Here is a 47269-nt window from a genome sequence, read left to right as displayed (position 1 = left end):
AGGGGTGTTTGTTTGCCTTCTTGCGTGCATAGCACTTATAAAAGCAGTAGGTTCTGTCAAGACTTTTGAGCAGAAATCAGGAGTGTCTGCTGACGCCAGTAAATCCTAGGATTTACAAGGAAGTAGAAACCTTATTTCTAAACAAAACTTGTTATAGTCTTGACAGGTTCTATAGGGGTTTAGGAATGCTTAGCCGATACATTTTTGCAGGCGTGTACGGGAAGTTAAACGCCTATAAAAATGATTTCGGGTTAGCAATCCTTAGACCACTACCGCTGTTTTTCGTTATCCCGAAAAACAGGTAACGGCTTCTTTTATTATAAAACCCTTAAAATGTGGGGAAGACTCAATTTTTATTTTCAGGACTTTGCCGAGTAAATCCAAAAGAAGGATTTACCAAAAAGGACTTTTTAGAAAATGAAAAATGAGGAGCGCGGTGGATTTAAAAAAATACTATCTTAAATAGACTGATTTAAACTCTTAATTTTTTCAATAACGTATAGGATATTTTGAAACTCTCTCTAAAAGTTTTATCTTGAAACTAAAATTAACAAACCATGGGGAAATTTGAAATAAGCACCGATACATCTGATAAATATCGGTTTAATCTAAAAGCTACGAATGGACAAGTCATCTTAAGTAGTCAAGGGTACACTACAAAATCAGCTTGTGAGAATGGTATCGACTCTGTAAAGAAAAATGCTCAAGATGATGCAATGTTCGAACGGAATACCGCCAAAGATGGAAGTCCGTTTTTTAATTTAAAATCGAGTAATGGTCAAGTAATTGGTACTAGTGAGATGTATTCGAGTACTTCGGCCATGGAAACTGGAATCGCTTCTGTTAAATCAAATGCACCTGATGCAGCAATAGTAGATAATTCTTAACTATAAACACATAAACGCTCTCTTTTGCTATTACTATAATAGCGATCATGATAAGGCAGACTAACACCAATTAGTCTGCCTTTTTTATTTACCTATTTTTTTCCTTCTTCAACGGATACTTTTCTAAACTCTTTAAAAAGCTTTGTAAGCTCTAAAGAGGCTTTACGCGCTCTGGTTCCAGCTGCTTTATTTCCACTTTCTAGTTGCGAGTTTGCATCTTTTTGAAATGATTCGAATTCGGCTTCGATCTTTGAAATTAAATCTTTCATGGTATTTTTTTTAAATTCAGGATGCAATATAAATAGAAAAATGATTTTTTCTTACAGATCTTAAGATGTACATCAGTTACTATTTCTTAAAATTCTTAACGAAAAAGTTCAGTTTTACGAAGGGATGTTTTATAATCTCCTAACTGATTATTCCTCCACCCCTAATCCTAATAGAATTTCCAAAACGTAGGTATCCTTAAAACAGTTCCAATTGATTGCTTTGTTTTGCTTTCAGTTTTTGAGCCGCTATGTATTTTTTCCATTGCCTAGTTTGGCTCTCAAGGTTAAGGAATTCAAGGAGGTAGGCTACTGGGGTTGTACTGCTTAATTCTTCCTCATGCAACCACATAGACCGAAATTCAGATTTCACTTAATACTCCTTTGAGCGTTTAATTTTATAAAAATCATCCTACTATTTCTCTTTGTACATCCTAATCTATGGTACTATGATAAACTGAGTGCCATAGCTTACTCTATTTATACATCCTCGTAATTTGAGTTAAATTAATTTTTCAATATTGCTTCTTTCCCATAAATAAAATTATTTACTTGAGTTTCTTTTAGAACAGGATTGGCACCACTTTGAGCGTTTTGCTTTTCTATAAAAATGAACAGCAAAAAGAACAATCACAACCGAAATAAAAATATAAGCCATATTAAAAACGTATTAATCTACAGGTTCGGCCTTAAATCCCACTTTTTGCAAAGTCGCCTTTACATCTTCTTCGGTTACACCATCGCTTTCAATGGTTAGGATTTTATCAGGATTAGAGGTATCTACTTCCCAACTTTCTACACCTTCTTGTTTGTTTAAAAAAGGGGTGACTTTTGATACGCACCCACCACAATTGATATTTGTTTTAAATTTTAAAGTTTTCATAGTATTGAATTTATTTATTATTAAAGTTTTACTCGTTTAAGTCTTAAGCTATTTGCAACTACGGATACACTACTGAATGCCATTGCTGCACCTGCAATCATCGGATCCAACAAAAACCCATTTACAGGATAAAGAACTCCCGCTGCAATTGGAATGCCAATAATGTTGTAAATAAATGCCCAGAATAAGTTCTGACGTATGCCCAACACGGTTCTTTTTGATAGTTCCAATGCTTTTGGGATAGATTGTAAATCTGATGTTATCAAGGTCATTTTTGCTACATCCATTGCGATATCCGAACCTTTGCCCATAGCAATACTCACATTGGCTTGCGCCAAAGCGTGGGAATCGTTTATGCCATCACCAACCATCGCTACTATCTTTCCTTCTGCTTGTAATTTTTCAACAAAAGCAGCTTTGTCCGAAGGCATCACTTCTCCTTGGTAATTTGTTGTTATTCCTACTTGTTTTGCGACAGCAGATGCGGTTTTATTGTTATCTCCAGTAAGCATATAGACCTCAATGCCTCTTTCTTGAAGCGTTGCTATGGCTTTTTTTGAAGTTTCCTTAATCTTGTCAGCAATGGCGAGTATCGCCAGCACTTGCTTTTCATTGCCAAAGAAAATGACCGTTTTAGCCTGCTCTTCGAGACTTTCTGCCGTTTGCATTAAGGAAGCGTCGATTTGAATATTCTTTTCAACCATTAGCTTATGGTTTCCAACATAGTATTTTGAACCATTTTCTGTTTGAGCTTTTACCCCCTTTCCTGTGATACTTTCGAAGGAAGCCATTTCAGTTTGTTCAACATTTTCATCTTTTAAGTGGTTGACTACAGCCCCTGCCAAGGGATGTTCTGATTGTGCTTCGATAGCCAAAAGAATTTTTTTGTATTCATTGCTATTTTCAAGTTTATCCTTCCAAAGCATATCAGTTACTAATGGTTTTCCTTCGGTAATAGTACCAGTTTTATCAAGGATAACAGCATTCACTTTATAACCGAGTTCCAAACTTTCGGCATCTTTTATAAGAATATTATTTTCAGCTCCTTTGCCTATGCCGACCATTATGGCAGTAGGCGTTGCCAAGCCCAAGGCACAGGGACAAGCGATAACCAATACGGCTACAGATGTCAATAAGGCTTGCGAGAAGCCATTGTCGCCACCTACTGACATCCAGACGATGAATGTAATAATAGATATAGCCAATACGACAGGAACAAATATTCCAGCAATTTTATCGACCAGTTTCTGAACAGGTGCTTTGCTTCCTTGGGCTTCCTGAACCATTTTAATGATTTGGGACAATAAGGTTTCTCCACCTACTTTTTCGGCAGTAAATTGAAAACTCCCTTTTTGATTTACCGTGCCTGCAAATACCTTTTCATCTTTTATTTTTTCAACAGGAACAGGTTCTCCCGTAATCATACTTTCATCTACATACGAGCTTCCTTTAGATACTTCTCCATCCACAGGAATCTTTTCTCCCGGACGCACTAAAATGGTCTGACCTACTTGAACAGACGAAATAGGAATTTCCTTTTCTTCACCATTCTCAATAATTTTCAACGTTTTAGGCTGTAGTCCCATTAATTTTTTAATGGCTGAAGATGTATTTGACTTTGCCTTTTCCTCCAATAGTTTCCCCAAGGAAATAAAGGTTATAATTACCGTTGCCGCCTCATAATAAACGTGAGGCTCGATACCACGATTCAACCAAAATTCAGGAAAAAAAGTGTTGAACACACTAAACAGAAAAGCGATTCCTGTACTCAAGGCTACAAGCGTATCCATATTTGATTTACCGTGTTTGGCTTGCTTGAAAGCATTGATGAAAAAGCTACGACCGAACCAAAAAAGAATTGGAAAAGTCAACACCAAAGAAATCCACTTACCTGGTTCCCATTGCATAAAAAACATTCCTAATACAAAAATGGGAAGGGTAAGTATGGCCGACCAGATAGTACGGTTTTTTATGTCTTGATAATGTTTTTGCTGTAGTTCTTGTTGTACTGCTGAAGGATTCTCCGCATCAATGATTATGTCATAACCAACTTCGCGAAGTGCATTTTGAAGTTGATTAGGACTCAACTCTTTGTCGTACTCTACAAGAACAGAACTGCTCGCAAAGTTTACGCTAGCATCAAATACGCCATCTGTGTGTTTTAAAACGGATTCAACGCTTGCTGCGCAAGATGCGCAGGTCATACCTATAACTGGGAATGATTCTTTTATTCCCTGTTTAACATTCTTTTTTTCGGTTTCAAATATGTTGATTGTCTCCATAAACCCATTCTTATTTGTACACTGCAAATTTCAGGATTAAAGGACTTTAATGTGTTACATTATATGCTGAATGATTTGTAGAATTTGCTGATTAAAAGAATATCTGAATTTAATATGTTTATTTACTCAAATTTAATATTCTTAAAGCACCTTGAATTACTAAAACAAAGACAATCGTTCCTATAATCAAATCTGGTTTATTGGAATTCAACCAGTAAACTAAAAGTCCAGCAATAATTACACCTGTATTTATAATTACATCATTTGAAGTAAAAATCATACTTGCTTTCATATGTGCCTCATCTTTACTCTTTGACTTTTGCAAAATGTAAAGACAAATTCCGTTTGCTATAAGTGCAAATATCGAAACGATAATCATTGTGGAAAAGTCGGGAAGTTTTTCCGCTCCGAAAAAACGCCTTAAAACTTCCAAAAATCCTATTGTAGCAAGTAGTATTTGAAAATATCCTGCAATTTTAGCTATTCTTTTCTTTTTGATTAATGTGCCACCTATTGCAAATAAGCTAATTCCATAAACGAAACTGTCTGCTAGCATATCTAAACTATCGGCAACAAGTCCCATTGATTCAGAAATCAGTCCTGTTGCCATTTCAATAACAAAGAAAGCAAAGTTTATTCCGAGAACCGTCCAGAGTAATTTCTTTTGGTTTTTATGTTCTTTGAATTCGATTTGGTCTGTTTCTTCTGTTGTGAGTAATTTTCCGCCTAAATTAAGTTGTAAAATTGATTGTTCTATTTCATCAATTTGACCTTTGTGAAAAACGGTCAGTTTTCGATTAGTAATATCAAAATCGAGATTCGCTATACTCGAAACCCCATCCAATTTCATTCGGATTAGATTTTCTTCCGAAGGGCAATCCATTTGGGTTATTTCAAATATTGATTTTAGCATTTATTTCTTTTATTAAATTTAAATCTCATCCAAGGATTTTCGGTTTTTGCCCATCGATTTCTTAAACTGTGATGGTGTCATCCCAGTAATTTTCTTGAACTGATTGCTTAAATATGCAACGCTACTATAATGTAGTTGAAAAGCTATTTCACTTAAGGTTAGTTCATCGTAAACTATGAGTTCTTTTATACGTTCAATTTTTTGGTTGATGATATATTGCTCAAACGTGATGCTTTCTACTGACGAGAATAGGGAACTTAAATATTTGTAATCCAAATTAAGTTCACCACTTATAATATCTGCCCATTTTAAATCGGTTTCGTCGTTGGAATGATGTATTTTCTCAACAACCAAAGTTTTCATTTGCTCAATAAGTTGACTTTTACGGTCGTCAATCAAACTGAAACCTGAATTTTGAAGGGCTTCGGAAAGCTCTTTTTTGGTGTTTGCATTTAATGTTGACACTAATTTAACTTCTCCCAATTTAATAGAAGCATAGGATATTTCAAGTTGTTTTAAAATATTGGATACTGCCGAGATACATCTTGGGCAGACCATATTTTTAATATAGATAATCTCTCTCATATAATACTTGTCTTTAAAACAAGGTTAACCCAGATTTGTGTAGAGAATAGTAAACAGCAGCTATCGCAGCAATTACAAAAATCAATACTATCACAACAAAAGCTATAATTTTATCTTTTTTTGTGATATTACTTTTAGGTTGATGCTTCTTCCTTTCATTTTTTCGTCTATTTCTTCTGCTTTCACTCATTATCGTTCGCCATTATAAAACCAAGATTATTTTTTGGCCTTATGTAGATTACTTGATTAATCCGTAATTCGTTTTATTTTAAAGTTGCTTTTACCTCTCCACAGGTTAACATAGCCTCTCCATAATATGGATTTCGCACTTCTTCTTCCAAACTTATCCAATAGGCACCTTTATTGTTATTGGCCATTGGGCAAAACTGGATATATACATTTTGGTTGACCCCAAAAAGCTGTACACCACTTATCATATGTGCCGAAAGATGCTTGAAATGCCCTCTTTGTGCTGCTATGTCTGAACTGTTCTCAATAGCATTTGCAGATGATTTTAGTTCCTTTTGAATGGTCATCCAATGGTTATGCGCCTTTTTATCAGATAATAACTTCATATCCACTTTTTTCAAGGACTGGTTGATTTGTTCTCCTGCTTGTTGAGCACCCTTGGTATCATCGTTTACCAATGCATCCTTTAAAAGAATATAATCATCAAAAACCTGTTCTAACTGATTCTGAAATTTGTTTGAAACCCTAATTCTTTCCTTCATTTGAGAATGATTGGTTACATCCATATTTTCTCCAGAACCATCTTCTTGCATTCCCAAATGTCCTTCGTGTCCTGTCATAGTTTTACCTCCTTCTTGATTCATCATTGATTTTTTACCCTGAAGCTGTGCCGCGGCATCTACTGTAAACGTGCCGTTAGTTACCACTTCATCTCCATTTTTTAAACCTTCAAGAACGGTATAACTATCGCCAGTGGCATTGCCCAATAAAACTTCTTTCATCTCAAAAACAGCTTTATTAGGGTCTGTTTTGACATAGACCACAGAACGTTCGCCCGTCCACATAACAGCCGTTGACGGTACAGAAACGGTGTTCTCTGTGCTCGTTCGAGCACCCTCGATTTTTCCTTCCACAAACATTCCCGGCTTAAAGAGGTCTTTTTTATTTTGTAAAACAGCTCTCACAACCACCGTTCTTGTAGCAGAGTTTAATAAGGGGGCAATAAACGAGACCTTGGCGTCAAACACTTCATTTCTATAGGCATTGGTGGTTACTTTAATGGTTTGTCCTTCTTTTAAGGACGCAATTTGGTTTTCGTAAGCATCAAATTCTGCCCATACTGTATTGAGATTGGCAATTTTGTATAAGGGTTGTCCTTGTTTTACATAGTCACCTTCTTCTACCATTTTCTGTGTTACCGTTCCTGATACGGTTGCGTACACAGGAAAGTTTTCTTGTACTTTCCCAGAGTTTTCTATGGCGTTGATTTGCTTTTCTGAAAGTTTCCAAAGTTTGAGCTTGTTTCTAACAGCTTTATATAATTCTGGTTGCGATTCTTTCAATGATGAAGCGGTAAGCAGTTCTTGTTGTGCCGCAACTAATTCTGGCGAATAAATAGTTGCCAAGCGTTGTCCTGCGCCAACACGTTCTCCTGTTGAATTAACGTATAGTTTTTCAATTCTTCCTCCAAAATATGTGACCTGTACGGCATTTGACTCTTCATTTGCTTTTATCTTTCCAGATAATTTTAGGGAATTATTTCCTATTTGTCCTTGTCCCACAAGTGACGTTTGAATATTGGCTAGAGCCATTGCGTTATCGGTCATTTTGATTTCATTGGCATTGAGGCCATCGGCACCCGATTCAGCTGGAATTAAATCCATTCCACATATTGGGCAGTCGCCAGGTTCTGGTTGCATAATCTGTGGGTGCATAGAACAGGTCCACATTTGATTAGTAGCAATTTCTTCTGAATGTTCGTGATTGTCTTTAGCACTATTTGTTGCCTTATCAGTAGAATCTCCACCGAACAGTAGAAAGCCACCTAGAAGGCCAACAATCAAGGCAATACCTATATAAATGATGTTTTTTTTCATTGTCTTTGTTTTTATTTGTTATTTTCTAATCGTTTAATCATTGCTTTCATTTCTGCAATTTCCTTTTCTTGTGCTTTAATTATATCATCTGCTAATTTCTTCACTTCCGGGTCTTGTATATCCGCTCGCTTACTGGTTAAAATGGCGATAGAGTGATGCGGAATCATAGCTTTCATATAGAGCACATCGCCAATAATTGGGGCCTGTACCCTCACAAGGCCTAACGCGCCACCAAATAGAACAATACTTCCAAGAACAATTGCTATATTTTTCTTTTTGTTTTGGTACATATTACGCATTGTTACAAACATAATAATGGCCATAGCGGCAATACCCAAACAGCTCATATAAAATCGGGTAAGACTAAAATAGACGTGGTCAATTTCATAAGAGTTTAAGTACATTGTAACGTACATTGCTATGAAGGATGCCACGAGCATACCTACAAATTTTGTGTAGTTGTTTTTCTTTGAATTTTGATTTGAATTTTCCATTTTATGTTGGTTTTAGTGTTACTTATTTTCGTTTCTTTTTAACCAATTTTCTAATTGTGGGCGACGATATGTACCAAAGTAAGAACCCACTTAATACTGTAATTAACCCTAACAATGAAAACGCCCGCAGGATTATGGTATTAAAGTTGTCCCTGCCTTGATAGTCCATAGTGTGGTTCATCCACAAAAAATCGAACCAGCGCCAGTTTCTATGACGAACGGTCTGAAATGCACCATTTTCTATGGCGACATAAGCCTTCAAGTTTTGTGGGGTTTTATATGAAATCTCATAGGCTGGTAATGGACGACCACGGTATTCGTGATGTGCATCTACTTTCTCAATTCGTTTTATACCCCTTATTTCCAAATCGGGCAGCATATATCTATTGGCTACCTGTTTTGCTTCAGCTTTAGTAATACCATTTTTTTCATTTCCCGTTTTAGCACTAAATAAATTAGCTTCGTTAATCCAATAGTACGGCTCATTGGCTATTTCCAATAATTTTAGTGTTTGGATTGGTTCTTCACTCGCTAATTGCTCAGTCCCCAATAGGTTGGAAAAAGCAGTTTGCCGTGGCTTTTCTTTTTTGAACTGGTCGCCGTGTATTTCATCAATGTCCGTCCAGCTAAAATACATTCCGCTGATAGTCCACATCAAGAACTGAATGCCGAGGAATATACCCAAGTATCGGTGCGCTTTTCGAATCCATTTTGCTGTCTTTCTGTTGACCATACTTTCTATAATTTAATTCACAAAATATTTGACAATTATTCCACCTACCAACCAGACGTAACAGATATAGGCAACATACTTTAAAATCTTTTCAAGCAATGGGCTTTTAGGTGCCATCCCGCTCATCGTACTTTCAACACCCTTATTTTTAAAGAACCCTAAATAGTTGTTTGTAAAACCCTGTGTTTTCAGATTTTTTTCTTGTTGTCATTAACCATTTTAATTTAAGCTCTTAACTAAATAATTGAAGTGCCAATGCACCACCAACTATTAATATTAGGATTGTATATACTATATAATTGAGCCATTTTTTAACCACAGATTTACCTATTATTTGTTGGCAACCGTTCTTGCAACATTCTTTCATTGTTATAAATTCTTTTCTTTATTGTTATTTGCAAAACCATATAAATAATACTTGAAGATGAGAGGTAAACTTTAATGAACCAACCAAATTTTTACCCCTCAAAATCAAGCATCTTCACTAAACTTCTTTTCTGCGAAATTTTAATTTGCCCGACCTAGGAAGAGAGACGCTATATTTAGGGATTTAATCTCTCTCCCAGTTCAGGCTGCTATTAACCAAATCAACTTCTCTTTTTCAAAAGTTCATTGTGCCTGACTTGGGAAGGAACTAACACTAATCATCAACATTGTTTTCCTTCCCACGACAGGACTTTACAACTATTCAGGTAACCCTGCCATCTCTTAAGCTACTGTTAACTAATAAACCAATATATTTAAAAGAGTATTAAAGGCAGGGGATTATTTATTGAATAGTTTTTTGCACTTTTCCACATTTAAGCATTCTGCTACCGTAATATGGGTTTTTTACTTCTTTGCTGGTACTCAACCACGCACTACCTTTATCGTACATTGGGCAAAATTGTTGGTAAAGCGTGTTTTTTGTTCCCGTAATAGCTACCAAATCTGTTATGTCCTTACTTAAGGTCTTAAAATGTTCGCGCTGGTGGTCTATGGCACTTTCAGAAATATGCTCGGCGTGCTCTACGGCATCTTCTATAATATCTTCTAATTCTTCTTGATTTTCTTTTGAATAACTGTCCGTATCAAAAGCTTTAAGAGAAACTACCAATTTAGACCCAGCTTGGGCTGCTTTTTTGGTGTCATCTGCAACCAAAGCATTTTTTAAATTAAAGTAATCACTTAAAATTGTTTCTGTTTTTGCATCACTTTTCATAGTTGTCATTTTACTATGATCCATTTTCATATCTTCGTGATCGTGGTTCATCTTTTTCTTTTCCTGTGCGTTGGTAAAAGAAACTGCTAACAATAGCACTGCTGCTATACTCATTCTTAAATTTTTCATTTTTATTATATTTAATTATAGTTTATAAATTGTCTTTTAATTGTGTCATAAAATTAATTACCTCTTTCGCTTCCTCTTCTGAAAAGGCTGCCTCTTTATGTATCAAAGTGTAAGAATCCAAAGGCATTTCGCCAGCTTCAATCTGTTTGACAATAGACCTTAATTTACTGGCTTTTCGTCGGTTAGACAAGGAATCCCATTTACTGAAGTTAAGCTCGGCCTTTCCTTCTTTGATATGGTCTTCCAAAAACCAAGCAACGGGTTGAATTTTATTGTACCAAGGGTATTGCGTATTATTACTGTGGCAATCATAGCAGGAAACCTGTAACTTATTTTGAATGTTCTCCGGAACATTGTTAACCAACATAAAATCAGTTTCGGGTACCGTATCACTTTGATTTCGTGTTGTGGGAATAAATTGAATTCCCACAAACGCCACCAATAGTATTATTGCTATTATTTTTACAATCCTCATTAGTTAATCTCTTTTTGTACCTTCCCGCAATTCAACATTTGACTTCCGTAATAGGGATTCTTAATGTCTTTGCTCAAACTCAGCCAAGCACTACCGCCATCGTACATTGGGCAAATCTGTTGGTAAAGGGTGTTTTCAGTTCCTGTAATTGCAACCATATCAGATACATCCTTGCTCAATATTTTAAAATGCTCTCGCTGATGATCTATATCACTTTCCGAGATATGTTCTGCGTGCTCTACGGCATCTTCTATAATATCTTTTAATTCGGCTTTTTGAGTGTCGGAAAAATTTGATGAAACATCAAAATTCCCTAAAGTTGTTGCCAGAGTTGCACCAAGTGTTTTTGCTTTAGCATTATCATCTGCAACCAACGCATTTTTAAGATTAAAGTAGTCCTTTAATACAGCTTGTGAATTACCATCGCCACTCATTGCCATTTCCTTCTTATCTCCATCGTGGTGTTCATCACTATTATCGTGATTCATTTTTGAATGGTCTTCATCAGCACTCATTTCAGAATGGTTCCCATCTGCATTATTTTGTTCATTTTTGTTGTCTTTGCAAGACATTGCTGTTAAGGTTATAAATGCTATTGCAACTATACCTAATGTTGATTTTAATTTGCTCATTTTGTTTTAATTTATGTTTGTGTTTATTTGTATTACTTTTTGAAATGTATTTTATAGTTTTTCAATTACGTTTTCTAGCATTGCAGTTATTTCATTGGCAACCTCATTCAACTTCTCATTCTCCACTGCCTGCATCGATGCCATTGGGTTTACTGCTGCTACTTCAATGGTGCCTGCTTCAATTTCCTGAACTATGACATTGCAAGGCAACATCGTTCCAATTTTATCTTCTGCTTGCAAAGCTTTGTGAGCATAGGGAGGATTGCAAGCCCCTAGAATCCTATACTTTTTAAAGTCTATATCCAGTTTTTTCTTTAGTGTTTCTGTTACATCAATTTCTGTAAGGATTCCAAAACCTTCTTCCTTTAATCCTTGTGTCACTTTCTCTATGACCTCTTCGAAGGTTCCATTGATTGTTTTATTAAAATAATAGTTCATCTTTTTTTAATTTTTAGTTGTTTAAAATCTTGCTAATAGTCCACCACCCAATCCATATCGGTTATTGTAGTTAGCTTGGATTGAAAAATTGCGCGAAAGAATGTATGCAACCCCTACCAACCATTGTGTTTCGCTTTCAAATGATTTATTATTCTCTAAATCATTGACCCATCCAAAATCTGCTCTGTATTCGTATTCGCCTTCCAAAAAAATTCTTGGAAAAATCAATAATTCTCTGTCCAAACGTATTCTTGGGCGTAGCTGATGGTCCATACTCACATCTACATTAAATCTATAAGGCGTAAAATACTTTACACCAACCAATCCTACGGTATTAAATGTATCGTAAGAATCTGGTGTTGACGTTTCGGTATTTACTCCTGCATAAACACGTACCCAATCGTTCAGATACCTATTATAACTTATTTCGGCTTCAAGATTTTGGTCGTAATCGAACTCTGTTCTCAAACCAAATTCATTTCGGATATTGCTCGACGTTAAAAAGAGTTCATTAAAATTTGAACCTGCACGAGCCAATCCCCACGAATAATAATGGTCTGTCTCATCGATAAGTTTCTGAACTGGATAATCTTTCATTCTATCATCCCTTGGGGTATCGTAACTAAACACTCTTGCCATACCACCCATCATATGGTACAATACGTGACAATGAAAGAACCAATCGCCATACTCTTCGTTATAAAATTCAATAATAACTTTCTGCATTGGTGGTACGTTCACGGTATGCTTTAATGGGGAACGTTCTCCTTTTTCATTAATGACCCTGAAGTAATGACCGTGCAAGTGCATTGGATGGTGCATCATAGTCAGGTTATTTAATGTAATTCTGGTTACCTCGCCTCCTTTTATATTTATCTTATCGGTTTCTGATAATGGAACCCCATTCATACTCCATACATAGCGATTCATATTACCTGTTAGGTTAAGCAACACTTCATTTACTGGTAAATCTGCCTTAAATTCAGTTTTTTCTTTTGCCTCTAAAAAATCATAGTTGAAGTATGTCTTTCGCTCCTCATAATCAAAAGAAGTAGAATCCTTCTGCATCATTGGCATATTGTGCATATGACCTTCCATTTTATTTGATGCTCCATTATGGCTCATTGACATCGAGTCTTTTTTCATTCCCATTGTATCATCCATCTTCATATCCATTTGGTCATTCATTTTGCCATCTTTCATCGACATCTTATCGTTCCCCATTTTCATCTTCATTCCGTACTTCTGCATTAAAACTTCGGGTGTATTCTTCTTCTTGTTTCCAACCATTGCAGGTGCTCCCATTTTCATATCCATTTTAGCCATTTGCTTCATCATCGCTACCTTATCAGGTCTATCAATTCTTTTGGCTGGGTAAAGAGTGCCATTACCTAACTGTATAGAGGTATGACCTGAACCATCTTGAGCGGTTGCGGTAATTTCAATAGTTCCTTCTGGAATAGTTACAATTACATCATACGTTTCGGCTATGCCAAAGAGAAATCTGCTTTTGGAAACGGGTTGCACGTCAACACCATCACTGGAAACCAACATTGGGTTACCTCCGCCAAAGTCCATCCAATAATAGGTAGAAGCCGATGCGTTAATGAAGCGAAGCCTTACTTTTTCGCCAGCCGTAAATTCTGGATACTCTGCCAGTTTTTTACCGTTGGACAAAAATGCGGGATAATAAATGTCTGCAATATCAGCCCCTTCCATACGGTCTCTCCAAAATTTAAGTTGAGCACCAAAGGCACCTTCTGAAATGACCCTACTTAATGGCACTGCTGTGCCTTTTTTAACTTGATACCACTCGTTACCTCTTTTAAGGTTTCGTAATACATTCATTGGTTTTTCATTGGTCCAATCTGATAATACCACGACTAAATCTTTATCATATTCCAAGGTTTTCTCTTTTGGATGAATGATAATAGACCCATAAACACCTTTTTGTTCTTGTAGCATTGTGTGGGAATGGTACCAATATGTTCCCGATTGGTTGATTGGAATCCTGTATTGGAAGGTTGTTCCTGGCTCAATCGGTGGGGTAGTTAAATATGGAACCCCGTCGTAAAAATTGGGAAGTATCAATCCGTGCCAATGCACTGAAGTTTCTTCATCCATTTTATTGGTTACGTTGATTATAGCAAGGTCTCCTTCATTAAATTCCAAAACAGGCCCAGGGATACCTCCATTGATGGTCATTGCATTGGCAGTAACACCTCCAAGTGTCATTTCGTTTTCCTCAATGGTAAGGTTATACTCCTTAACAGGTCGCCCATCTTCCTTTCTATCATTTCCGTTTGTGCCTACTTGGGCAAAAATTGAAGTTGTGAAAAGTAATAGCGTAATAATTTTTATTGTTTTCATTTTGTCAAATAATTTATGATGGCATATTCTGTATAATACCCTCTATTAGATTCGATTAAATTGATTTGAAACCTTAACTGCAATTCTTGTACATCGAGCACATCGTTAAAATCTATAGTTCCGGTTTCGTAATTCTTAATGAGAATTTCTTCGGCGTCATTCGCCTGCTTTAAATTGTCTGTTTGTACATTAAACTTAATTCTCATTGTATTTCTATTATAAATAGCTTGTGCAAGACGTGTTTCAAGGTTATTGAGCCTCTCTTCTTTCTGTGATTTTATTTCCAATTGTTTCAATTCATTTTGCTTTGTCACTGACTTATATTTATTATTGAAAATGGGAATTGAAATAGAAACCATAGGCATCACAATGTCTTTACCATTATCGGAAAAATTCATATCTGGACGTTCTGACACAGGCACATAGTCCAAACCAAAACCGATATTGGGCGCACTCTCTTTTTGGTTTAACAACTCCGATTGTTCAACCGATTCAAATAGCTTATCATACTTTATGAGTTCTGGGTTTAACTGAAGGTTTTCAGTTAAGATTAAAGCATCCTCATCTGGAATAAACATCTCTTCAACAACGGTTACTGCAATATCCTCATCCCGATTTAAAAGATTGTTGAAAGCTGTTTGTTCTGCCAAATAATCTTGCTCCAATACTTCTTTTTGCTGTACAAGTTCATTTTGCCTTATTTGCAGGCGAAGAACATCTACAGCAGATGCCTTACCAACTTCTACTGAAGTTAACGCCAAACGCTCATAGGTTTCTAAAAGCTCAATGTTCTTATCAAGCACTAATTGTTTTGCTCTGATGGCGTATAGCTCGTAATAAGATTGAGAAACTGCAAGTGCAAGTTTTCGCTTTGCAATCGCAATATCTACATATTGAGTTTCTGCCATTGAACTGGCATAATTTTCCCTTGCGGTAATAGTTCCAAACCAAGGCAGCATTTGTGATACCGAAAAGCGAGCACGTTGTGCACCTGTTCGGGTTTCGGGTTCGCTTACAAAATAACCTACTCCCACAACGGTATTTGGCAACCAATCTGCTTCATTAACTTTTTCTTCAGCTATATTATACCGCAATTCAAAAGCTTGAATCTCTGGATTATTCTTCTCAGCTTCCTGAATGTACGTTGTCAAATCTTGTGCATTCGTTTTGGCTAAAGCAAAAAAAGCAAGTACTATTACAATTACATATCTCATTTTGTAGCTCTTTTTAATTGAAATTCGTGTTTCCAGCTAAATAATACTGGTACAACAAATAGGGTTATAAGCGCAATTAACATTCCTCCAAAGGATGGAATTGCCATCGGAATCATAATATCACTACCTCGACCTGTTGATGTGAGTACAGGTAGTAAAGCAAGAATCGTGGTTGCCGTTGTCATTAAACAAGGTCGAATACGTTTTTCTCCTGCTTCGACTACGGATGCTCTAACCCCAGTTTTATCTGTTGGTTTGTTTTTGTCAAAGGTTTGCGTAAGGTAGGTAGCCATTACTACGCCATCATCGGTAGCAATACCGAATAGAGCAATAAAACCAACCCATACAGCGACACTTAAATTTATAGTGTGCATTTGAAAGAGGTCTCGTAAATTTTCTCCGAAAAAGCTGAAGTTTAAGAACCAATCTTGGCCGTAGAACCATATCATTAAAAAACCTCCCGCAAAGGCGACAGCAATTCCAGTAAAGACCATTAATGACGTTCCAACAGAACGGAACTGGAAATATAGGATTAGAAAAATAATAGCCAAAGCCAGAGGTACTACCACGCTCAATGTTTTTTCTGCTCGTAACTGATTTTCATACGTTCCCGTAAATTGATAATTGATACCCTTTGGAACGGTCAATTCGCCATTGTCAATTTTTTCTTGAATAAGGGCTTGGGCATTTTCCACCACATCTACTTCGGCGAAACCATCTAATTTATCAAAAAGGACATAGCCTACTAAAAAAGTGTCTTCACTCTTTATAACCTGTGGCCCTTTCTCATATCTAATAGTGACCAACTCACTTAACGGAACCGGACTTCCTTTTTCTACAGGCACATAAATATCTTTTAAATCGTTTGGATTTGCGCGTAATTCCCTTGGGTAGCGTACACGAATACCATAGCGCTCCCTACCTTCTACTGTTTGTGAAAGCACCATACCACCAACAGAAACCTGTATAACTTGCTGTACTTGCTCTATGGTTATGCCATAGCGCGCAAGTCGTTCTCTGTCAATATCAATAAGTAGGTAGGGTTTCCCCACAATACGGTCGGCAAAGACCGCTTCTTCTTTTACGCCTTCGGCCTGTTTTAAGATATCTTCCAATTGTACCCCAAACGCCTCAATTTCTTTTAAATCCTGTCCTTTCACCTTAATGCCCATAGGTGCTCGCATACCAGTCTGTAGCATCACCAAGCGTGTTTCTATGGGTTGTAGCTTTGGTGCTGAAGTAACACCTGGAAGCTTTGTAACCCTTACGATTTCTTTCCAAATATCGTCTGGCGATTCAATTTCAGGTCGCCAATTTCTAAAGTACTCTCCATCGTCATCTGGAATGAGCTGTGAACTTGTCACAGAGAATGGGTCTGTAATTTTTGAGGCTTTATAGTCATCATCTTCTACTTCAATTTCGCTATTAGGGTTGGTTACTAAACTGCCATCCTTTAAAACAAATAAGCCGTCTTCGTTTACCTTAAAGCGTTGTCTTTTGCGATTTTCATTTAAAATATATTCAGATTTATATTGAATAACATTCTCATACATCGATAACGGTGCAGGGTCTAATGCTGATTCTGTACGCCCAGATTTACCGACTACAGTTTCAATTTCTGGAATGCTCGCAACGGCCATATCGAGTTGCTGTAGGACGCGTTTATTTTCCTCCACACCTGCGTGTGGCATTGAAGTGGGCATTAACAGGAATGAACCCTCATTGAGTGAAGGCATAAACTCTTTACCAGTATTACGCATAATCATCACTCCAAAAATTACAATGGCAGTTGGTATCGAAAGAAATAACAGCTTATTACGCAATGCCCAATTTAAAATCCGAACATAATAATTTCTAAAAAGTGTAAATACACCCAAAAGACCAAAACAGATAAGACCAACGAAGATTAAGTTTATAAGGATACTTCTATCTACTCCCAGTGGTCTCCAATATTCCGCCAATAGGAATATGATAGCAAAAGCCGAAACAAATATATTGATGATGTTGGCGCGTTTTGACGTAATCTTTTCCTTTAGTGAAAGGAAGCCAACAACGCCAAATGCAACTAATATTAATCCAAGCGGATAGCCTAAAATTAAAGACAAAACGCCAAAAACAATCAATGCTCCATTTAGCATATAACTAAAAGAAGTTTTTAAATTTCTCTTTTTAAATAAATAGGCCGCAAATGGTGGAATTAAAAATAGGGCAACAATAAGAGATGCGGTGAGTGCTGCCGTTTTTGTAAATGCCAATGGCCTAAACAATTTCCCTTCTGCACCAATCATAGTAAATACAGGAATGAAACTAATAATAGTGGTCATTACTGCCGTTAAGATGGCGCCAGAAACTTCGGCAGTCGCATTATAAACTACCGTATTCATAGGTAGCTTTTCTTCATTTTCATCAATATGCCGCAAGACATTTTCCGAAAGGATAACGCCCACATCGACCATAGTTCCAATAGCAATTGCAATACCAGATAAGGCGACAATATTTGCATCTACATTGAACAGTTTCATAGAAATAAAGACCATCAAAACCGCAACAGGCAATAATCCGGAAATCAATACGGAAGCCCTTAAATTGAAGACCATTATGATAATCACAAAAATGGTTATCAATATCTCTAAAGTTAGCGCTTCATCAAGTGTGCCCAAGGTTTCTTGGATTAGTTCTGTTCTGTCATAAAAGGGTACGATGGTTAATTGCGAAGTCCTCCCATCGCTTAATGTTTTTGATGGAAGCCCAGAACTTAACTCGTTTATTTTTTCTTTAACATTGTTGATGACTTCCATAGGATTGGCCCCATAACGAGCCACTACAACACCACCAACAACCTCGGCTCCTTCCTTGTCCAATAAGCCTCTTCTTGTAGCAGGACCGTGTGTTACTTTCGCAATATCCTTTATACGGATGGATGTAAAATCTTTTGAAGTAACTACCGCGTTTTCTAAATCAGATAGTTTCTTAATATAACCCAATCCTCTTATAAGGTATTCAGCTTGGTTGATTTCAAGCGTTTGTGCACCAACATCTTTGTTGCTTTGTTTTACTGCTTTTACAACCTCACTCAAGCCTATGTTGTATTGCCGCATTAATTCGGGATTAACATCCACTTGATATTCCAAAACATATCCGCCGATGGAAGCCACTTCTGAAACGCCACTCGCAGATGACAACGCATATTTCACGTAGAAGTCTTGAATGCTTCTTAATTCTTGTAAATCCCAACCGCCAGTTACGTTACCGTTTTCATCACGGCCTTCCAGCGTGTACCAATAAATTTGCCCAAGACCAGTTGCATCAGGTCCCAATGCAGGATTTACTCCATCAGGTAGCAGTCCTGCTGGTAATGAATTCAACTTCTCAAGTATTCGGCTACGACTCCAGTAAAATTCGATATCCTCTTCAAAAATGATGTAGATACTTGAAAAGCCAAACATAGATGAACTTCGTATGGTTTTGACACCTGGAATACCAAGAAGTGATGTGGTTAAAGGATAGGTAATTTGATCTTCAATATCCTGTGGGGATCGACCATCCCATTTAGTAAATACAATTTGTTGGTTTTCGCCAATATCTGGTATGGCATCTACGGCAACAGGGTCTCGAGGAAGTGAGCCTGTATTCCATTCAAACGGGGCGTTTACGACTCCCCAAGCAATAAAAAGTGCAAGTAGTAGAACGGCTACTAGCTTGTTCTCGATTAAAAATTTGATGCTTTTATTCAGCATTACAATGATTATTAAACAGTTATACATCGAATAATATCTTGATAAAATCAAAACATTAAACACAAGAAATTGAGCCCAAAATAGTATTGACCATAGGGCTAATTATTCCGATATTTATCGGAAACTGTTTAAAATCAAATTAAATACGTCTCGTGCAGTTTTTGTATATCCCGTATGAGAAAGGGAACCGCATAATCTCTAAATGGTACAATGTGTGAATCAAGAGTCTCAAAGAGATTGATATAAGAATGTACAAAAGAGACAACAAAGACTTGTTGCTCAAAATTTAAGGTGTTAAAAGACATCTTCAGGTCGTCCTGACCTTCAACAACTAATTGCTTATCTGAACAGCAGGAATCATCCTGAACTTCACTTTGACAATCATTTTTGGATAGTTGTTTATCCATTCCGCAAGTTTCAACGTGCCCAAATAAAGAAGAATCCACTAAAGTATCGCCACAGTAATGACTATCAATAGTAAAAGAAACTGTTGACAATAGCACGATAAGTGCCAAACAAACGGATGATATTTTATGAAAAACTTTTTTCATTAATGTTGCAAATTTATAAAAAATTTATCTCAATTTATTTATTTAACAATTTTTTTTGATTTATCAATGTTTATTTTGCACGAAACCGCTTAAATATTATTTGCAAATAAAATTCTTTTGCAGCTTCCTTTATATGATATAAATCATAGTTCTGTTGAACTTTTAGAATTATATTTGTACTGATTAATTTTGTTGTTTTTTTGTAAAAAACTGATAATAAAATAATTGAACAGTTGAATTTTATTTTCCAAAATCCTTTAATGTTAATCAAAATTTATTAATTTTATAGTGTGAAATCTTTTTTTACTAAAATACTGTCCTTCTTTTTAGCAGTTTTTATACTGTTTTCCACCACATCCTTTACGGTAAATATGCACTTTTGCTGTAATAAAATGGTGGATTTGGCTTTTTTTAGTAAAGCAGAATCTTGTATGGAGACTGCACAGAAAAAAGATAATAATTCCAAGCAATGTACTACAATACAAGAGAAAGACTGTTGCGATAATAAGACCATCTTGAAAGAAGGAGATGACACCTTCAAGAAGGCCAATACAATTTCAGAGATTGAAACTTTAGTTTTCTTAAACAACTTCGTCTATTCTTATATCAACCTTTTTGAAGGTTTAGAGAAAAACACAGTTTCTTTTAAGGCTTATAGGCCACTTTTGCTATCCACAGACCTTGTAATCCTCAACGAGTCCTTTTTAATTTGATTTTCTACTTCGCAGGTTAAAATTAATCTGCATTGCCTCTATAGCCAATATTTCACTTCTGGCTAACATTTGTTGTACCCAATTCTCAACAACACTATTAACCTTGTACTATTAAGAAAATTGAAACTATTTGGCAAAATGCCTAATAGCAATACATCGATTATTATGAAAGGACCCAAAGAATTTTGGATTAAGAATATGGTCTGTAGCCGCTGCTTAAAAGTTATTAAGCAAGAACTACAAGAATTGGGAGTTACTGTGCTTTCATTAGAATTAGGAAGATTATTGGTAGAAGCACCAAAAAAAACCAGCAATGAAATTGTCGAAGCTGTTACAACTGTGCTTCACGCTAATGATTTTGAAATTGTACAAAAAGAAGAAGAAATGCTCGTAGAAAGAATGAAAGTCATTCTAATAGAACAATTGCAAGAGTTACCATTACATATTAAGGTAAAAACATCTGAACTATTGGCTTCAAGACTTCATAAAGATTACAAGACATTGAGCAGATTGTTTTCAGCAAATCAACAGACAACCATTGAAAAGTACTTTATCAAATTAAAAATAGAAAAAGTCAAAGAGCTCATTCAGCTTAAACAACATTCCTTTTCAGATATAGGATATTTATTGGACTACAGTAGTGTCAACCACCTGTCTAGACAGTTTAAGGAAGTGGTGGGAATGAGTATGACCGATTACAAAAACACAGGAAATTGGAAACGGAATTTCTATGATGAAATTATATAGATATCAACGAAAGTTATGCAGACAAAAGCTTAAGGCAATGGTTAATTTCATCAAATTAAATTAAACAAAATGAAAAAACTACTTATCACATTAGTATTAATTCCCTTTATAGGAATTGCACAAACCTTTGAAAATTTAGACTACATCTCGCCTTTTAGCAATGGCGTCGCTGCCATTAAAAAAGGGTACGAATGGGGTTTTATTGACCCAGAAGGAAATTTAATCGTTGATTTTCGAAATGATTTGGTGGCAACCAAAACAGACAATGCAAGCTACCCTATATTCAGTAACGGAAAATGCCTGATTGCAAACCAAAAAGATGGCGTGCTCTATTATGGCTATATCGATAAAACTGGAAAAACTGTCATCACTCCACAATTCCTCAATGCCAACAACTTTCAATATGGCAAAGCCTTGGTGTTAAAAGTTGAAAAAGAAACCATTGGCTATAATGACATTTTCAAAAAAGACGTGGTAAACTACCATTATTTTGAGCTTGTTATAGATGAGAATGGTAATACCATTGACCATTTAACACAATTGGCCATTCACGTCTCGCCAAAAGATAAGGATGATAAAAATCCACCTGCCATCACATCAAAATTGATTTCGGAAAATTTGGTGGCAGTTAAAGGTAATAATAAGAAGTGGCGTATAAAAAAAATCTAATAATATTGAAAATACACATAACATATAAGAAATTCAAAAAGATTATAACCTTTTTAAAATCTGCGAATTAATAGTTGATAATCCATTCCCTCAACTATAAACATTTAGATTGTTGGGAATGGGTTTATAAAAATTAAAATAAATGTTTAACTCAAAAAATAAATTATGAAAACACTACTAATTGTTTTATCGGCAGTTGGGCTTTTAAGCTTAAACAGTTGCAAACAAGAAACAAACACTCAGGCACTAATGGAAAACCCTGAAACTCGCACAGAAGTTTTTAATGCCATTTCCAAAAATCACGACTATATGACCGAATTTATGGAAAGTATGCACGACAACCAACACGCAATGCAAATGATGCAGGGCAACAAAAAAATGATGAGCTCAATGATGCAAGGAGAAGGAATGCAAATGATGATGAAAGACAGTACAATGATGCACTCAATGATGGACGGAATGATGAATGACGGCAAAATGATGGGCACTATGATGAAAATGATGCACGAAAAAGGGATGATGAGCGAAGACTGTATGGAATCCTGCTCAAAGATGATGGGCGAAAAAGGAATGGATATGCAGGGTATGGACAAGATGGACGATATGGATAGTCCAACCAAAGGTGAGCATACCGAGCATCATTAATTTTAACTTTTAAAATAAACAACAATGAAAAATAATCACTGGATATGGATGGTCATCGGTTGTGGATTACCATTACTGTTTATCTTTTTTGCACCATCATTAGGTATAGGAAGCAGTTCGTCTCTATTCATCTTCATCCTCTTTATGTTTGCTTGTCACTTATTTATGCCTCACGGTTCACATCGCCACGGTGGGCACAATCATTCACAGAATAGACAAAGAGAAAACGAACACGGTAAAGATGTTTCAAAAACAGAACCAAAAGATGAACACAAAGGGCATCATCACCATTAAATACTAAATGATGAAACAAAAATTTCAAATAAGCGGAATCAGCTGCGGTGGATGTGTATCAAGAGTAAAAAAGACTTTAGAAGAACATCCCAATATAGAAAAAGCAGAGATCTTTTTGGCACCAAAAGGTGCTGCACTTATCACGATGAATGAAGCACTTTCTGTTGCCGAATTACAAAAGCAACTTGATGGGCTCAATGGTTATACAATTACAGAATTAAATTAACAACAACTTAAAACCAAAAATTATGCATTTTTACGAAGGACATTTTGGAGGTATGCACCTAATATGGTGGATTATATGGATTATTTTATTGGCTTGGATATTCTTTATCCCAGCAGATATCCCTTATCAAAAAACAAAGAAGGACAGCCCACTGGATATTCTTAAAAACCGCTTTGCAAAAGGCGAAATATCCAAGGAAGAATTTGAGGAATCAAAAAAGATATTAAAATCAGACAACTAACTCAAAACTTTAAAATTATGTATCGATTAAACGTAAAAAAACTCGGATTTGCTTTCGGTCTTACGGGGGCACTAATTTACTTAGGCTGTATGATAGTTATGTCAACAGCAGGTCGAGAAGCCACTATCGATTTTTTCAACAGCCTATTGCACGGTTTAGATACCACAAGCATTATCAGGATGGATGTGCCACTATGGGAAGCTGGTTTGGGAATAGTACAGATATTCATTTTAGGATGGCTAATAGGTGCCTGTATTGCGGCTTTTTATAATGCGCAAATAAAAGTCAAAAAATAAGAGAGTAAAATAAAATTTATGCAATATGTCTGGTTCATATGGTCTCTTATAATTCTTGCTCTTTGGGCAATAATCTATTTGTCAAAAAAGGGGTATAGAAAAGAAATGCTCAAAATGAGCCTTATCACTATGCCCTTTGGCCTAACAGAACCCTTGTTTGTTCCAGAATATTGGTTTCCACCTTCCCTATTCCATTTAGCGGAAAGAACAGGTTTTGATATTGAGAGCCTTATCTTCTCTTTTGCTATTGGCGGAATAGGGACGGTATTGTATAATCTGATATTCAAAAAAGGCTATATAGATATGCCTCATACCGAACGGAGCCACCAAAGACATAAGCTACATATTTATTTACTTTTTGTTCCAGCCATTGTATTTGTCATATTTAGTCTTTTCACCACGCTTAACCACATCTATTGTGGCATCATTGCAATGTTTTTTGGTGGTTTGGCAACATTGTACTGTCGCCCAGATTTAAAAGGAAAGATATGGGTTGGAGGAATCTTGTTTACCATACTGTACTTCATTTATTTCGGAAGCATCCTTCCGTTCTATCCCCAATATGTGGAGTTGTACTGGAATCTGGACAACCTGACCCATATTCTTGTTTTGAGAATCCCAATTGAAGAGTTACTGTTCGCTTTCACCTTTGGCATGTATTGGTCTGGATTATATGAACACTTGTATTGGAGAAAACTTATAAAATCGAAACAAATGTCAACCAACTAATACATTCAAACTATGAAAATACTATTGGCCATAGATGGTTCAGATTTCAGTAAAGTAGCCATTCACGAACTTATAAAAATGACCCTATCCTCAAATAGTGAAATTCATATTATAAATGTTTATGAAGTTCCGAAAACAACCGGCCTGGGATTGCATACTATGGGCGGCAGGATAGGAAATTACATAGAAGAAATTAGAAGTAACGCTCAAAAATTGGGAAACAAAATCGTTTCAGAAGCTTTCGATAAAATCAAGGCCGAAAACAAGGCACTTACCATAACCACAAGTGTTGTTAGTGGCCTGCCCAAAAGTACTATTTATGAAAAAGCAGAAGATTGGGGTGCAGATTTAATCGTAGTAGGCTCTCAGGGTCACGGTGCACTTTCACGCTTAGTATTGGGCTCTGTATCCCAATATTTGACCACAAATGCCAAATGTTCAGTACTCATTGCAAGAGATAGAAATAAAAAATGAAAGAAAAGCAAACACATAGCATTACATTAGAATCCACTTGTAAGATAACAGATGAAATCTGTCTTCCCGATACCAAATTACCTAGTGTGGTTATCGTTGGTGGAGGATTTGCAGGTTTGGCATTGGTTGAAAAACTGAAACACAAAGAAGTTCAAGTGGTTTTACTCGATAAAAATAACTTCCATCAATTTCAACCTTTATTATATCAAGTGGCAACGAGTGCGTTGGAACCTGATAGCATAGTATTTCCATTCAGAAAACAAATCAATGGCTATAAAAATGTTTTCTTTCGTTTGGCAGAAGTTGTGGAAATTCAACCTGATTCAAATACTATATTGACCAATAAGGGAAGTGTTTCTTATGACTATTTAGTGTTGGCTACTGGCACGACCACCAATTTCTTTGGGATGGATTCTGTAGCCGAAAATAGTTTGGGGATGAAGGATATTCGCGATTCCCTCAACATCCGTCATATGATGTTGCAAAATTTGGAACAGGCAGCTATTACTTGTGATAATAAAGAACGCGACGCACTGACAAATTTTGTAATTGTAGGTGGTGGTCCTGCCGGTGTAGAGATGGCAGGAGTATTGGCTGAATTCTGTAAATACATTCTACCCAAAGATTATCCAGAGTATCCTGCTTCCATTATGAACATTTATTTAATAGAAGCCATTGATGAGTTGTTAAGTACAATGTCTGATAAAGCATCTTCGAAAACCCTCAAATATTTAGAGGATTTAAATGTAAAGGTATTATTAAATGAAGCTGTAAGCAATTATGATGGAAAGGAAGTCACTACCAAAAGTGACAAGACCATATTGGCTAAAAACCTTATCTGGACGGCTGGCGTAAAAGGACAATTCCCAAATGGTATTGATGGAAAACACGTAGTCAGAGGCAACCGTATTAAAACCAATGCCAATTTAAAAGTAGAAGGCTACGAAAATATTTTTGCCATAGGTGATATCGCAGCACTCATTTCCAAAGAAACCCCAAAAGGACATCCACAAGTAGCACAGACCGCTATTCAACAAGGTAAATACCTGGGCGATTCGATATTAAATATCATAAATAACAAATCCATAAAACCTTTCAAATATAAAGATAAAGGTTCCTTAGCAACCGTAGGTAAACGCAAGGCAGTTGCCGATTTGGGCAAATTTAAATTTGCAGGCTATTTCGCCTGGTTGCTGTGGTCCGTTGTTCACTTGATGTCCATAAGTGGATTTAGAAATAGATTGATGGTTGGTTTTAATTGGGCGGTAAGTTATTTCACTTATGAAAAGAGCAACCGCCTGATTATTAGAAACTTTAAACCGAAATCTTCGATTAAAAACAGGGAAAAATAATTTTGAAATGAAAAACACCACAGATAAAAATAATAAGCTTTCCTTATTAGGTTCCATATCTCTTGGTACAGGCGTAATGATTGGTGCTGGCATATTTGTCCTTATGGGGCAAATAGCAGAGTTGGTGGGTGATCTATTTCCCATTGCATTTATTGCAGGTGCTGTTGTGGTGGGTTTTAGCTCATATTCCTATGTCAAGTTTTCAAATGCTTTTCCATCGTCTGGAGGTGTGGTTAAATTCCTTAACAAATCCTATGGACCTGGAACAACAACAGGGTTTTATTCTTTGCTGATGTACGTATCAATGGTAGTTTCCGAAAGTCTGGTGGCGGGCACTTTTGGAGCATATACGTTGAGACTATTTCCCGAGTCCTATGCAGGTTATGCCTCTACCCTGGGTGTTGGGCTAATTGTTGTTGCTTATATAGTGAACATCCTGGGCAATAAGGTTATTGGTGCCACCGCGACATTTACCGCTATTATAAAGGTAGTGGGAATAGCAATTTTAGCTATTGCCGGCCTTGCAATTTCAGGTTTTGCCGATATTACGGGAAACTATATTCCCAAAAATACTGAGACATTACCACAAGGCTTCGGATTTGTGGCCGCTTTGGCGTTATCTATCCTTGCTTATAAAGGCTTTACCACTATCACGAACCAAGGGGCCGATATTAAAAACCCGCATAAAAATCTTGGTAGGTCTATCGTGTTTTCCATACTTATCTGCACACTGATATATGTAGCCTTGGCATTAGCTGTTGCGGGAGGTTTAAGCATTCCTGAAATAATCGAAGCTAAAGATTATGCCCTTGCAGCCGCCGCAAAACCTGTTTTTGGGGAATGGGGTTCCTGGATTACCATTGGCATTGCCATTATTGCCACGGTTTCTGGGGTCATTGCCAGTATCTTTTCCTCTTCACGCTTGTTGGCAATGCTCAGCAATATGAAACAGGTGCCTTCTTTAACCAAACTTGGTAGCTTAAAAAATCCAGCACTAATATTCACGTCTTCCCTCGCCATTTTACTGACCGTGCTTTTCGATTTGACAAGGATAGCATCCATTGGGGCTATTTTTTACCTTATTATGGATATCGCTATCCATTGGGGGCTGTTCCGTCACCTTAAAAACAAAGTGGTTTTTCAGCCTATCATCCCATTAATAGCCATCGTATTGGACATTGCGGTATTGGCAGCTTTTCTTTATATAAAATATCTGAACGATCCTTTGGTGCTTATCGTAGCAGCGATTGGGATTGTTCTAATACTTGTTGCAGAACGCCTTTTTATGATTTCACACACAGACGATGAAGGTAATATGCCAATGGGAATGGAAACTACGAACAATAAAACATAATTAATAAAAATCAATTTATATGAAAAATATAGCAGTTATAGGATACGGAGTCATTGGAAAAAGGGTGGCAGATGCCATCAACTTACAAAACGATATGAAGCTTTCGGGAGTATGTGATATCATTAGCGACTGGCGAATTCAAAATGCCGTAAGAAAGGAATACGACATTTATGCAGCAACTAAAGATGCTGCTGATAAAATGAAATCTGAAGGGATTTCGGTAAAAGGCGATATGCAGGAACTTTTAAAGAAATCAGATCTTGTTGTGGACTGTACACCCAAAAAAATTGCCGCTCAGAATGTCGTTATCTACAAGGAGCAAAACATCAAATTTATTCTACACGGTGGCGAAAAACACGAAACCACAGGGCATTCCTTTAGTGCAGAAAATAATTACAAATCAGCTCTAAACTTGAATGCGACAAGAGTAGTTTCCTGTAATACTACGTCTATTTTAAGAACCTTGACCGCTTTAAAAAGAGCCGATTTATTGGATTATGCCAGAGGTACACTTTTAAGAAGAGCTACAGACCCTTGGGAAAGTCATTTGGGTGGTATTATGAATACGATGGTTCCCGAAAAAGATATCCCAAGCCATCAAGGTCCGGATGCTAAAAGTGTTGACCCAGAACTGGATGTCATCACCGCAGCAGTAAAAGTACCGCAAACCTTAAGCCATCTGCACTATTGGAATGTGAAATTGAAAAAACAGGCGACAAAGCAAGAAGTGCTAAATGCTTTCAAAACGTCCAGCCGTATTAAATTGATTCAATATGACCAAGGTCTGGTTTCTAACAATACCATTAAGGAAATGTTCTTGGATATGGGAAGGCCTTGGGGCGATATGTACGAAGTAGCACTATGGGAAGATATGCTGAAGGTACAGGGAGACGAACTCTTTTATGCCTACGTGGTCGATAACCAAGCTATTGTAATCCCGGAAACAATTGATGCTATTAGGGCTTTAACTGGAATTGAAACAGATGGTACAAAATCCATAGCCAAAACAAATGAAAGTTTAGGAATCCATTAAATACTATCAAAATGAAAACAGACAAGAATATAGTAGAACTTTTAGGAGAAAAAGCAGACTTCTATTTAGAACACGTTTGTGAAAAAATAACAAAGGATGAATTGCAAGTGCCAAGCAAAAATAGTTTAGAAAAAGTATTTGGCAGTAGCAACAGAAATCCGCAGGTGCTTCGAAGTCTTTCACAATTGTACAACAACGGAAATCTGGGAGGTACAGGCTATTTAAGTATCCTTCCTGTGGACCAAGGTATTGAGCATAGCGCGGCCTTTTCATTCTATAAAAACCCAGATTATTTCGACCCAGAGAACATTATAAAACTCGCCCTTGAGGCCGGTTGTAATGGGGTGGCTTCCACGTTTGGGGTTTTGGGTTTGAATGCCCGAAAATATGCCCATAAAATCCCTTTTATCGTTAAGATTAACCACAATGAACTGCTTACCTACCCGAACAAATATGACCAAACACTCTTTGGTAAGGTAAAAACCGCTTGGGATATGGGAGCAATTGCCGTAGGAGCTACGATTTATTTTGGTTCAGCGGAAAGTAACAGACAACTCAAAGAAATAGCAGAGGCTTTTGAAGAAGCTCATAATCTTGGTATGGCTACCATTTTATGGTGCTATACACGAAATGAAGCTTTTAAAACCGATAAAGAAGATTATCACGCATCGGCCGATGTAACCGGACAAGCCAATCATATTGGAGTAACGATACAGGCAGATATCATCAAACAAAAATTACCAACCAATAATTTTGGTTTCAAAGAGATAGGATTTGGAAAATATGATGATGAAATGTATAAAACCCTTACCACAGACCACCCTATTGACCTTTGCAGGTTGCAAGTAGCCAATTGCTATATGGGTAAAATAGGGCTGATTAATTCAGGTGGTGGTTCCAAAGGCAAATCAGATTTGTCCGAAGCTGTAACAACTGCCGTCATCAATAAAAGGGCTGGTGGCTCTGGGCTGATAATGGGAAGAAAAGCATTTCAAAAGCCCTTTAGCGAAGGCGTGAAAGTATTACAATCTGTTCAGGAAGTTTATTTGGACGATAAAATTAGTGTAGCATAATCAACAGAATGTTTGACACAGAGACAGAGATAAAATCATTAAAATCACTTAACCACTACCTCCTTAAACTGGTAGAAAGCCGTCTATGGCTTAAAGTAATCATTGCTTTGTTGTTAGGTGTTGGATTTGGTCTGTTATTGAGTCCACAAAATGGATGGATTTCTAAAGAAACAGCAGATATCGCGGGGAATTGGCTGGCATTGCCCGGTGTACTATTTCTGAAACTGGTTCAAATGATTATGATTCCGTTGATTGTGGCTTCCATCATCACAGGAATCGCAAGTAATGATAAGGACAGTTTAAAAAAATTAGGTGGTGGTGTTTTACTATATTTTTTGGGCACAACAATAGTTTCGGTTAGCATTGGTACGATACTATCCCAAATTTTTAGACCGGGTCGTTTTCTTCATCAACAAGCACTAAAAGAGCATAATGAAATTACGGCAGTTTCAACTGATGAACCCGAGCTTTCCTTCGGAGTTGAAACGATTCCTGATGCCATCTCAAACCTGCTTCCTGAAAATCCATTGGCATCTATGGTAAGTGGTGAAATGTTAAGTATTGTGATTTTCACAATCATTATTGGTGTAGCTGTGCTATCTCTTGAAAATGATTTACTGCGCCCAGTAAAGCTGCTTCTAAGTGCCATTCAGGAAGTCTGTATGACGGTGGTAAAATGGTCTATGTTATTAGTCCCTATTGCTGTTTTCGGACTTATGGCACAGCTTACCTCTAGTGTTGGTTTGAGTTCTCTATCTGGCCTCACCTACTATGTGGGTGTCGTCTTGCTCGGTCTGTTATTCTTAGTAATTTTCTATTTAGGGCTAATTGTGCTTCTTGGAAAAGCAAACCCTATGCATTTCTTAAAAAAAATAAGGGACGTTCAATTATTGGCCTTTTCAACCACAAGCTCTGCGGCCGTGATGCCACTTTCCCTTCAAACAGCCGAAGAAAAATTAAAGGTGGACAAGACCATTAGCAATTTTATCATTCCCATTGGCGCAACCGTCAATATGGATGGTACTGCACTTTATCAAACGATAACAACCCTTTTTATAGCCCAAGCCTATGGACTGGAAATGAGTTTACTCAATATTATTGTGGTCATTGTAACTATCGTTGCTGCTTCAATCGGCACACCTGCCATTCCCGGAGGTGGTGTGGTGATACTCGCTTCTGTTTTGGGAAGTGTTGGTATCCCAGCCGAAGGCATCATCATTATTATTGGTGTAGAAAGATTGTTGGGAATGTTCAGGACTGCTGTAAACGTAACGGGTGACCTTACAGCTTGTATGGTTTTTAATAGGTTGTATGGTATAAAAAACATTGAAATTCTTAAAAAAGAAGCTTTATAACTATGGATAGTACTATAAAACATATAGGTGTATTTACCTCTGGAGGTGATAGTCCAGGGATGAATTCAGCCTTGTACGCCATTGCAAAAACGGCTGAAGCAACTGGTATAAAAGTTAGTGGTTTTAGAAAAGGATATGAAGGATTGATAGACGGTGACTTGGTTCAATTAAAATCACACGAATTACAAAAACTGACCCAAAAGGGTGGCACTATCCTTAAGACAGCCCGAAGCAAACGTTTTCTCGAACTGGAAGGTCGAAAAAAAGCCTTGCAAACTCTAAATGTAAACAAAATAGACGCTTTAATTGCCATTGGTGGTGATGGTACATTTAAAGGATTACTTGCTTTTTCAGAGATATGCGATATCCCATTCATAGGGATTCCCGGAACTATTGATAACGATATTTCGGGTACGGATTACACCCTTGGTTTTGATTCCGCAGTTAACACAGCCATTGAAAATATTGATAAAATAAGGGATACTGCCGAATCCCATAACCGTGTGTTCATTGTTGAAGTAATGGGAAGGGATTCGGGTTACATCGGTATTCATTCTGGATTGATGGTTGGTGCGGACGCCATATTAATTCCGGAGAGCGGTACGGACTTTATTAACCTTTTGGGTAAGGTGAAAAATTACGATAGCGAGGATGCTTTTCTAATCGTAGTTTCTGAAGGTGACGAAATTGGTGCCGAACTTGTTTCTTCAAAAATAAAGGAAGTCAATCCCAATGTCGATTTACGCATAACAAAGCTTGGCCACATACAGCGAGGTGGAAATCCTTCTGCTTTGGATAGAATGTTGGGCATAAGGCTTGGGGTGGAAGCCGTAAAATCGCTTTTACAAAGTAAAAAGAATGTAATGATCGGGATTTTAAACAATCAATTGCACTTAACCCCTTTTAATGAGGTGGTCAAGCAACATCAGGTCAATAAAGAATTGCACGAACTTTTAGAACTATTTGGAACATAAATTATGAAAACAACAATATACAGCACACATAAATTCGATAAGCCTTCCATTGAAAACGCTAATAAAGGAAAACATCAATTGAATTTTCTGGAATTTAGGCTAACAAAGGAAACCGCCTTATTGGCAGAAGGTTCAAAGGCCATAGCACTTTTCTCAAGTGACGATGCCTCTTCGGAAGTTTTGGATATTTTACACAAACTAGGCATAAAATTTATCGCATTACGTTCGGCAGGTTTCAATCACGTCGATTTAGAAAAAGCAGCTGAATTGAATATAAAAGTGGCCCGTGTCCCAGCCTATTCACCTTATGCCATTGCAGAACATACAATGGCTTTGATACTTGCATTAAACCGAAGACTGATTAAAGCCCACAATAGAGTGCGCGAACAAAACTTTTCATTAAACGGTCTCACTGGTTTTGACCTAAATGGGAAAACCGTTGGCGTGATTGGAACAGGAAAAATAGGGTCTGTACTCGTAAAAATACTTCACGGATTCGGCTGCAATATTCTTGCCCAGGATATAGAAGAAAGCAAAGACCTAATTGATAAATATGGCGTAATCTATTCAGATTGTGCGACGCTCTGTAAGCACGCAGATATAATAAGCCTGCACGTGCCATTAAAAGCTTCAACAAAACATTTAATAAATAAAGAGCATATAGCACTAATGAAATCTGGAGTAATGCTCATCAATACAAGTCGTGGTGGGTTGGTGGACACCAAGGCAGTTATCGAAGGATTGAAAACTAAAAAAATAGGGTATTTAGGACTGGATGTTTATGAGGAAGAAGAAGGATTGTTCTTTGAAGACCATTCCGATGACATTTTGCAAGACGATGTGATTGCACGCTTAATGACTTTCAACAATGTACTAATTACAAGCCATCAAGCTTTTTTAACCAAAACCGCATTGACCAATATTGCAGAAACAACCATATATAATCTGGATTGTTTTGAAAAACAAAAACCTTCTGGAAATGAAATTAGCATTAATTAATAGTTAAAAACAAATATTATGAAAAACATACTCGTACCAACAGACTTTTCAAAAAATTGCAATAAAGCAGAAGAACTCGGAATTGAAATGGCAAAGCTTTACAATTCCGAAATCCATTTTTTCCATTTGATGAAAACCCCGGTAGAATGGGTAAAGTTGGATAAACAAAAAGAAAAACAGCACCCAGAAACAGTAAAGCAAATAGGCATCGCAAAAGCCTACCTGAGAGAACTGGAGAAAAAAGCAGAACGACAAGGCCTTGAATGCAGGACTTTTCTTAAATTTGATGGTGGTCAGGCAAATATCCTTAAACATTCGGGTCATTTTCATCACGATTTTATAGTTACGGGAAGTAGTGGCACCCGAGGCGGTATACGTGAGTTAATGGGAAGCAACGTAGAAAAAATTGTTAGGAAAGCTGATGTACCAGTTGTTGTAGTCAAGGATGAAGAAGTATCCTTTCCTTTTAAGGATATCGTTTTTGTTTCAGATTTTCTTCAAGATGTAAGCGATGTATTTAAGCAAGTTATTTCGATTGCTGAAAAATGCGGCGCACATATCCATTTATTGAGGGTCAATACTCAGACCGATTTTAACAGTATAGAACAAGGGTTGGATCCCATCAAGGAGTTCCTGAAAAAATTCCCCGATTTGGATAACTTCTCAATGAATGTATATAACGAACCAGACGTAGAAACAGGGATAAACAATTATTTACGATATAAAAATGCCGATTTAATCGCAATGTGTACTCACGGACGTACAGGCTTTTTAAGCTTATTCTCTAAAAGCATCGCAGAGGGTGTAACCAATCACTCCGAATTACCAGTAATGACTATTAAAATGTAACAATGAATAAATCAGTCTTAATAAAAAAATACTCTGGTGAGTACGAAGCCTTTGATGTAAACAAACTCATCAACTCCCTGCGGCGTTCACGGGCAGATGAGGATATTATTCAAGATATAGCCCGGAAAGTACAAGAGCAGATTGAAGAAGGAATGACAACCAAAAAAATCTATCAGTTGGCTTTCAAGATGCTAAAACGAAAATCTAGGGTAAGTGCCTCAAAGTACAAGCTCAAAAAAGCTTTAATGGAACTAGGTCCAACCGGTTTTCCATTTGAAAAATTAGTAGGCAAACTATTGGCACACGAAGGTTTTGATACAGAAGTTGATGTTATTGTCCAAGGTAATTGTGTTCAACACGAAATAGATGTGATAGCGCAAAAAGACAATAATCATTATATGATTGAATGCAAATACCATAGCGATCAAGGCCGAGTTTGCAACGTGAAGATTCCATTATACATCAATTCAAGATTTTTAGATGTAGAAAAAAATTGGGAACGCCAAAAAGGTCACGATACTAAACTTCACAAAGGAGGCGTCTATACAAATACACGATTTACAAGTGATGCGGTACAATATGGTAAATGCGTTGGGCTATTATTGACAAGTTGGGATTACCCAATGGATAACGGGTTAAAAGACAGAATAGATAAGTCGGGGCTACATCCATTAACAGCAATAACAACGCTTACTAAGGCCGAAAAAACGAAATTATTGGATAAAGGTCTTGTGCTCTGCAAAGAGCTTCACGAAAACCCAAAAGTTTTAGAACAAGTAGGAGTGCCAAAGTCAAGGCACAAAAAGATTCTCGAAGATTCAAGAGAACTATGTAGAATTCAATAAAACACTACATACATTTTTAATTTAAAAATAGAACAAATGAAAACAGATGAACTGAAAGAAAAGGACAGTATAGATTTAGAGCCATTTTACCAAGCATTGGAAGATGACTCTAAACTACTTGAAGAAGCCCTTGAGATATTATTGGAAATGGTTCACTTTGAACCTAAATCAGTAAAGAAATTGGCTCTTTTTATTAAAGAGGATTCTCGTAATCTATATAAAGAAATAGTGGAATTGAGCAAATCAAAACAAGATAAAGGAAATACACCTTCTTGCTGTGGTGGACTCTAAATAAATACTATAAAGATGGATAACAATAAAATAAATATTCACTTTTTAGGTGCAGCAGGTACGGTAACCGGCTCAAAATATTTAGTGGACACAGGAGATAAAAAGATACTCATAGACTGCGGACTTTTTCAAGGGTTAAAAGAATTACGCCTTAAAAACTGGGAGTATCCACCCGTTAATGTTGCTGATATTGACGCTGTTTTGCTTACCCACGGCCATATGGACCATACAGGATATTTGCCGAGATTGGTAAAGCAAGGTTTCAAAGGGCCCATTTACGGCACCAATCCCACCTTGGACATCGCAAAAATCATATTGAATGATAGTGCCAAAATACAAGAACAGGAAGCCGAACGTGCCAATAAAGAGGGCTATTCCAAACACAGTCCCGCGGAACCACTTTACGATTTAAATGATGTAGAAAAAACAATCCCTTACTTCAAAGGAGTACCACCCTCGCAATGGTTACCCATTCTCAAAGATGTGAAAGCGAGGTTTCAATACAACGGACACATCCTTGGTGCCACATACATTGAGTTAGATTTACGCGGAAAACGTTTCGTGTTTTCTGGCGATATAGGCAGAACAAACGATTTATTACTGTTTCCGCCATTAAAGCCAAAAAAGGCAGATGTATTATTTATTGAATCCACCTACGGAGGAAGATTTCATCGTGATGAAGTAGAAGCACTTCCACAAATTGAAAAATTGGTCAATGAAACCATTAATAGAGGTGGCAGCTTATTTGTCCCAAGTTTTTCGGTAGAACGCGCCCAATTGATGATGCTTATTTTTTGGAGGTTACTCAAGGAGAACAAAATCCCCAAAGTACAAATGATTATGGATAGTCCAATGGGTGCCAACGTATTGGAACTGTTTCATAGAACTCGGGATTGGCACAGATTGGAAGACAACGAATGTGACGAAATGTGCTCACACTTTACAGTTGTTAGCAGTTATCGTGAAACAATGGAATTAAGAACAGATTACAAACCAAAAATCGTGATTGCAGGAAGCGGAATGCTCACAGGGGGAAGAATGCTAAACTATCTTGAAACACAGGCACAAAATCCAAATAACACCTTACTTTTTGTAGGCTATCAAGCTGAAGGCACTCGTGGCAGAAAATTATTGGAAGGTGAAAAAGAACTAAAAGTATATGGAAAATGGGTGCCGTTTAAAATGCAAGTAGTAGAAATTGAAGGGCTTTCGGCACACGCAGACCACGCAGAACTTATGGACTGGATGGATAAGATAAAAAACAAACCCGAACGTATTTTCATTGTACACGGTGAAAAAGAGAGTGCAGAAGCATTGCAAAAAGGCATCAAGGAAACCTATGGGTGGGATGCAGAAATTCCGCAATTATACACCATCGAAGAAATAGAATAAATCGAAAAATCACAACAACCAATAAAATATGGACACACACTCAAACATATTAAAATATAAACATCTCGGAATCTATACCCAAAACGAAAATGTAGTGTATATGCGCGAAGATTGCCACGTCTGTATTTCAGAAGGGTTTGAGGCACTTACCCGAATAAGAATATCCAATGCAAATACATCAATCGTAGCAAGTCTTAATGTCCTGAATTCTGATATTCTGTTGCCTAATGAAATCGGACTATCAGATGCTGCTGCGAAAAAACTCAATGTTTCCCCAAACGATACATTATATGTTTCCCATTTAGAGCCTATTGAATCCTTAAGCCACGTCAGGGCAAAAATCTATAACAAAAAACTGGATTATAAGGCCTATAACAACATCATAACCGATATCGTGGAAGGCGATTATTCCAACATCCACCTTTCGGCATTTATTACTGCCTGTGCTGGCGACCGAATGGATATTGATGAAATATCCGACCTAACGAAAGCAATGATTGCTTCCGGAAAGCAACTGAACTGGAACAAGGATATCGTGGTCGACAAACATTGTATTGGCGGATTGCCTGGCAATAGGACAACACCATTGGTAGTTGCCATTGTTGCCGCGTATGGGCTTACTATGCCAAAAACATCCTCACGGGCAATCACTTCGCCAGCAGGCACAGCAGATACAATGGAAGTACTGACCAATGTTACGCTCTCTTCCGAGGAAATAAAGACCGTAGTAGAAAAAGAAGGCGGATGTTTTGTTTGGGGCGGTACAGCGCAGTTAAGTCCTGCCGATGATGTGCTCATTAAAATTGAAAAAGCCTTGGATATTGATAGCGAAGGTCAGCTCATCGCTTCAGTACTCTCTAAAAAGGCAGCAGCTGGTTCTACTCACGTGGTCATTGATATTCCCGTGGGAGAAACCGCCAAGGTTCGCAGTACCGAAATGGCAGAAAAACTAAAAAATCATATGGAAACCGTTGGAACTGCTGTTGGGTTGAATGTAAAAGTTGTAGTTACGGATGGCACGCAGCCTGTTGGAAGGGGTATCGGTCCAACTTTAGAAGCCATAGATATATTAAAAGTTTTGAAAAATGAGGAAGATGCACCTAAAGACTTAACAGAAAGAGCATTGCTTTTAGCTACTGAACTATTAGAACTTTCTGGAAAAGTAGAAAAAGGAAAGGGACAGGAAACCGCACATAAAATTCTCAAATCTGGAAAAGCATATGAAAAATTCGTAGCCATTTGTAAGGCGCAAGGTCAATTTTCAAAACCAGTTTTAGCACCTTATAAAATTGAAATTAAAGCTGAAAAGTCAGGCGTTTTGCAACGAATTGATAACCGTAAAATTGCAAAACTGGCCAAGCTTTCTGGAGCACCACAATCTAAATCGGCAGGGATTCTTCTAAATGTGCATTTGGGAGAACAAATCGAAGAGAACCAACTGCTTTATACCATATATGCTGAATCCAAAGGTGAACTTAATTATGCCTTGGAATATGAAAACAACCATAACGACATCATAACTATAAATTAAAGAACATACTATGAAAACAATATTATTCAGTCTTCCCGGAAATGAAGAACTCACAGAACTAATGGCTACAAAAATGGATGCTGAAGTGGGTCAAGCCACATTAAGGAAATTCCCTGACGGGGAATCATACACGCGCATATTGTCTGATGTTAAAGATAAATGTGTGGTACTGGTATGCACCTTGCACGAACCGGACGAAAAACTGTTGTCACTATATTTTTTAAGCCACACAGCCAAATCATTAGGAGCTATGTGTACCTGTTTGGTAGCACCCTATTTGGCGTATATGCGGCAGGACAAAGTATTTAATGAAGGAGAAGGAGTGACTTCCGGTTTCTTCGGAAAATTGATTTCTGGTTTCGCCGATAGCATTACCACAGTTGACCCTCACTTGCACAGAATTAGTTCGTTGGGAGAAGTGTATCAAATTCCAAATAAAGTGATTCACGCTGCCGACGCAATTTCAGAATGGATTAAAGAAAATATCGAAAACCCGGTACTTATCGGACCTGATTCTGAAAGTGAACAATGGGTATCAGAAGTCGCCAAAAATGCAGGAGCACCATTTACGGTATTACAAAAGGTGCGTCACGGTGACCGTGATGTAGAAGTCTCTGTTCCCGATGTGGATATATATAAAGATGCTACACCCATTTTGGTAGATGATATTATTTCCACAGCCCGAACAATGATTGAAACCGTACAACATCTTAAAAAAGCAGGAATGAAACCACCTATTTGTGTAGGCATTCACGCCGTTTTTTCAGGAAACGCCTATCAAGATTTATTGGATTCCGGAGTAGAAAAAATAGTGACTTGTAATACCATCCCACACTCTTCAAATGGAATAGATTTAAGTGATATTATGGCAAAAGAGGTAAAAAAATTAATGCACCATATATGAGAAAACAAGGCTTTATAGTACTAATCACTTTATTCAGCATCACAATGACTGGACAAACTGAAATGCTCATTGGGCAGATTTCAGGCAGAGTTGTTATTCGGGAAAACTTTGATGAAAATGGTTCTTTTTTAAATAAACAAACTTTCAAAGCCAGTGAAACAATAAAGAAAAATGGATACTATGAAATTGAGGTAGTTACGGAATTGTTTGATAAAGACAAAAAATTGACCGATAAATACACCACAACCTATCGTTGCAAGCCTGATGAAGCAAGTGTAGTGGTAATGGCTTTCCCGTTTTCCAATCCAAAATCAAAGAAAACAGAAATCAACACCACTTCAAAGAAATTTAAAGAACTATACAATTTGGATAATCTGAAAAATATTGAATTGGAAATGAGTTTTGACTCGGGCTTGTTGAATTTTTTCGGTTCAAAAAGCATCATAAAAATTTACGATCGAAAATTAGAAGCTGGCAAAAACACTATTAAATCAAAAATAAATATTAAGGCCTATGCCTGGGGTATTCGCATCAAGCAATTCAATTATACTGTTATTGAAAAATTAAATGAAAAAGGATTATTGACTTTTCAGAAATTTTCAGAAGCAGATAACAGCTATTTTACAATAAACTATAAATAAAGACAGATGAAAAATTACGATACACTTTCTGAAGCCATAAACGATTTACAGGGAAATGGCTATACATATGATTTTAACCTAAAACCAGAATGTTTGGAGTGTGCCTCACTAAAAATTGAAATACACCCAGAAGATTTTAATGTTGACGAGATGCATCGTTTTGAGGGTATGAGCAGTACCGACGATAATAGTGTGCTTTATGCTATTTCATCAAAAAATGGGATTAAAGGACTTTTGGTAGATGCCTATGGCGTCTATGCCGAAAACATTTCGGAAGCTATGAGAAAAAAATTACGATAACACTTAAACAAGACAATAATGGAAAATCACGAACACCACAATCACGATGAAATGGACCATTCTAAAATGGACCATTCGAAGATGAAACACAAAAAAGAAGACCATTCTAAAATGAACCACAAAGGTGGGGACCATTCGGGTCACAATCCGGGTCACGGTCAAATGGGCCACGACCATCATAAAATGATGATTGCCGATTTCAGGAAACGGTTTTGGGTAACCTTAATCTTGACCATTCCCATCCTCATCATCTCCCCGATGATCCAAGGGTTTATTGGGTATGAGTTCCTGCTTCCCGGAAACCAATATATATTATTTGGCCTTTCTTCTGTAGTGTATTTCTATGGCGGCTGGCCATTTATTACCGGATTTTGGTCCGAAGTTAAAAAAGGTGCACCAGGGATGATGACCCTTATTTCTATGGCCATTACCGTGGCTTACGTTTATAGTTCGGCAACCGTGTTCGGCTTAGAAGGAGTTGATTTTTTCTGGGAACTGGCTACCCTTATCGCTATTATGTTGGTAGGACATTGGATAGAGATGAAAAGCGTCTTGGGAGCATCAAAGGCCTTACAGCTTTTGGTAAGTATGATGCCCGCAGAAGCCCATAGGGTAAAGGGTGATACCATAGAAGATATTCCGTTGGAAGATTTGTTAAAAGATGATGTCATATTAGTAAAACCAGGTGAAAAGGTGCCTGCTGATGGTATTATAACAGAAGGCACCAGCTACCTGAATGAATCTATGCTTACTGGGGAGTCCAAACCAGTTAAGAAAGAAATAGATGATAAGGTTATTGGAGGTTCGGTAAACGGTAATGGCAGCATAAAGGTAAAGGTTGAGCATACAGGAAAGGACAGTTATCTCAACAAGGTGATCACAATGGTTGAAGAAGCACAAAAGTCCAAATCAAAAATGCAAAACCTCTCGGATAGAGCTGCAAAATGGCTTACCTATATCGCATTAGGTATTGGATTTGGCACATTGGCGGTTTGGCTAATTTTAGGCTTCCCTTTTGTGTATGCTTTGGAGCGTATGGTAACGGTAATGATTATTGCGTGTCCGCACGCTTTAGGTCTTGCCATTCCATTAGTGGTCGCTATTTCTACTGCGGTTTCTGCACAGAATGGATTATTGATTAGAAATAGAACAGCTTTTGAAGAATCCCGAAAAATAACGGCATTATTATTCGACAAGACTGGAACATTGACCAAAGGTGATTTTGGTGTAACAAGGGTTGAGTCGGTCAATCAGAAATATCCACCTAAAGAAATTTTGAGGCTTTCAAGTGCATTGGAACAGAGTTCTGAACACCCTATTGCGGTTGGAATAATTAAAAAAGTAAAAGAAGATGAAGTTATTATTCCGAACCCTGAAAACTTTAACGCAATTACCGGTAAAGGAGTCGAGGCGAACGTAGAAGGGAAAGAAATAAAAGTTGTAAGTCCCGGATATTTAAGGGATGAAAAAATAACTATTCCAGAGGATGCCTATAGCGATGCCGCAGAAACTGTTGTTTTTGTCTTGATTGATGGAAAACTGGCAGGATACATAGCATTGGCGGACGAAATTAGACCGGAATCTGCCGATGCCATCAAAATTTTCAAAAAGAATAATATAAAAGTTTTAATGGCTACCGGTGATAATGAAAGAACTGCCAAAGCTGTTAGCGATAAACTCGGCTTGGATGGATACTACGCCGAAGTTTTGCCACATCAAAAAGTGGAAATAGTAAAAGAATTGGAAAGTAAGGGAGAGTTTGTGGCAATGACAGGAGACGGAGTGAACGATGCACCGGCTCTGGCTCAAGCCAATGTAGGTATTGCAGTAGGTTCTGGCACAGACGTAGCCGCTGAAACCGCGGATATTATTTTGGTAAACAGCAACCCACAAGATATTGCTAACTTGATTTTGTTCGGTAAGGCTACATACAATAAAATGATCCAGAACCTTGTTTGGGCAACGGGATACAACGTTATAGCCATTCCGTTAGCTGCTGGAGTGCTTTATTCTACCGGTTTTGTTTTGGGCCCAGCCGTTGGAGCTGTATTTATGAGTTTAAGTACGATTATAGTGGCTATCAATGCGCAATTATTAAAGCGAAAAATCGGTAAAAAATAAATGGACAAAAAAGAAAAACTCAACAGGATATTTTTAATCCTGTTGAGTTTATTTGTAGTGATGTTGGGCTATGGTATTTTATTGCCAACCCTTCCCTACTATACCGAAAGATTAGCTTTAGGAGATAACCTAGATACTGATTCGATTAACTTTCATATTGGTTTTTTGACCAGTATTTATCCGCTCTTCCAGCTTCTTTTCGTTGTACTCTGGGGCAGGCTATCCGATAAATACGGCCGTAAACCCATTATCATTGTTGGGCTAATCGGCTTTGTAATTATGCAATTACTTACCGGTCTTGCTACATCATTGACGATGCTATATGTTGCTCGCATCTTTGGTGGTATTTTCACGTCATCAGTTATTCCAGTTAGCAACGCATATTTGAGCGACATTACTTCTGAAAAACGAAGAACAAAAATAATGGGTTGGTCGGGTGTTGCCATTAGCTCTGGTGTTATTTTTGGTCCTGTCATTGGTGGCTTTCTGTCTCAAACTGACCTTCATTTAAAATATACGATAGGTCTGCTGCATTTAGACCGATTTTCAGTACCCTTTTTGTTTGCCGCTCTTCTAGGACTTATAGTCTTATTTGTAGTAGCAAAATGGTTAAAAAACACCACTCGCGTACATACGTTCACAACACAAAAAGCGAGCTTGCGATTCACATTTACCAAATATTTTGTCGTATTACTGGGTCTGTCGTTTGTCATCCAATTTGTAGTAACGCTGTTTGAAACTGTCTTTTCAATATATGGGAAAGATGAATTAGGATTTAACAGTAACCAAATAGGTATTGGTTTTATGCTATGTGGTTCAATAATGGCTGTTTTACAACCTTTGTTCGCACTCCCGCTAAAACATCCAGTATATCATGCTGATCGGCGTAAATCCTACTAAATCCAGTGAACCCAGCTAATGCATAAGCAGGTATTCCATATTTCCAGCCATATCGTTTTTGAATAAAAGCCGCACTCTGAAATGTCGTGGAGGTATGCCCTGATGGAAAAGAATTATTATTAGCTTCATTGGGTCGTGGCTTACTAATGGCTAGTTTTAACCCAAAAGTCATGGCTTCGTTTACGGCAAAACCTTTTAGAAACTGCCAAGTTCCTTGTTTATCACCAATGACAAGGGTAGATCCTAATGAAATAGTAGGCATAGCATACAAAAGAATATCTCCTGAGATTTCAATCGCTTTTTCTTGTGAATACAATCTCAAATTCCAAAAGCAAATAAGACAAACAAAAAATATAAAGCACCTCTGAATTTTAAAATGGAAGGTTTTGGTAGGGGAATTAAAAAGAGAACACATAAATTTACGCTATCAGTTATGTAGTTTTAATAGTATAGGCATGAGTATTTCTTAGGATTAAGCTACTAAAAGTAAATCTTGATTCTAAAGACATTCTAAAGTTTAAGTGAATATTAATTGATTACTATAATTGAGTCTTTCAATAATTCAATAGATACCTCTATTTCTTCTAAAGTTTTATATTCACCATCCATTTGAGATTCAAAATACCTTCCTTCATTTCTTATTATATCTAGCTTATTTGTTTGATAACTAACCACTCCATTTAAACCTAGATGTCTTTTAAAAATTAACATTACCCCAAACCATACTAACTGTAGCTTCTGCATCTTTGGGATTATAAGAACATCCAAAAGACCATCTTGTAGTGATGCTTTTGGCGTAAGACTAAAATTATAGCCCAATTCATTGGAGTTTGATGCAAAAATTAAAAATGGGTCTTTATACTTTTTTGTTCCGTTAATGGTTACTACAAGAGAATCTTCATTCTTATTATTAAAAAAAGTAACAACACAAGCTTTTAAATAACTATTAAGGGTACGCCCAGTAAAACCTTCATACCTTCGTATTACTTTTGCATCAAATCCAAAGCCTGTATTACTAAAAAAATAAGTGCCATTGCAGCTTCCTACATCAATTCTGGTTGTTATCTCATGCTGAATCAGTAAAAGTGCCTTTTCAATATCTTTAGGTATTTTCAAATGAGAAGCCAATCCATTTCCAGAACCAATGGGTACAATCCCTAAGATGCATTGAGAATTCACTAAGACAGAAGCTACCTCATTAACGGTTCCATCACCACCACATGCTACAATAATAGTGGCACCTTGGCTAACAGATTCTTGGGTCAGCACTACAGCCTCACCTTTATACTTTGTACTCTTAACTCTCACCTCATAATGGTCTTTTGAAAAATAGCTGCTCAAAAGCGTTTCATCAATATGTTTATTCCCTTTTCCTGCAATTGGATTTACAATGAAATGAATTTTTTTCATTTGTTTAAACTTTTTAAAGTGAGCTTACCGCTGGTATATAAATCATCGGCAGTTTGATAAAAAGATATGGTCTGATTTAAATAGTCATTGGATAATGTTTGTTTCGTCAGTTCATTGGTTTTATCATCCCATGTATAAAAATTAGCAGTTTTTTGGTCTCCAAGGATCATTACATCATTTCCTTTTAAAAGTCCAAGTTTTCTATAATTTCCAATAAAAGCCCTTTCCCTATCTGAAGCTTTATTTGTGATATCCTGCCCAAAGAAGTTTGAACTATACTCCCAATTAAAATAACCGAATAGTGTTGGGAAAAGATCGATTTGAGAACAGAGTTTCTCAACCTTTTCTGAGTGTTTATTAGGCAGGTTGTAGATAATAGCAGGAATATGATAATTCTTAACATCTAATTCCCACCTTCCAGCACTACTGGCACAATGATCACTCATAATCACAAATACAGTATTTTTAAACCACGGCTTTGTTTTAGCTTTTTCAATAAACTTTCCAATCGCATAATCTGTATATTTAACGGCTCCATCGCGACCACTCCCCGACGGGATGTCTATTTTTCCATTAGGATAGGTATAAGGTTTATGATTAGAAGTAGTCATGATAAAGTCAAAAAAAGGTGTTCCATTAACAGTCTGCAAATCTGCTTGTTGTAAGACTTTACTAAAAAGATCCTCATCGCATACACCCCAAGCATTTTCAAAACTTACTTCTTCATCATTAATATTCGTCCTAATGGTTTCTATCTCATCTCCAATCAAAAAATTTCTTCCTCTATCTATAATATTAAAACCATTACCACTAAAATACGTATTCATATTATCGAAATAGCCATCTCCCCCATAATAGAAGTTACGGGTATACCCTTTATTTTTAAACACTTCACCAATAGTAAACATTCCCGTATTCCGTTCTCTTTTCACAATACTTCGTCCAGGTGTTGGTGGAATCGATAAGGTTATGGCTTCCATTCCACGAACCGTCCTGGTTCCTGTAGCATATAGATTTGAAAACAAAACCCCATCCTTAGAAAGCTTATCCAAGTTCGGAGTAAGCCCCTTTTCATTGCCAAATACTCCTAAGAATTTTGCACTTAAACTCTCCACACAAATAAATATAACATTGGGGGTTATTTCACTTTGAAGTGAATCATGCCGTGAAATATTTCTATATATTGGATTTTTTTTCGGATTAATCAATTTTCCAGAAGCTTCGTATTGTTTGCTAACCAAAGCATGAGATTCTTTTTCTGTAAGGGTTTTGTAAAATTCCGTGTAAGAAAGTGCATTATTTCTAAAGGCGGCAAAAAAGGAATAAATCCCCGCCTTAGAAAGTTCATTATTGTACCGGTTTCTAGACCAATCAGCACCTTCATTGGAAACAAACATGCTAAAACAAATGGCTATTACAATCCAAGGTAAAGAAAATAATACTTTCTTTTTAAATGTTATTTGCGTCAGAAATATATGTTTAAAAACCTTGCATTTATATATTAAATATAAGGTACCAATAGCCAATAACAAGATGCTAGAAATTAAAATCGGTAAGGGATAGGACTCATTTATATTTTGAACTACCTCATAGGTATAGATTAGATAATCTACTGCTATAAAATTAAATCTTCTATGGAATTCATCCCAGAATGTAATTTCTGCAAAAAATGAAAAATAGAGCATCAATATTCCTATGGTAAAACCTGTATAGGTAGCTATTCGATCAAATAAACTCCCAATCCATTTATTAGGAATAATCATTAAATACAGCAAATACGGAAGGGTAAAAAACGAAATTGTTCCCAAGTCATAAAACAAACCTGTTATAAAAATTCGTATTATATCAATAAAATGTACATCCACCTCACCTAAATTCCACAATAAAAAAATTGATCTTACAACAAATGAAAGGCTTATAAAAAAAAGAACAAAAACCTTCAATAATTCAAAACGTTTAGGGGGACAATACCACATAAAATTACTGCATCTAAATTTAAGCGGTAAAATTAGTACCAGAATCTAAAGGAAAATTAAAGTTTGCATTTCATTCCGATTATTGCAAAAAATGGGATTTGAAAATAAATTCAAATCCCATCAATAGGAAACAATCAAAACCTAATCTTCATCTTCTCCTGTTAACACTTCTTTTTTCTTTAATTCTCCTTTTTCATCAAAAGCTACTTCCAATTTGGATTTTCCTTTTTTAATTTCACATTCGTATAGAATACCATTAGTTGTTTCCGAAATTTCTTGCGCTTTAATTTTATAATTTTGGAACTTTTGAAATAAGGAAATTCGAACCCTGTCTGGTAATTGCTTCAACTTAATTTCATGTTCTGTTTCTTTCCACGTACCATCATCCATGAAATTGGCTGAATACCGATGTCCACCATATTTAAATGCTGCTTCCCATTCATGATCAGATTCCTGATCCCAATGTACGGCCTTAGCTTCAGGGAATTTTTTATTAAATGCTTCTTCTACTTTTTCTGGCACCTCTTTTTTAATGGCAAAGGCACTTAACCCTGTTACTGAGACCACCATAAATAATAACTTTAATACTTTCATTATAAGTTTTATTTTTAGTTAATAATATTAAAATTAGGAACTAATTCTAAAGGAATGCTTAAGTGGTTAGAACTTATATTTAAAAGATATTCTCGCAATCTGTGTCTCATAATAATTCTGATATAAGGCAGTAAAATCGCTTTCGTTTATTTCTTGTCGAATGCCATAAGTATTAAAAATATCACTCATTGAAAAAGCAACCTCTCCTTTTTTATTCCATACGACTTTCTTCACTCCAATATCTACCGAAGAACGAGAAAGCTCCTTTCCTTGCGGTATATTTTTTGGTGAATAATAAAGCCCTACCACTTGAAATTGTAACTCCCAAGGCAGCTGAAATTCATTTGGACTTGCAACAAAAAACTAGACAAAGAGAAAAGAGATTATGCTGCTAATTTTTGATTGTACATATCTGTTTCAAACTCATCAATAGATTTTAATCCTAAAGCTGAGTGTAATCTTTTTCTATTATACCAAGTTTCTAT

At 36.8% G+C, this 47269-nt stretch carries 48 protein-coding genes and 1 pseudogene; 28 read left to right on the top strand and 21 right to left on the bottom strand.

The genetic code is table 11. The annotated features are described in order from the left end of the window. Positions 1-557: 557 nt before the first annotated feature. A complete protein-coding gene (locus AC13CQ_RS01580) occupies positions 558-887 on the top strand; it encodes a YegP family protein (RefSeq protein ID WP_482882683.1) in 330 nt (109 codons plus the stop codon). 92 nt (positions 888-979) lie between these two features. Here the strand turns inward: AC13CQ_RS01580 and AC13CQ_RS01575 are convergent, their stop codons facing one another. The 16 genes from AC13CQ_RS01575 to AC13CQ_RS01500 all read right to left on the bottom strand — a co-directional run bounded on the left by AC13CQ_RS01575 (position 980) and on the right by AC13CQ_RS01500 (position 19856). Continuing rightward, positions 980-1156, bottom strand: a complete 177-nt coding sequence (locus tag AC13CQ_RS01575; protein ID WP_008615214.1) for a histone H1 — start codon at positions 1154-1156, stop codon at positions 980-982. A gap of 667 nt (positions 1157-1823) precedes the next feature. Next, positions 1824-2036 (bottom strand): heavy-metal-associated domain-containing protein, encoded by a 213-nt coding sequence (locus AC13CQ_RS01570; protein WP_008616468.1) that lies wholly within the window; start codon positions 2034-2036, stop codon positions 1824-1826. A 20-nt stretch (positions 2037-2056) separates the two neighbouring features. Beyond that, on the bottom strand, positions 2057-4318 hold the full coding sequence (locus AC13CQ_RS01565; RefSeq protein ID WP_008616467.1) for a heavy metal translocating P-type ATPase: 2262 nt from the start codon (positions 4316-4318) through the stop codon (positions 2057-2059). Between the two features lie 118 nt (positions 4319-4436). Further along, positions 4437-5231, bottom strand: coding sequence for a cation efflux transmembrane domain-containing protein (locus tag AC13CQ_RS01560; RefSeq protein ID WP_008616466.1), 795 nt, complete (start codon positions 5229-5231; stop codon positions 4437-4439). An 18-nt stretch (positions 5232-5249) separates the two neighbouring features. Beyond that, complete coding sequence (locus AC13CQ_RS01555) at positions 5250-5816, bottom strand: helix-turn-helix domain-containing protein (RefSeq protein ID WP_008616465.1); 567 nt, start codon at positions 5814-5816, stop codon at positions 5250-5252. 263 nt (positions 5817-6079) lie between these two features. Then, positions 6080-7882 carry an efflux RND transporter periplasmic adaptor subunit gene (locus AC13CQ_RS01550; RefSeq protein ID WP_008616461.1) on the bottom strand — a complete coding sequence of 601 codons (1803 nt, stop codon included), beginning with the start codon at positions 7880-7882 and terminating at the stop codon, positions 6080-6082. 11 nt (positions 7883-7893) lie between these two features. After that, positions 7894-8376, bottom strand: a complete 483-nt coding sequence (locus AC13CQ_RS01545) for a DUF305 domain-containing protein (RefSeq protein WP_008616455.1) — start codon at positions 8374-8376, stop codon at positions 7894-7896. Between the two features lie 22 nt (positions 8377-8398). After that, complete coding sequence (locus tag AC13CQ_RS01540; protein WP_008616453.1) at positions 8399-9109, bottom strand: PepSY domain-containing protein; 711 nt, start codon at positions 9107-9109, stop codon at positions 8399-8401. 769 nt (positions 9110-9878) lie between these two features. After that, positions 9879-10439, bottom strand: coding sequence for a DUF3347 domain-containing protein (locus AC13CQ_RS01535; RefSeq protein ID WP_040880317.1), 561 nt, complete (start codon positions 10437-10439; stop codon positions 9879-9881). A gap of 22 nt (positions 10440-10461) precedes the next feature. Further along, on the bottom strand, positions 10462-10914 hold the full coding sequence (locus AC13CQ_RS01530) for a heme-binding domain-containing protein (protein ID WP_027884428.1): 453 nt from the start codon (positions 10912-10914) through the stop codon (positions 10462-10464). Further along, on the bottom strand, positions 10914-11546 hold the full coding sequence (locus tag AC13CQ_RS01525) for a DUF3347 domain-containing protein (protein WP_482882682.1): 633 nt from the start codon (positions 11544-11546) through the stop codon (positions 10914-10916). Before AC13CQ_RS01525 ends, AC13CQ_RS01530 begins: the two co-directional genes overlap by 1 nt. Before the next feature lie 51 nt (positions 11547-11597). After that, positions 11598-11984, bottom strand: a complete 387-nt coding sequence (locus tag AC13CQ_RS01520; RefSeq protein ID WP_008616446.1) for a DUF302 domain-containing protein — start codon at positions 11982-11984, stop codon at positions 11598-11600. 21 nt (positions 11985-12005) lie between these two features. Further along, positions 12006-14354: a multicopper oxidase domain-containing protein gene (locus AC13CQ_RS01515; RefSeq protein ID WP_482882681.1), complete on the bottom strand. Its 2349-nt coding sequence runs from the start codon at positions 14352-14354 to the stop codon at positions 12006-12008. Beyond that, positions 14351-15568, bottom strand: a complete 1218-nt coding sequence (locus AC13CQ_RS01510; protein ID WP_008616442.1) for a TolC family protein — start codon at positions 15566-15568, stop codon at positions 14351-14353. Before AC13CQ_RS01510 ends, AC13CQ_RS01515 begins: the two co-directional genes overlap by 4 nt. Then, positions 15565-19305, bottom strand: a complete 3741-nt coding sequence (locus AC13CQ_RS01505; RefSeq protein ID WP_008616440.1) for an efflux RND transporter permease subunit — start codon at positions 19303-19305, stop codon at positions 15565-15567. Before AC13CQ_RS01505 ends, AC13CQ_RS01510 begins: the two co-directional genes overlap by 4 nt. Positions 19306-19439: 134 nt before the next feature. Continuing rightward, positions 19440-19856 (bottom strand): HYC_CC_PP family protein, encoded by a 417-nt coding sequence (locus AC13CQ_RS01500; RefSeq protein WP_008616438.1) that lies wholly within the window; start codon positions 19854-19856, stop codon positions 19440-19442. Positions 19857-20146: 290 nt separating this feature from the next. On the opposite strand from AC13CQ_RS01500, the gene AC13CQ_RS01495 reads away from it, so the two are divergent. From AC13CQ_RS01495 to AC13CQ_RS01365, 27 genes are all read left to right on the top strand, one after another. Further along, positions 20147-20569 carry an HYC_CC_PP family protein gene (locus AC13CQ_RS01495; RefSeq protein ID WP_008616436.1) on the top strand — a complete coding sequence of 141 codons (423 nt, stop codon included), beginning with the start codon at positions 20147-20149 and terminating at the stop codon, positions 20567-20569. 165 nt (positions 20570-20734) lie between these two features. Then, positions 20735-21316, top strand: a complete 582-nt coding sequence (locus AC13CQ_RS01490) for a helix-turn-helix domain-containing protein (protein ID WP_040880381.1) — start codon at positions 20735-20737, stop codon at positions 21314-21316. Positions 21317-21385: 69 nt separating this feature from the next. Then, positions 21386-21985 carry a WG repeat-containing protein gene (locus AC13CQ_RS01485; protein ID WP_008616431.1) on the top strand — a complete coding sequence of 200 codons (600 nt, stop codon included), beginning with the start codon at positions 21386-21388 and terminating at the stop codon, positions 21983-21985. 165 nt (positions 21986-22150) lie between these two features. After that, the gene (locus AC13CQ_RS01480; protein WP_008616430.1) at positions 22151-22630 is read left to right on the top strand and encodes a hypothetical protein; all 480 of its coding nucleotides are present in this window, start codon (positions 22151-22153) and stop codon (positions 22628-22630) included. A 24-nt stretch (positions 22631-22654) separates the two neighbouring features. Continuing rightward, a complete protein-coding gene (locus AC13CQ_RS01475) occupies positions 22655-22924 on the top strand; it encodes a hypothetical protein (RefSeq protein WP_008616429.1) in 270 nt (89 codons plus the stop codon). Positions 22925-22934: 10 nt separating this feature from the next. Continuing rightward, positions 22935-23150, top strand: coding sequence for a heavy-metal-associated domain-containing protein (locus AC13CQ_RS01470; RefSeq protein WP_008991346.1), 216 nt, complete (start codon positions 22935-22937; stop codon positions 23148-23150). A 22-nt stretch (positions 23151-23172) separates the two neighbouring features. After that, positions 23173-23391: an SHOCT domain-containing protein gene (locus AC13CQ_RS01465; protein WP_008616427.1), complete on the top strand. Its 219-nt coding sequence runs from the start codon at positions 23173-23175 to the stop codon at positions 23389-23391. 17 nt (positions 23392-23408) lie between these two features. Further along, positions 23409-23687 (top strand): DUF5676 family membrane protein, encoded by a 279-nt coding sequence (locus AC13CQ_RS01460; RefSeq protein ID WP_008616426.1) that lies wholly within the window; start codon positions 23409-23411, stop codon positions 23685-23687. A 114-nt stretch (positions 23688-23801) separates the two neighbouring features. Further along, positions 23802-24416 carry a lycopene cyclase domain-containing protein gene (locus AC13CQ_RS01455; RefSeq protein ID WP_245547725.1) on the top strand — a complete coding sequence of 205 codons (615 nt, stop codon included), beginning with the start codon at positions 23802-23804 and terminating at the stop codon, positions 24414-24416. A gap of 12 nt (positions 24417-24428) precedes the next feature. Further along, a complete protein-coding gene (locus tag AC13CQ_RS01450) occupies positions 24429-24890 on the top strand; it encodes a universal stress protein (protein WP_008616424.1) in 462 nt (153 codons plus the stop codon). Further along, entirely contained in the window at positions 24887-26242 is a 1356-nt protein-coding gene (locus AC13CQ_RS01445) for an NAD(P)/FAD-dependent oxidoreductase (RefSeq protein ID WP_482882680.1), read from the top strand. Before AC13CQ_RS01450 ends, AC13CQ_RS01445 begins: the two co-directional genes overlap by 4 nt. A gap of 7 nt (positions 26243-26249) precedes the next feature. After that, positions 26250-27596: an APC family permease gene (locus AC13CQ_RS01440; protein ID WP_008616415.1), complete on the top strand. Its 1347-nt coding sequence runs from the start codon at positions 26250-26252 to the stop codon at positions 27594-27596. Positions 27597-27615: 19 nt separating this feature from the next. Further along, positions 27616-28629, top strand: coding sequence for a type II glyceraldehyde-3-phosphate dehydrogenase (locus AC13CQ_RS01435; protein ID WP_008616413.1), 1014 nt, complete (start codon positions 27616-27618; stop codon positions 28627-28629). Positions 28630-28640: 11 nt separating this feature from the next. Next, the gene (locus AC13CQ_RS01430) at positions 28641-29702 is read left to right on the top strand and encodes a class I fructose-bisphosphate aldolase (RefSeq protein WP_008616411.1); all 1062 of its coding nucleotides are present in this window, start codon (positions 28641-28643) and stop codon (positions 29700-29702) included. 8 nt (positions 29703-29710) lie between these two features. Beyond that, on the top strand, positions 29711-31057 hold the full coding sequence (locus AC13CQ_RS01425) for a dicarboxylate/amino acid:cation symporter (RefSeq protein WP_008616410.1): 1347 nt from the start codon (positions 29711-29713) through the stop codon (positions 31055-31057). Positions 31058-31059: 2 nt separating this feature from the next. Next, on the top strand, positions 31060-32031 hold the full coding sequence (locus AC13CQ_RS01420) for an ATP-dependent 6-phosphofructokinase (RefSeq protein WP_008616408.1): 972 nt from the start codon (positions 31060-31062) through the stop codon (positions 32029-32031). A 3-nt stretch (positions 32032-32034) separates the two neighbouring features. Further along, positions 32035-33030, top strand: coding sequence for a 2-hydroxyacid dehydrogenase (locus AC13CQ_RS01415; RefSeq protein WP_008616405.1), 996 nt, complete (start codon positions 32035-32037; stop codon positions 33028-33030). An 18-nt stretch (positions 33031-33048) separates the two neighbouring features. After that, positions 33049-33879, top strand: coding sequence for a universal stress protein (locus tag AC13CQ_RS01410; protein ID WP_008616404.1), 831 nt, complete (start codon positions 33049-33051; stop codon positions 33877-33879). A gap of 2 nt (positions 33880-33881) precedes the next feature. Beyond that, a complete protein-coding gene (locus AC13CQ_RS01405) occupies positions 33882-34724 on the top strand; it encodes a restriction endonuclease (RefSeq protein WP_008616403.1) in 843 nt (280 codons plus the stop codon). Between the two features lie 36 nt (positions 34725-34760). Next, on the top strand, positions 34761-35015 hold the full coding sequence (locus AC13CQ_RS01400; RefSeq protein ID WP_008616402.1) for a hypothetical protein: 255 nt from the start codon (positions 34761-34763) through the stop codon (positions 35013-35015). Between the two features lie 15 nt (positions 35016-35030). Next, on the top strand, positions 35031-36407 hold the full coding sequence (locus AC13CQ_RS01395; RefSeq protein WP_008616400.1) for an MBL fold metallo-hydrolase RNA specificity domain-containing protein: 1377 nt from the start codon (positions 35031-35033) through the stop codon (positions 36405-36407). 28 nt (positions 36408-36435) lie between these two features. Then, the gene (locus AC13CQ_RS01390) at positions 36436-37938 is read left to right on the top strand and encodes a thymidine phosphorylase family protein (protein ID WP_008616398.1); all 1503 of its coding nucleotides are present in this window, start codon (positions 36436-36438) and stop codon (positions 37936-37938) included. 10 nt (positions 37939-37948) lie between these two features. Further along, positions 37949-38842: a ribose-phosphate pyrophosphokinase gene (locus tag AC13CQ_RS01385; protein ID WP_008616396.1), complete on the top strand. Its 894-nt coding sequence runs from the start codon at positions 37949-37951 to the stop codon at positions 38840-38842. Next, on the top strand, positions 38839-39483 hold the full coding sequence (locus tag AC13CQ_RS01380) for a hypothetical protein (RefSeq protein WP_008616394.1): 645 nt from the start codon (positions 38839-38841) through the stop codon (positions 39481-39483). The genes AC13CQ_RS01385 and AC13CQ_RS01380 overlap by 4 nt, the downstream gene beginning before the upstream one ends. A gap of 6 nt (positions 39484-39489) precedes the next feature. After that, positions 39490-39783 (top strand): hypothetical protein, encoded by a 294-nt coding sequence (locus tag AC13CQ_RS01375; protein ID WP_008616393.1) that lies wholly within the window; start codon positions 39490-39492, stop codon positions 39781-39783. Between the two features lie 18 nt (positions 39784-39801). Further along, positions 39802-41904 (top strand): copper-translocating P-type ATPase, encoded by a 2103-nt coding sequence (locus AC13CQ_RS01370; protein WP_337899947.1) that lies wholly within the window; start codon positions 39802-39804, stop codon positions 41902-41904. Beyond that, the gene (locus tag AC13CQ_RS01365; RefSeq protein ID WP_482882679.1) at positions 41905-42804 is read left to right on the top strand and encodes an MFS transporter; all 900 of its coding nucleotides are present in this window, start codon (positions 41905-41907) and stop codon (positions 42802-42804) included. Here the strand turns inward: AC13CQ_RS01365 and AC13CQ_RS01360 are convergent. From AC13CQ_RS01360 to AC13CQ_RS01340, 5 genes and pseudogenes are all read right to left on the bottom strand, one after another. After that, positions 42707-42976: a phosphatase PAP2 family protein gene (locus tag AC13CQ_RS01360; RefSeq protein WP_482882684.1), complete on the bottom strand. Its 270-nt coding sequence runs from the start codon at positions 42974-42976 to the stop codon at positions 42707-42709. The two genes, AC13CQ_RS01365 and AC13CQ_RS01360, sit on opposite strands and share 98 nt — an antisense overlap. 356 nt (positions 42977-43332) lie before the next feature. Beyond that, a complete protein-coding gene (locus AC13CQ_RS01355; RefSeq protein WP_008616362.1) occupies positions 43333-44214 on the bottom strand; it encodes a diacylglycerol/lipid kinase family protein in 882 nt (293 codons plus the stop codon). Then, positions 44211-46097 carry an LTA synthase family protein gene (locus tag AC13CQ_RS01350; protein ID WP_317133735.1) on the bottom strand — a complete coding sequence of 629 codons (1887 nt, stop codon included), beginning with the start codon at positions 46095-46097 and terminating at the stop codon, positions 44211-44213. Before AC13CQ_RS01350 ends, AC13CQ_RS01355 begins: the two co-directional genes overlap by 4 nt. A gap of 234 nt (positions 46098-46331) precedes the next feature. Continuing rightward, a complete protein-coding gene (locus tag AC13CQ_RS01345; protein ID WP_008616360.1) occupies positions 46332-46784 on the bottom strand; it encodes a PepSY-like domain-containing protein in 453 nt (150 codons plus the stop codon). A 66-nt stretch (positions 46785-46850) separates the two neighbouring features. Next, a pseudogene (locus tag AC13CQ_RS01340) lies at positions 46851-47120 on the bottom strand (outer membrane beta-barrel protein); the annotation flags it as partial. Between the last annotated feature and the right edge of the window lie 149 nt (positions 47121-47269).

The sequence above is a fragment of the Galbibacter sp. L-19 genome (assembly GCF_056857615.1).
The sequence above is the reverse complement of the archived record's forward strand: the minus strand, read 5'-3'. Positions and strand labels throughout refer to the sequence as shown.

Coding starts and splice junctions, on each gene's coding strand:
- AC13CQ_RS01580 (WP_482882683.1), top strand. CDS start 558: ATGGGGAAATTTGAAATAAGCACCGATACATCTGATAAATATCGGTTT.
- AC13CQ_RS01575 (WP_008615214.1), bottom strand. CDS start 1,156: ATGAAAGATTTAATTTCAAAGATCGAAGCCGAATTCGAATCATTTCAA.
- AC13CQ_RS01570 (WP_008616468.1), bottom strand. CDS start 2,036: ATGAAAACTTTAAAATTTAAAACAAATATCAATTGTGGTGGGTGCGTA.
- AC13CQ_RS01565 (WP_008616467.1), bottom strand. CDS start 4,318: ATGGAGACAATCAACATATTTGAAACCGAAAAAAAGAATGTTAAACAG.
- AC13CQ_RS01560 (WP_008616466.1), bottom strand. CDS start 5,231: ATGCTAAAATCAATATTTGAAATAACCCAAATGGATTGCCCTTCGGAA.
- AC13CQ_RS01555 (WP_008616465.1), bottom strand. CDS start 5,816: ATGAGAGAGATTATCTATATTAAAAATATGGTCTGCCCAAGATGTATC.
- AC13CQ_RS01550 (WP_008616461.1), bottom strand. CDS start 7,882: ATGAAAAAAAACATCATTTATATAGGTATTGCCTTGATTGTTGGCCTT.
- AC13CQ_RS01545 (WP_008616455.1), bottom strand. CDS start 8,376: ATGGAAAATTCAAATCAAAATTCAAAGAAAAACAACTACACAAAATTT.
- AC13CQ_RS01540 (WP_008616453.1), bottom strand. CDS start 9,109: ATGGTCAACAGAAAGACAGCAAAATGGATTCGAAAAGCGCACCGATAC.
- AC13CQ_RS01535 (WP_040880317.1), bottom strand. CDS start 10,439: ATGAAAAATTTAAGAATGAGTATAGCAGCAGTGCTATTGTTAGCAGTT.
- AC13CQ_RS01530 (WP_027884428.1), bottom strand. CDS start 10,914: ATGAGGATTGTAAAAATAATAGCAATAATACTATTGGTGGCGTTTGTG.
- AC13CQ_RS01525 (WP_482882682.1), bottom strand. CDS start 11,546: ATGAGCAAATTAAAATCAACATTAGGTATAGTTGCAATAGCATTTATA.
- AC13CQ_RS01520 (WP_008616446.1), bottom strand. CDS start 11,984: ATGAACTATTATTTTAATAAAACAATCAATGGAACCTTCGAAGAGGTC.
- AC13CQ_RS01515 (WP_482882681.1), bottom strand. CDS start 14,354: ATGAAAACAATAAAAATTATTACGCTATTACTTTTCACAACTTCAATT.
- AC13CQ_RS01510 (WP_008616442.1), bottom strand. CDS start 15,568: ATGAGATATGTAATTGTAATAGTACTTGCTTTTTTTGCTTTAGCCAAA.
- AC13CQ_RS01505 (WP_008616440.1), bottom strand. CDS start 19,305: ATGCTGAATAAAAGCATCAAATTTTTAATCGAGAACAAGCTAGTAGCC.
- AC13CQ_RS01500 (WP_008616438.1), bottom strand. CDS start 19,856: ATGAAAAAAGTTTTTCATAAAATATCATCCGTTTGTTTGGCACTTATC.
- AC13CQ_RS01490 (WP_040880381.1), top strand. CDS start 20,735: ATGAAAGGACCCAAAGAATTTTGGATTAAGAATATGGTCTGTAGCCGC.
- AC13CQ_RS01485 (WP_008616431.1), top strand. CDS start 21,386: ATGAAAAAACTACTTATCACATTAGTATTAATTCCCTTTATAGGAATT.
- AC13CQ_RS01480 (WP_008616430.1), top strand. CDS start 22,151: ATGAAAACACTACTAATTGTTTTATCGGCAGTTGGGCTTTTAAGCTTA.
- AC13CQ_RS01475 (WP_008616429.1), top strand. CDS start 22,655: ATGAAAAATAATCACTGGATATGGATGGTCATCGGTTGTGGATTACCA.
- AC13CQ_RS01470 (WP_008991346.1), top strand. CDS start 22,935: ATGAAACAAAAATTTCAAATAAGCGGAATCAGCTGCGGTGGATGTGTA.
- AC13CQ_RS01465 (WP_008616427.1), top strand. CDS start 23,173: ATGCATTTTTACGAAGGACATTTTGGAGGTATGCACCTAATATGGTGG.
- AC13CQ_RS01460 (WP_008616426.1), top strand. CDS start 23,409: ATGTATCGATTAAACGTAAAAAAACTCGGATTTGCTTTCGGTCTTACG.
- AC13CQ_RS01455 (WP_245547725.1), top strand. CDS start 23,802: ATGAGCCTTATCACTATGCCCTTTGGCCTAACAGAACCCTTGTTTGTT.
- AC13CQ_RS01450 (WP_008616424.1), top strand. CDS start 24,429: ATGAAAATACTATTGGCCATAGATGGTTCAGATTTCAGTAAAGTAGCC.
- AC13CQ_RS01445 (WP_482882680.1), top strand. CDS start 24,887: ATGAAAGAAAAGCAAACACATAGCATTACATTAGAATCCACTTGTAAG.
- AC13CQ_RS01440 (WP_008616415.1), top strand. CDS start 26,250: ATGAAAAACACCACAGATAAAAATAATAAGCTTTCCTTATTAGGTTCC.
- AC13CQ_RS01435 (WP_008616413.1), top strand. CDS start 27,616: ATGAAAAATATAGCAGTTATAGGATACGGAGTCATTGGAAAAAGGGTG.
- AC13CQ_RS01430 (WP_008616411.1), top strand. CDS start 28,641: ATGAAAACAGACAAGAATATAGTAGAACTTTTAGGAGAAAAAGCAGAC.
- AC13CQ_RS01425 (WP_008616410.1), top strand. CDS start 29,711: ATGTTTGACACAGAGACAGAGATAAAATCATTAAAATCACTTAACCAC.
- AC13CQ_RS01420 (WP_008616408.1), top strand. CDS start 31,060: ATGGATAGTACTATAAAACATATAGGTGTATTTACCTCTGGAGGTGAT.
- AC13CQ_RS01415 (WP_008616405.1), top strand. CDS start 32,035: ATGAAAACAACAATATACAGCACACATAAATTCGATAAGCCTTCCATT.
- AC13CQ_RS01410 (WP_008616404.1), top strand. CDS start 33,049: ATGAAAAACATACTCGTACCAACAGACTTTTCAAAAAATTGCAATAAA.
- AC13CQ_RS01405 (WP_008616403.1), top strand. CDS start 33,882: ATGAATAAATCAGTCTTAATAAAAAAATACTCTGGTGAGTACGAAGCC.
- AC13CQ_RS01400 (WP_008616402.1), top strand. CDS start 34,761: ATGAAAACAGATGAACTGAAAGAAAAGGACAGTATAGATTTAGAGCCA.
- AC13CQ_RS01395 (WP_008616400.1), top strand. CDS start 35,031: ATGGATAACAATAAAATAAATATTCACTTTTTAGGTGCAGCAGGTACG.
- AC13CQ_RS01390 (WP_008616398.1), top strand. CDS start 36,436: ATGGACACACACTCAAACATATTAAAATATAAACATCTCGGAATCTAT.
- AC13CQ_RS01385 (WP_008616396.1), top strand. CDS start 37,949: ATGAAAACAATATTATTCAGTCTTCCCGGAAATGAAGAACTCACAGAA.
- AC13CQ_RS01380 (WP_008616394.1), top strand. CDS start 38,839: ATGAGAAAACAAGGCTTTATAGTACTAATCACTTTATTCAGCATCACA.
- AC13CQ_RS01375 (WP_008616393.1), top strand. CDS start 39,490: ATGAAAAATTACGATACACTTTCTGAAGCCATAAACGATTTACAGGGA.
- AC13CQ_RS01370 (WP_337899947.1), top strand. CDS start 39,802: ATGGAAAATCACGAACACCACAATCACGATGAAATGGACCATTCTAAA.
- AC13CQ_RS01365 (WP_482882679.1), top strand. CDS start 41,905: ATGGACAAAAAAGAAAAACTCAACAGGATATTTTTAATCCTGTTGAGT.
- AC13CQ_RS01360 (WP_482882684.1), bottom strand. CDS start 42,976: ATGACTTTTGGGTTAAAACTAGCCATTAGTAAGCCACGACCCAATGAA.
- AC13CQ_RS01355 (WP_008616362.1), bottom strand. CDS start 44,214: ATGAAAAAAATTCATTTCATTGTAAATCCAATTGCAGGAAAAGGGAAT.
- AC13CQ_RS01345 (WP_008616360.1), bottom strand. CDS start 46,784: ATGAAAGTATTAAAGTTATTATTTATGGTGGTCTCAGTAACAGGGTTA.